Source organism: Sphingomonas sp. PP-CC-3A-396 (assembly GCF_004343105.1).
GTDB lineage: Bacteria > Pseudomonadota > Alphaproteobacteria > Sphingomonadales > Sphingomonadaceae > Sphingomonas.
Genome location: NZ_SLYF01000004.1, coordinates 399,744 through 454,708, shown reverse-complemented (window position 1 = coordinate 454,708; position 54,965 = coordinate 399,744). Strand labels below are relative to the sequence as shown.

Sequence of the window (54,965 nt, the reverse complement as noted above, 5' to 3'; positions counted from 1 at the left end):
ACGAGTTGTCGACGCAGCCCGCTACGCTCGCGTTCGATCCGATAGGCAAGGTTGATCCCGTGAAGCAGCGACCGTCCCGCACGACGCGCACTGAACAGCGCGATCCCGAGCGACACGATCAGCGTGACGATCCCGTCGCGACCGCTGGCAAGCCCGCGGTTCAGGTTCGCCGCCACCAAATGCTGCGCGCTGACCGGCAGGATGGCGACGATCTTGTCCATGTTGTCGGCGACGGCGGTCGGTGGAACCACCATGCCGTAAACACCCGCAATGACGCCGGCGAGCGGGATCATCGCCAAAAAGGCGGCAAAGGCGATTGAGCTCGCGGCTATCCCGAAATCGTCACGTAACGCGCTACGAACCGTTCGGGCCGATAACACAGCCCACAGTCCGATCCGACCAAGCGATTGGGTAGACATCTTGAAGCGCAGCATACGAACGCCGGCACGAAGGGCTTGGCCACCCTTCCAGTCCGTGGCCATCATAGGTCGGTATTTCCCGTCCAGGGATGAGCCGTGAAGCCGCGGCAGGAAAGATCCGATCACGGTCAGCTCCACGTTGCTCCGGCATACCGTTCGAGATGGGGACGGGGTTCCGCGCAATCGTCCGCATCGTCGATCACCTACTGCAGTCCATCTGTGAGGATGGGCAAAGTCGTTCGCGGGGTGCGAAGAGCGCCCTTCAGCCAGCGGTCGCGCGTTGGAAAGCAGCGTTCGCAGAATCATCCCGCGGTTGATGGGCCGAAGGGGTGGTCGATGCGTCGCCTAGTCGCGTATCCCGTGACTGGCATGTGGTAGGCGCGCCTGGAAGCGGAGATCAGACAACGAGTCTGCCTCTTTCAGTCACGGCCCCGGGGAGGGGACCGAAACGGATAAACGGACTGCGCTCTGAAGGCGATCGGCCGGTTTGTCCATTGCAGTAAAGACAGGTTGCCGACGAATAGCTACAGACATGAATGAATGGGCGAAGTTGGGGAGGCGAAGCTACCAGCGGAATGTCTGCATCTGGGTCTTCTCGCAACCGACCCCATCGCGCGCCCAGGAGATTGTGGCCCCTTATGCGCGCGTCAGGACGGCGTGTTCTGCCGAAGGTGGGCGAACATGTGCGACGCGTAGTCTGCCTTTCCCAGGTCAATGCCCTGCGCTCGAATGATCGAGTATGCGGTCACCACGTGGAAATAGAACTGCGGCAGCGCCCAGTCGCGCGCATATTGCTCCGCCGTTAGGTCGAGGATCATTCCGTTTGGCAGCGCATGGGCGATCGATGCGGTAGGTTCGGTAATGATGCCCGTAACTGCGGCGGACTCGACCACCGCGATCGTTTCCACAATGCGGGCCTGCGCATCCGCGAGCGTACCCGGCCGCTCGCCAGCGTTTCGACCCTCGTCGAGCAGAGTCTCCAGCGCGGGCGGAAACTCCTGTTCGAGTAATCGGAACACGCCTTCCTGCGCCTGTCGGCACGCAAACCGGGCCTGTGTCGCCAAGGGGAACATGTCGGGTGTGAGTCGCGCCGCCAGCAGGGCGTCGACGCTCCCGTCCGCCCGCTGTGTTTCGGCCTTGGAGAGCCACTGCGACAACGCTCCCAGCATCTGGATGTAGGTCGGGACGACAAAATCTGGGAGCGTCATGGGGCTCCGCTTTTCTTGCCGGTCGGCAGGTCGATCCCGCGCTCGGTCTACACAGGCCAGTCGCGGGGAGCCAAGCGTTCGTCAGCCAATGCCGTCGAGCGCTGCCATCTCCCGGTCGGGAAGCGCCAGCGCCGCCGCGGCGAGGTTCTCGCGAAGGTGTGCCACCGACGACGTGCCGGGGATCAGCAGTATGTTGGGCGACCGCCGTAGCAGCCACGCCAGCGCTACCTGCATCGGCGTCGCGTCCATTCTTGCGGCCACTTTGGATAAAGTCTGCGATTGGAGCGGGTTGAAGCCGCCCAAGGGGAAGAATGGCACATAGGCGATACCGTCCGCCGCCAGCGCATCGATCATTGCATCGTCGTCGCGGGTGTGCGCGGTTGTACTGGTTCTGCACGCAGACGATGTCGACGAGGTCGCGCGCCTGCTCGACCTGTGTGGGCGTCGCGTTGCTCAGCCCGATATGACGGATCAGTCCCTGTGCCTGAAGCGCGGCAAGGGCTGTCACCTGTGGCTCGACCGAACCTTCCGCCGGCCCATGGTCGCTGCCTCCGCCCATCAGGCGCATATTGACTACGTCCAGCGCGTCCAGGGCGAGGTTGCGCAGATTGTCGTGCACTGCCGCCGTGAGTGCGGCTGCGTCCTGCGCCGGGTTCCATGAGCCATCATTGCCACGAACCGCGCCCACTTTCGTCACGATGGTCAGCCCGTCACGATAAGGATGGAGCGCTTCGCGGATGATCTGGTTGGTGACGTGCGGCCCATAGAAGTCGCTGGTATCGATATGGTCGACACCGCTTTCGATCGCTTCGCGCAGGACGGCGAGTGCTGCGTCGCGGTCGCGTGGAGGTCCGAACACGCCGGGTCCGGCAAGTTGCATGGCACCATAGCCGAGCCGCCTCACGTTGCGGTCACCGAGCCGGAAGCTGCCTGCCTGTTTGATCGTCTGCATGTCGTTCTCCTCTTCCCCCTCCAGATAGGCGTTGCCGAAGCGCGCGATAATCTTGCATTATCCGCACGGGTTGTACGGAAAACCGAACGATGGACGCTGATCTTGGAGACCTGACTGCCTTCCTCGCGGTCGCAAAAGCGCGCGGCTTTCGCGACGCGGCGCGGACGAGCGGCACCAGCGCCTCGACGCTGAGCGAAGCCGTGCGCCGCCTGGAGACGCGGCTCGGCGTCCGCCTGCTCCACCGCACCACGCGCAGCGTCACGCCAACCGAGGCCGGTGCGGGGCTCATCGACCGACTGGCCCCGGCACTCGGCGAGGTCGATGCGGCCCTAGACGCGGTCGGACGCTTCCGGGACGGTGCGGCGGGGGCGCTGCGACTGAACGTGCCGGTCAGCGCCGCGCGGCTCGTGCTGCCCGCGTTCCTGCCAGGTTTTCTCGCCGCAAATCCCGGCATCCGGCTTGAAATCGTTGCTGAAGACAGTTTCGTCGACGTGCTAGCCGCGGGGTGCGACGCGGGCATCCGCTATGACGAGCGGCTCGAACAGGACATGATCGCGGTGCCCATCGGGCCGCGCGTCCAGCGGATGGCGACTGCCGCCGCGCCATCCTATCTCGATCGACATGGCCGCCCGGATCACCCGCGAAGCCTGCTGGAACATGCGTGCGTGCTCGGACGGTTCGCGAGCGGTGCCCTGACGAGTCCCTGGGAGTTCGAGCGCGCCGGCGAGATCGTCCGCGTCGAACCGCGCGGGCCGTTGATCGTGCAGGTCGGCGGAGCGACCGATCTCGCCGTCGACGCCGCAGTCGCAGGCGTCGGGATCATTTCGCTGTTCGAGGATTGGCTACGCCCGTATCTCGAAAGCGGCGCGTTGGAGCCGGTGCTGGAGGACTGGTGGCAGCCGTTTTCCGGACCCTTCCTCTATTATTCGGACCGTCGTCTGGTGCCGCCCCCGCTGCGCGCGTTTATCGACTTCATCAAAGCAAGTGCAACCTAGGTCACTTCAAGTTTTGAAAATTCTGCGTGAGCAGAAATCGCAATCGTCGAATCGGCAAAATATTAGGCCGCTATTACGGCTGCCCATTTTATATGAGCGTCTAAATCGTTCCCGAACCCGGCGCCCAAAAGGACATCGCGCCAGTCGATTTGGGCGAGAAGAACCGCGTTCTCGAACGCAGTGATGCTCCCATCCGATAGTTTCAAAGTCGCGAGCCAAATGCGCTCCATTGCTTCGCCATCGAAATCTTGAGAATGAACCTGCGCCGGTCCGCAATCGATCATCAGCGTCGTTTCCACCCTCTCCCACAAGTTCGGCGGAAAGACGGCACGGAGAACGTCACGAGTCGTAAGAGTTATATGCAGCGCATTGTTCGGCACATTTCCACCCTTCAGGCTCGATAAATCCTCTGCAGCAAGCACGTCTATTCCCGCTCGACCATCCTTCTCGAGAAATCTGGCGGGCCGTCGGGCATAGTAGAACGCGTGCGGCATGAGCCCCGCGTCGATGAACGAAGGGCCGAAGTTGGGGAGCGGAAATTACCCCGCGAACGTCCACAACTGGCGGAAGTTGGGAAGCTGGTAGGGCAAACTATATCATATCCGATCTGTTCGACGATCGCTGCGATCTGCAGTGCTTCCACCGGATCCCTGCGTCCACCGGAGGCGAAGGTGATGGTATGGCCGATCGGCGCGAAGGCGGGATAGCCCATGATGATGCGCACGGCATAGGTCCAGGCTTGCATGGTATCGATCGAATGCTGGATGGTCATGTCGGTAAACTCCGTTTGTGGGCGGATCGCCCGTCTTCCTTGTCCGCCCCGCCACAGGGCGCACTTCATCTGCTCGTTGGTGGTGGGGGCGCGGTGCCGGCCTCGGTGCCTGCAGCGCCGCAGGTGCCTTGCGCGCTAGACGCCTTGCTGGTCTGGCGAGGCCGAGGGCGAAGGCGAAGGGCTACGCTTCACCTTGATCCTGCGGCTCGGACGATGCCGAATGCCACGCCTGGAACGCGCGCCCCGCTGCCGCGGCGGATGCTCGAAGATGCCGAAGAGCGCAGCGCTGTCAGGATGTGCCTGCGTGTAGGTACCAGCCCGGTACGGCGTGACCGCCGCTGCGCGCATCGCGTTCGGTAGATTTGCCAGCCAATCGGCGTGGAGCCGCGCCTGCATGGCAGGACCACACCAGCTCGGGACGGTATGACCATGGCGGGCGTCATGGCGCCAGATGCGGGTGGTCATGACGAGATGCGCGTGCGGCGGAATACACCAGCCACCACTGCCGTCAGGCTTGGCGTGGATCGCCCATGCGACGGCGGGACCATGCGCGGCGATGGTGATGCGTGCATAGTCACGCACCATGGTGATCCAGTCGTCATCATCGACGGTTTTCGGCAGCGACACAACGATATGCCAGGCACGAACCGCGTCAGGGGCGATGCCGGCAGTCGCCGTATCGGTCTCACGCCAGATGCGACCTTCCTCCTCGACCCAGCGCGGATGATTGGCGGGCAGTTCGAGCCCGTGTGCGATCAGATCGTCGCGGTGGCGGAAGTCGAGGGAACCCAGCGCATCGTGCCCGGCCTGGCGGGTGATATACAGGTAATTTGCGGTGACCTTCGCGTGGGTGGCGCGGCGGTCGGTTTTGAAGAGACGGAAGCCCGCCGCAGAGATCGGACGGATGCTGACCGCACGGCGGGCGTGCAGCGTGGTGATGGCGTTCATGGATGATGTTCCTTAGGAATTTGTTCAGGAGAGATCAGGCGTTGACGTTGCTGGAGGTGCGATCCGCCAGCGCCCGCAGCGCGGCACGTGCCGGGTGGTCGTGCCCCGCCCAGGCGGCATGCTGCTCGGCCCAGCGCTTCCACGTCGCTTGCGCGACCCGGATCAGCCCGGCCTCGGTTTTATCGGGATCGGGGAGGAAGAATGCGGGCAGCTGGAGCATGCAGTCCTCGCCTGAGCGTCACAGACACGGCATGTCGAGCGCTGGCAGTCCCGCAACATGGCGCATCGCGGCGTGCGGCACGACGCGCACCCGCTCCGCATCATCGCGCACGAGCGAGGTTACATGGGGATGGCGCACCGCGTCCGATGCGCCGCGTAAGGTGTGGCGAAGATGGTCACGCTCACGGGTGAGCACCCCACCGGTGGCTGGCAACCGCTCTTCGAGCCAGGTGACCAGCGTGTCCGGCAGTGTATCATCGCGCAGCGCATGCGCCTGTGCATGGAAGGCGTAGCCGTCGGCATGCGGCACGACGCTGAACAGCCCGACCCCGATCGGCGGGCTACCTAGCGGCTGGAAGGTAAGGCCCGGGCAGACCGAGATGGTGCGAAGGGTGATGACGGTCGCGGCACGCGTGAACGGCAGAGCCGCGAAGCTGTCGTTGGTGATGATGGACATGTGCACGGCAGGGAGTGTGTTGTGGCGGGGTCAGCGCAAAGCAGGTCCTGAGCGTCGACCCAAAATCGTCCCGTCTCGAGATTCACGAAGTGGATCGGCTGATCGATCGTGACCTCGTTGCGGTAACGTCGATCCGGGACGCCGATCGTCATGCCGGCGTACAATTCGTCCGGGCGGACAGCGGATACCAGCTGGTCGACAAGCACACCGAGATCTTCGGGCGGTGATGCACCCTCGAAGCTCAGACGGTCCAGGAGCCAGACATAGTCCCGATTATCGATGATGTGGGCCCATTCGTCTTCGTGACCTCGAGGTTGGCGTGACCATCGCGGAACACGGCTCGCAGGGTATCCAGTCGGTCAAGCCCATAGCGGTCGAGGTGGCGCAGCGTCACCTCGTCGACACCGACGCTTGCGCCGCGGCGACGAAGTGCGTTGAGCGCATCCTGATACTCCAGCTGGTCATCATGCAGCGCCATGATCTCGCGTGCGATGTCCTCGGGATTGTCGATGATCAGTTCGTGAACCGTCGGCCGGAGGTCGTGGTCGAGACCTCCAACATGCACCTCTGCGATAACGTGATCGGCTGCCTCTCGCCAGTCTGTCTGACCCAGGTGGAATGCGCGCGTGCGCTTGAAGGTCACGCCGACAAGCGACAACTCAAGTCCGAGAGTAAGGCTCGCGTCGATTGCCGCCATTGCTGCCCGGCGCATGCTGCCGGCGTATCGACGCAGGTTCCACCGGGCTGAAGCGACATTGACGAGCGCGGCGGGAAGCTCGTCGGCGAAGCGGGCGCCAAGTTCAGACAGGTCTACACTCCCGCGGTCACACGCCATGATGCGCAGCGACAGCTGCTACCGATCGGTACCCGGGCGATGAGGCGGGGCAGCGACCTTTCGCCATCTTCATAATCTAGCCAATCACGCGAAAGGGCGATGGCGCTGCGGCCCATCTCACACAGTCGCGCATTGACGGTGTTGCAGACGGCATCCAGCAGGTTTGCAACAGCAACAATTTCAGTCATTCTCAATCCTTCCGTAGGATGCTGCAAAGTCATTTTTCTCTCTATTGAGGCATCCAAACATCCTTAAAACTCTCAAAGCACAGGGTTAATTGTGAAATAGACTGCAATGAGTTTTTCCGGCGCTTCAGATCATAAGAGGGTGTCTGAACATAGGCCTCGGATGCGCCGTTCTACGGTCGTCGGCTTAAGACGCTGACGGCGATCGATGCTTATGCGTGGAAGTATATCAGTATTGATGTCGACTATCGCGGTCGACACATAATCGAGGGCGCCTCATGTATTTTCAACGACTTCCGTCGCGTCGCCACCGGATACAGTAAGCTCGCCACCAATCCCCTTATGACGTGGTACTCGCCACCGCCTTGGCATTCTGGCTATGAACGAGGCTGAGCCCTAATTATCAGTGTTGGCACCTTGACTGTTGATGACCGCTGAGTCAGTCAGACGAAACCGAGTTCTGCAGCGACCAAATACTGTCCCCGCAACCATCTTATACAATAGCCCCGCTCACAAAGCGGGGCTTTGTTGTGTCTGGGCTACACACACCGCTCGCGAACTCCAGTATGCGGTAGTGATCGCTGTGCGGCTGGCGTTCCCAACGCTCGCCGCCCCCTCAGCGACGGCGCTCTCTCAGGTGGGCAAACTCGGTTCGTGGCTTTTCGGAGGATTTATACCGACAGTCGGGGCCACGCGACGTCTCGGATTGGACGGGCGGCCGGAGACGATCACGTCGGCGTAGAAATCCCTTACGATGGTTCGAGGATCGATGTGATGGCCTCGCCGCAAATCATCCTGGATTAACCGAACCGTATCATTCTGGTCGTTATTCAAACCGTTATGGCAATGTCCGTGACTTTTCAGCGACCCTCGCTCTGGCGATTCGGGTTCGCATGCGTGGCGATTGTCAGCCTTGTTTGCTGGACGCTTCGTGCCGGTCTCGCTCCGGTGGGTGTGATTCTCGGTGGTGCCGCGATCCTTGTCCTGGATCGCCTCCTTGTGCATCGGCTCTGGTCTGCGCGGCTGGCGCAACGGCTCGGTGACCTGGCGGAAACGAGTGATGGAGGCTCGCTAGACGCGCGCGTGACCCGAAGTCTCGCAACGATCGCCGATAAGCTGCACGCAGTCGGGCATCGCACCGAGCACCGGCATGGCGTGACCGGATTGCCGACGCGCGAGCCCTTGATCTGCCGGATGAACGCGGACGGGCACGGCGTACTGGGTGTCGTCGGGCTCATGGATTTCGATCGACTATGTGCATTCGATCCGGCGCTCGGCGAACGCGTCTTGCTCGCGGTCGTCGATCGCCTGACCCGCATGTTGCCCGCCGACCGACTGGTTGCGCATGTCGATCGCGCTAGCTTGGCAATCTGGTTCGGGGCGGAAGTGGCCGAGGAGGCCGCACGGACCGAACTCGACGTACTCGGTTACGCGTTGAGCGGCGTAGTGATCGATGGTGATCGCGAGATTCTACCTGAGGTTCGTATCCGGCAGGCGACGATGGCAGCGAACAGCCAATCGCAGGCTCTGTTGTCGCGAACGCTGGCGTCGCTGGCGTTGCAACCGGGTACGACCGCCGCGGTCGTCGAACCCGCCGTCGATCCGGTCTCGGTAGCGCGGGAGCGCTATGCGCTCGAACAGGATCTGCGTCAGGCGGTGACGCGTGGCGAGTTCGAAATGCGCTATCAGCCGCTGATCGACGCGGGCGAGGGCCGGGTCGCAGGCGCAGAATCGTTGATACGCTGGTTTCATCCGACACGCGGCCAGATACCACCATCGCGCTTCGTCCCGGTGATGGAGGCGATGGGGCTGGCCCATGAAATTGGGATGTGGACGCTCAACGCCGCCGCACGCGAAGCGCGGGCATGGCAGGCACAGGCGCTAAGCTCGCTGCGCGTTGCGGTAAACGTGTCGGGTCACCAGCTCGATCGTGACGACATGGCGGCGCTCGTTGCGCGGACGTTGGCGCGACATTCGCTGAGCGCGGAGGCGCTTGAAATCGAACTGACCGAAAGCGTCGCGATGAGTGACGGGACCCGTGCGGCGCGGCTGTTCGATGCGCTGCGAAAGACCGGCGTACGGATTGCCATCGACGATTTCGGCACAGGCTATTCGAGCTTCAGCACGCTGCGGACGCTTGCGTTCGACAAGATCAAGATCGATCGCGAATTCGTGACGAACGTCGACACGCGTCGCGATAGCCAGGCGATCTGCCAGAGCATCGTCGCGCTGGGCCGAGGGCTCGGTATCCGCGTCCTTGCCGAAGGGGTCGAGCGGCGCGCCGAGTATGAATGGCTGTTGCGTCACGGGTGCAGCCATTTCCAGGGCTATTATTTCTCGCCACCGCTAACCGGCGCGGATTTCGTCGCGTTTGCGCGCGACACCACCGGTCTCGCCAAGTTGCTGGCCATCCAACCGCGTATCCAAAGTCGGATCACCGAAAGGCTTACCGCATGACTCCCTCCTTCCGCACCACGACACGCGTTGGAGCGCTGATACTGACTCTGGCGATAGCGGCCTGTTCGCATGGACCCAAGGCCGGGCCGCAGCTCGCGCCGATCGCAGCACCCACACCGGCGAACGAGATCGAAACGATCCTGTCTCTGCTCGATCTGGGCGAGGTGGGCTCTGCGAAGAAGCGCATTGCCGCAATACTGAAGAACGATCCGATGAACCCGTCGGCCCAAGTGCTGCGCGCCTCGATCGATGAGGACCCTAAGGCGCTGCTTGGGCCGACGAGCTTTGCCTATGTCACGCAGGCAGGCGACACGATGTCGGGGCTGGCACAGCGTTTCCTGGGCAACCGCCTGAAGTCGTATCAGCTGGCGCGCTACAATGGGATTGCCAAGCCCGCCGACCTTACCGCCGGACAGACGTTGCGCATTCCGGGCGTGCTGCCACGCGCCCAAATGCCCAAGCGGGTCGAACCACGGTCCGCGACGCCTGCTGCATCGAAAGCCAGGTCCGCCGCACCGAAGCCTGTATCGGTCGCCAAACCGTCCCCCGTGGTGGTTAATCCGGGCGCGGCACGGCAGGCACGCGTGGCGGGGCTCGCGGCGCTCAACGCAGGCAATGTCGCCCGTGCGGTAGGTCTGCTGCACCGCGCCGCCGCGCTCGATCCGCGGAACCCGGTGATCTCGCGCGACCTCGCGCGCGCCGAGCGGATCGCTGCTACCGTCAAGGCGCGCAAATGATGACCGAGATGCTGGGACGCTACCGGATTGACGGACGGCTGGGCGAGGGCGCGATGGCGGATGTCTATCGTGCCTTTGATCCGGGGATCGGCCGGACCGTTGCGATCAAGGTGCTGAAACCCGACTATGGCCGCGATCCTGAACTCGGCGAACGCTTTCTGCGCGAAGCGCGCGCGGCAGGCGCCCTGAGCCATCCGAACATCGCCACGATCTACGATGTCGGCGAAGCGCAGGGCGTCGCCTATATCGCCATGGAGTTGATCGAGGGACAACCGCTCGACACGCTTCTCCAAGAGCAGGGTCGTCTGCCCTATGAGCGGGTGCTGGCACTGGGGCAGCAACTCGCCTCGGCACTCGATTATGCACATAAGGCAGGGGTCGTTCACCGCGACGTCAAGCCATCGAACATCCTATTGTCGGCGGACGGCCGCACCGCAAAGCTGCTCGATTTCGGTGTCGCGCGGATCGGCGAGATCGACGTGTCGGGAGCGGAGGGCCGGCTCGCGCGGACGCAGGTCGGGCAGATGATCGGTACGCCGCGGTATATGAGTCCCGAGCAGGCGCTTGGCATCCCGGTCGATCGACGCTCCGACCTCTTCTCGCTCGGTGTGGTGCTGTACGAGATGGTGACGGGCAAAGTCGCGTTCCCGGGCATGGGGCTGGCGACGCTTGCCATTCAAATCTCACAGGAACGCGTCGAGCCGATCGCACGCTCGGTTGCCGATTGCCCACCTGGCCTGCGGTTCGTCATCGACAAGTTGCTCGCGAAGAAACCCGATCAGCGTTTTGCCGATGGCGACGCGGTGTATCAGGCACTGACCCGCGAGATTGCGGCAACCGGCGAAGCGTCGACGGGGCGGCGTGGCCTGCCGTTGAAGATCAAGCTGCCGCTGGCGCTCGTCACCGTTACGGCGATCGCACTGGTCGCGAGCGTGTCGTCGATTCTCGCGCGCGAACAGCGAACGCTTGAAAATATGGCGATTGTTTCGGGCGGCTCGATTGCCGCCTTCGTTACCAGCAACACCGCGGTGTTGGCGGCCGACAATGCAGGCCTGGCGCCCGAGCAGCAGGACTGGACCGCGCTGCAGGCGTTCGTCGCATCGGCGTCGCGCGATCAGGAGATCCGCGACCTGGTGGTCGCGGATACTGGCGGGATCGTGCGCGCCGCCGAGAACGTCAAGCTGATCGGTACACGCTATCGCGCGCCCGTGGGCGAGGCCGCGATCAGCGGGGATGCGGGCGTCACGGCCGCATCGGATCGTGGGACGGGTGCCGGGCTGCGTTTCGTCCGTCCGATCCGCTATGCCGGAGCCCGGTTCGGCACGGTCGATCTGGTGCTACGCCGCGCCGCGCTCGACGCGGCGATCGACAATGCAAGAATGCTGCTGATGGTGCTGTCGCTTGTCATCATGGGCGTTGTGCTGGTGATCGGCTATCTCAGCGGCGCGATGGTCGCACGGCCATTGGCACGATTGCGGAAAGCGCTCGACGAAGCGGCAAAGTCCGATTTCGGCCTGCGCATCTCGCATCGCCGCCGGGACGAATTCGGCGCGGCGTTCGATGCCTTCAACCGTGCCGCCGCCGCGGTCGAACCGCATCTGGCTGGTACGGGCGCGCAGGCCGACAGCGCCATGCGTGCCACGCGTGTGGCGCCGTCTCCCCGTCTGGCTGCCTGAGGATCGTCTCTATGTACATGTTGCAGCTTTTCGACACCGACGACGTGATCCAGCCCCTCGACGTGCGGCTGATCAGGGAGGGCCTGCTGACGATAGGGCGGGATGCCGATGCCGACTGGCCGATTGCCGACCCTGATTGTGCCTTGTCGCGCGCGCACTGCGAATTGAGCGTCGACCGCGATGGCCTGACGCTGCGCGCGCTGGGGGCGAACGGGGTGTTCGACGCCGATACGGGCGAGCGTTTTCCGCAGGCGATCGACGTGCTGCTGCCGGTGCCGAGCGCGCTCCGGCTTGGGCGGTTCAAGATGGTCGCGACGCATGCACCGCACGGCGACTTCGAGGTCGATGGCGCGCTGACCATGGTGCTGACGCCGCCGCTCGGCTCTTCCGTCGATGTGCCGAGCGACTGGGTCGATGCCAGCACGCCGCATGTTGCCGGCGAGGGATCGCTGCTCGAGGCGTTCTGCGAGGGCGCCGGGCTCGATTGTTCGCTGTTGTCTGCCGAGGAGCCGACCGAGATCATGCGACGGGCGGGGGCGGTGTATCGACAGATGGTGCTGGGCATTGGTGATCTGATGGCCGAGCGCGACCATGCGCGCGGGCGCTATCAGCTGACCCGTACGACTATCAGCGGCGCGGACAATAATCCGTTCAAATGGGCACCGACGCAGCGACTGGCGATCGACCTGCTGCTCGCGGAGTCGACGGGGTTCTTGTCGGGACCCGCAGCGCTCAAGGCCTCGTTTCGCGATGTGAAGCGGCATCTCGTCGCAACCTTCGCGGGCTTGCAGGGAAGCCTTCGCGCCGCGATCGGAAGCTTTGCGCCCGCGGTGCTCGATGCAGCGGTGGCAGACCGCGTTACGATGCTGAAGAGCCGTGCGGGCTTGCAGATGGCGGAGGTGGCCGAGCGTCACGCCGATTTGACGCGACAGATCGCAGAGTCCGCACCGGGGTCGCTCGATCGTGCCTTCGCGGTGGCCTACGACGCCACCGACTCTGCGATGGCGCGTGACAGCGTATGAACCTCGGCGGTCTGCTGCGTCGCAAGGTGCGTATGGTTCCGGTCAGGACCTGTCCCGCAGGTTATCGATCGGAGGGGCGGACGCACGTTGGGCGCGTGCGGGCGGTTAACGAGGATCGGCTCCTCGACCGTGCCGACCGGGGCCTCTGGGCGGTGGCCGACGGTATGGGCGGACATAGCGGAGGAGCAGCGGCAGCGACCACCGTCGTGCAGGTGCTCGATGCGCTGGCGGACGATCCTCGACCGATCGACGATGCCCGTTTGCGTGACGCGCTCGCATGCGCCAACCGCGCGATTCATCAAGACGGCAGCGCCGACGCGACCAGCGGTGCGACGGTGGTGGTCGCGCTGACCATGGGACCGACCGCGGTGATCTGCTGGGCTGGCGACAGTCGCGCCTATCGCATTCGCGGCGGACGCGCCGAGCAACTGACGCGGGACCATAGCGTCGTGCAGGAAATGATCGATGCGGGCGTACTGAGCGCGGCCGCGGCGGAGCGGCATCCGCAGGCGAATGTCGTGACGCGCGCGCTCGGTGTTGCGCCGACGGTCATCGTCGACAGCGTGCGGGTCGCGCTGGAGCCGGGCGATCGCTTGTTGCTGTGCTCCGACGGCGTGTCCCGGTCGGTCGATCCCCGTGATTTCGTCACCATGCCGGACTCGATAAGCGACAGTGCCGACCGGTTCCTCGCAAACGCCCTGCAACGCGATGGAAGTGACAATGCAACCTTGGTCGTGGTCGCTGTTTCGTGACCTGAAATACCGGACTAGGTGCGCTCCGCTGCAGCATCCATAGCGATCCTCGATTGCGGGAGGTTCGCTCGCAACCTGATCGCTACGGGGCGTGCGGCGTCGGAGGTAGCTCTGCATCGGACGAAAGGTCGCGAACCGCGCTAGAAACCCCCCCCCGTTCTCGCAGGAAAGGGGAGCCCGTTGCGTCCGTCCTGACTTAGCCAAAGACGCCGTTAAGACCTGGTATCGCGCAATCGCCAAGAGGGGTGAAGCTCAGATCCGCGGCGCACGCGACGACTGCGCCGCGAGGCTATCAGCGGATTTCCGCGAGGGCGCTGAATACCTTAGCGCTGTCGCCGGGCTGTAAAATATGGTGGACGCACTTGGGCTCGAACCAAGGACCCGCTGATTAAGAGTCAGCTGCTCTACCAACTGAGCTATGCGTCCATTCCGGGGCGGTTTTGAGTGGCGCCCTGGTGTGGCGCCCCGCTGCTGGAGGCGCGCTGTTAGCAGACTCATCGGGACCCGCAACCCCCTTTTCGTCGATCCGAGTCCGTTTTCGTCAAATACGCGGTCTTTTTGCGGATTAGGCCGCTTTTCGACCTACCAGCCGACCGTCTTGCGGTTCTGGCGGTCGATCGACATCAGGATGCCGAGGCACAGCAGCACGGTCATCTGCGCCGAACTGCCGAAACTCACCAGCGGGAGCGGGATGCCGACCACGGGCGCGAGGCCCATCACCATCATCAGGTTGATCGCGACGTAGAAGAAGATCGTCGTCGACAGCCCGGCGGCGGTCAGCCGGCCGAAGCGGGTCTGCGCGCGCTGGCCGACCTCGATGCCCCAGCGGATCACCAGCAGGAAGGCCAGGATCAGCAGGCAGCCGCCGACCAGCCCCCATTCCTCCGCCATCGTCGCGAAGACGAAGTCGGTATGGCCCTCGGGGAGGTAGTCGAGGTGGCTCTGCGTGCCCTGGAGAAAGCCCTTGCCCCAGATCCCGCCCGAACCGATCGCGATCTTCGACTGGCTGATGTGATAGCCGGTGCCGAGCGGATCGCTCTCGGGATCGAGAAAGATCAGGATGCGGTTGCGCTGGTAATCGTGGAGCAGGAAGTTGATCGAGAGCGGGATCGCCACCGCCGCCGCGATCGCGCCGCCGACGAACAGCCGCAGCGGGATGCCGGCGAGGAACATCACCGTCGCGCCGCCCGCGCAGATCATCAGCGCGGTGCCGAGATCGGGCTGGAGCATCACCAGCGCCGCAGGCACGCCGATCAGCATCGCCGCGGGCCAGATCGCGCCGAACCGTCGCGTCTCGTTGGGGGGGAGCATGTCGTAGAATTTGGCGCAGGCGAGCACGATCCCGGGTTTCATGAACTCGGACGGCTGCAGGCGGATGAAGCCGAGGTCGAGCCAGCGTTGCGAGCCGCCCGACACTTTCCCCAGCACCTCGACCGCGATCAGCGAAACGACGAGGATCGCGTAGGTCGGCAGCGATCCCGCCTTCCAGACGCTCTCGGGGACGTAGGAGAGCCCGATCGCGCCGGCCAGCAGGACGAAGAAGCGGATGCCCTGCGACAGCGCCCAGGGGTGCAGCGAGCCGCCCGCCGCGGAATAGAGCACGACCTGGCCGAAACAGCCGATCGCGACGACCAGCAGGATGACCATCCACGGCAGCTTGGCGAGCGGTTCGGGGACGATGCGGTTCACGGCTGACGGTCCCTTGAATCATCTTCGGCGACGGTATTGCCGGGCGTGGTGAGGGCTTCCTGCGTCGCGTTGGCCATGTCGGTGGCGTTCTCGACCGCAGGCGCGTCGCTGGGGACAATCGCGTCGGTCTTGGTCGCGATCGCCGCAGGCGGCGCGGATTGCGCCTTTCGGTACGTCTCCGCGGTCGCCGCCATGCGCGTGCGGATGTCGCCGCCCCAGGTCGGTTCGACCTCGGCGAGCGATTTCAGCGCCCGCTCGCGGTCGAGCATATAGGTCATGATATCGCGGCCGATCATCGGCGTGTCGAGATTGCGCACCGTGTGGCCGTTGTGCTCGAGCACCACCGCCAGCGCGTAACGCGGATTATCGGCGGGGGCGAAACCGATGAACAACGCGTGGTCGCGCATCTTGAACGGCAGCTGCCCGTTCTTGAGCACGCCCGAGCGCCGCTCCGCCATCGTGATGCGGCGGACCTGCGCGGTGCCGGTCTTGCCCGCGATCGCGACGCCGGGGATCAGCAGCTTGGCCGCGCCGCCGGTGCCGCCCTGGTTGATCACCCCGAACATCGCATCGCGAACGCGCGCGAGATGTTCGGAATCGATCGCGAGGGCAGGGGAGTCGCGGTGCACCTGGCTGGCGAGAATGCTCGGCTGCAACGCACGCCCCGACGCCAGCCGCGCCGCCATCACCGCGAGCTGCAACGGGTTGGCCAGCACATAGCCCTGGCCGATCGACGCGTTGAGCGAATCCGCGACGGTCCAGTCGTGCTTGTATTTCTTCAGCTTCCACGCCGGATCGGGCACCGTGCCGTAGCGCTGCGTCGAGAAGGGCAGGTCGAACTTCTGGCCGAGCCCGAGCGTCCGCGCGATCGGCGCGATCGCGTTGTAGCCGACCCGCCGCGCCATCTCGTAGAAATAGATGTCGCAGCTCTGCATGATCGCGTTCTTGAGATCGAGCGGACCGTGGCCGCTTTTCTTGTGGCAATGGAACACGCTGGTCCCCAGCCGCATCGCCCCCGAGCAATTGACGCGCGTCGACGGATCGACACCCGCGTTCATCAGCGCGAGCCCGTTCATCGGCTTGACGGTCGAGCCCGGCGGATACAGCCCCTGCGTGACCTTGTTCATCAGCGGCACGTGATCGTCGTCGCTGAGCATCTGCCATTCGAGATGGCTGATCCCGTCCGAAAAGCTGTTCGGATCATAGGCCGGCATCGACACCATCGCGAGCATCTCGCCGGTACGGGTGTCGAGCACGACGACCGAGCCGGAGTTCGTGCCGAGGCGGCGCGCGGCATATTCCTGGAGGCCCGCGTCGATCGTCAGCCGCGCGGTCTTGCCGGGCACGTCGGGCTTGGTGGCGAGCTCGGCGACCAGCTTGCCGCGCGCGGTGACCTCGACGCGCTTGGCACCGGCGACGCCGCGGAGTTCGGCCTCCAGCATCTTCTCGAGCCCGTCCTTGCCGAGCTTGAAGCCGGGGGTGACGAGCAACGGGTCGTGCGTCTTCTTGTATTGTTCAGCGTTGGGCACGCCGACATACCCGGTCAGATGCGCGACCGCGGCGCCCGCCGGATAGCTGCGCGCGAACCCACGGGTGGGCGCGACGCCGGGCAGTTCGGGCAGGCGGACGCTGACCGCGGCGAACCGCTCCCAGTCGAGATTCTCCGCGACCTGGACGGGCTGGAACCCGGCGGCGTGCTCCAAGTCGATCGCGATCCGCTCGACCTCCTCGGGCGGTAGCTGGAGGATGCGGCCGAGCAGCGGCAGCACGCGCTCCTTGTCGCGCAGGCGATCGGGGATGATGTCGACGCGGAAATCGGTGCGGTTGTTGGCGATCGGCACGCCGTGGCGGTCGACGATCCAGCCGCGACGCGGCGGCAACAGCGTCATGTTGACGCGGTTGCTCTCGGACATCGCCGTGTAGCGCTCGTTCTGCGCGACCGACAGCCACGCCATGCGCCCGGCGAGCAGCAGCCCGACGCCGCCTTGCGCCGCGCCCAGCATCCAGGCGCGCCGCGAGAAGCTGTACGCCTGCGACATCTCGGTGACGATCCGCGGGGTGTTCCTCATTCGGCGCCGCGCTTGTTCTGGATCGCCGCGACGATCCGCGCAGCGAGCGGGAAGGTAAGGATCGTGACGGCGATCTGCGCGATCAGGATCGTGTCGACGTGCGCGCCGACCGGCACCGCGATGAAGCGGCCGACGATGATGCACAGCGCGATCAGCCCGCTCGCGATCAGCCAGTCCTGCCAGTGGTCGCGGAACGCGAGGCGCTGTTCGATCATGTCGATCGCGACGAACGCGAGCGACCAGAGCAGTACCGAACTGCCGAGTGGCTGGCCGCTGACGAGATCGTCGAAGAAGCCGAGCGGGGCGGCGGCCCAGGGCCGGAACGCGAACCGCGCGAGCAGCCGCCACGCGAGCAGCACGACCAGCCCGAACGGCGGGAGCAACGGGATCGTCGCGATCACCGGGATGATCGTGACCAGCGATCCCGCCATCACCGTCAGCCACGGGATGATCCGGGCGCGGCTCGCGGGTAGCTTGGAGGCGAAGGGCTTGTAATCGACGCTGTCGACGACGCGAGGCGGCATCATTGCTGCGCCACCGGACGGGGCGGCGGCACCGGCATGAACATCCGCTCAACCAGCGCGAAGTCGAGTGTGTCAGGGTCGGCGAACGTCCGCGCCATCACCGAATCCGAGCCCGCCTTGGTCACGCGCGCGACCGGCACGCCCGGCGCATAGATGCCGCCGGTGCCGGTCGTCACGAACAGGTCACCCGCGTTGAAGCGCACGTTGGTCGCGTTGACCGAGCGAATGTCGATCATCCCGTCGCCGCGCCCTGCCGCGATCGCAGGCATGCCATCGCGGGTGCGGCGGACGGGGACGATGCTGTCGCCGTCGCTCAGCAACAGCACGCGCGCCGTATTCGGCCCGGTCTCGACGACGCGCCCGATCAGGCCATCGGGGCCGCGCACCGGCATGCCGGGCAGCACGCCGCTCCACCGGCCGGCGTTGAGCAGCGCATAGCGCCGCCCGCTCGACGCGCTCGAACTTACCAGCCGAGCGGTCACCACCGGATCGGGCGAACGGTCGCGGATCGCCAGCAACGAGCGCAACCGGCGATTGTCATAGGCGATCGTCCGCGCGCGCATCAGCAGCGCCCGCGTTCGCTCGCGATCGGCGCGCAGCGCGACGTTCTCCTGCTTCACGAAGAAGTAATTGCCGATCGCATCGGGAATGCCCGAGACCGACGAGCCGACCGTGGCGAGCCCGGTCGAAACCGGCGTCGTCACCCCCGCGACGCCCATCCGCAGCGCCGAAAACGCCGGCGGATTGAAGATCGACGCGACGAGCAGCACCAGGCCCACCACCGCACCAGCGACGGCGAGCACATAGCCCATGAACACACCATATTGCCGACGCCGGGAAAACCCCGTGCGCCGGTCGCGGGCTGGCGCCATGCGCCTGTCCCCCTGTCTCGGGCGCCGGCGAACCGCGAGGGCCAGATCCCCCGCGACTCGGACGACGCGATTTCGTGTCCGCGTGTCTTAAAGCAAAAACAAACTCTTAGCCGCTCATCAGCACGCCGCGGAACAACGGATCCTCGAGCGCGCGACCGGTGCCGAGCGCGACGCAGGTCAGCGGGTCCTCGGCGACCGTCACCGGCAGTCCGGTCTCGTCGCGCAGCACCTCGTCCAGACCTTGCAGCAGTGCGCCGCCACCGGTGAGCACGATGCCCTGGTCGACGATATCCGCGGCCAGCTCCGGCGCGGTGTTCTCAAGCGCGACGCGGACGCCCTCGACGATCGTCGCGACCGGTTCGCTGAGCGCTTCGGCGATCTGGCCCTGGTTGATCTGGATCTCCTTGGGCACGCCGTTGACGAGATCGCGGCCCTTGATCTGGATGATCATGCCGATGCCGTCGACCGGCGGCTTGGCGATGCCGACCTCCTTCTTGATCCGCTCCGCCGTCGCTTCGCCGATCAGCAGGTTATGGTTGCGGCGCACATAGGAGACGATCGCCTCGTCCATCTTGTCGCCGCCGACGCGCACCGAGGTCGTGTAGGCGAGACCGCGCAACGACAGCACAGCGACTTCGGTCGTGCCGCCGCCGATATCGACGACCATCGAACCAATCGGCTCGGTGACCGGCATGTCCGCACCGATCGCGGCTGCCATCGGCTCCTCGATCAGCCAGACCTGCGACGCGCCCGCGTTCGATGCGGCATCGCGGATCGCGCGGCGCTCGACCTTCGTAGAGCCGGATGGCACGCAGATCACGATCTCGGGCCAGCGCGCGAACTTGCGTGGGCCGTGGACCTTCTGGATGAAATACTTGATCATCTGCTCGGCGACGTCGATGTCCGCGATCACGCCGTCGCGCAAAGGCCGGATCGCCTCGATGTTGCCCGGCGTCTTGCCCATCATCATCTTGGCGTCGTCACCGACCGCCTTGACGCGCTTGATCCCGTTGATCGTCTCGACCGCGACCACCGACGGCTCGTTCAGGACGATGCCGCGGCCACGGACGTAGACGACGGTGTTCGCGGTGCCGAGGTCGATCGCCATGTCGTGCGACATGAACTTGAAGAAACGCGAGTAGAAGGCCATTCAATCAGGGTCCCGTATCCAGTCCGCCGGACGGGCGAACCGCCAGCAAAAACATGCGCACACACATCATCTCGCGGAGCCCGCCGGTGGTTTCGAGCACCGGGTGCCTATACTATTTAAGTGGCGTTTGCGGGTCGCGGGATGCCGTCGCTTGGTCTAGACGCAAACCCATGTCAATACGGCGTCTCCCCGAGCATCTGGTCAATCGCATCGCCGCCGGTGAAGTGGTGGAAAGACCCGCCAGCGCGTTGAAGGAGTTAGTCGAAAACGCGATCGACGCGGGCGCTGGCCGCATCGCGATTCTCCTTGTCGAAGGCGGCACTTCGCGGATCGAAGTCGCCGACGACGGCTGCGGGATGACCCCCGCCGACATGGCATTGGCGCTCGAACGCCATGCGACCTCGAAGCTGCCCGACGAGTTTATCGAATCGGTCGTGACGCTCGGTTTTCGCGGCGAGGCGTTGCCCTCAATTGCGAGCGTCGCAAGGCTGACGATCGAAAGCCGGATTCGCGGCGCGGAAGGCTGGGCGCGGACCGTCGACAATGGCCGCGTCGACCGCGAAGGCCCCGCCGCGCTCCCGCCCGGTACGCGCGTGGTGGTCGAGGATCTGTTCGCGCGCGTCCCCGCGCGCCGCAAGTTCCTCCGCAGCCCCCGCGCCGAATACGCCGCCTGCCTGGACGTCGTCCGCCGGCTCGCAATGGCGCGGCCCGATATCGGCTTCACGCTGGAACATGACGGCCGCCGAGCGCTGTCGGCGATGCAGGTCGAGGATCGGCCGGGCAGGGTGGCGACGCTCACCGACCGCGCGCTCGCCGACAATTCGGTCGCGATCGACCTCGAACGCGAAGGCCTTGTGCTTGGCGGCGTCGCGAGCCTGCCGACCTACAATCGCGGCATCGCCGACCACCAGTATCTCTTCGTCAACGGCCGTCCCGTGAAGGACCGCCTGCTGATGGGCGCGATCCGTGGCGCCTATGCCGAGATGCTCCCGCGCGACCGCCACGCCGTGGTGGCGCTGTTCCTCGACATCCCCACCGACCAGGTCGACGTCAACGTCCACCCCGCCAAAACCGAAGTCCGCTTCCGCGACCCGGCGATGGTCAGAGGCCTCATAGTCTCGGGCTTGCGCCGCGCCCTCGACGCCGCCGGCCACCGAAGCCAACGCGCCAGCGAGTCCGCCCTCTCGATGTGGCAACCGGAAAACATCTCCTCTCCCCCCGGAGAAGAGGAAGGGGCTCGTCCGCAAAGCGGATGGGAAGGTGAGGGCACGCCCCACAGGCTCCCGCTGGAAAGCCGAAGCTACAGCACCGTCAACGAAGCCCGCCCCACCTTCTTCGCCGCGCCCCCGCAGGCGCGCGCAGAACCCGCCTGGACGCCCCCACCGCAGACCGCGGCCTTCCCGATGGGCGTAGCCAGAGGCCAAGTCGCAAAAACCTACATAGTTGCCGAAGCCAAAGACGGCTTGGTCCTCGTTGACCAGCACGCCGCCCACGAACGACTCGTCCTCGAGCGCATGCGTGCAGCCCTGATCGGCGGCACCATCGCGAGCCAAGCCCTCCTGATCCCCGAAGTCGTAGAACTCGACGAATCCGCCTGCGACCGCCTTGAGTCCCGCGCCGAAGAACTCTCCGAATTCGGCCTAGACCTCGAACGCTTCGGCCCCCACGCGATGCTCGTCCGCGCCACCCCAGCCTTGCTCGGCCAAAGCGATCCCAAAGGCCTCGTCACCGACCTGGCTGACGAACTCGCCGCCTTCGACGAAGCCCTATCCCTAAAAGAGCGCCTCGACGCAGTAGCCGGCACGATGGCCTGCCACGGCTCCGTCCGCGCGGGTCGCATATTGTCGGTAACTGAAATGAACGCGCTGCTCCGAGAAATGGAAGTCACCCCGCACTCGGGCCAATGCAACCACGGCCGCCCCACTTGGGTGAAACTGGCGCACGGCGATATCGAGAAGCTCTTCGGGCGGAAGTGACCGGGCTTTACGCGGCCTTGCGGGGGCGTCCGCCCTTCGCGCCATTCGCCCGCGCCGCCGCAGCCTTGGCGGGCGACGTCGTCTGTCCCGCATGACGCGCCAACTCACGCGTCATCCAGTCGCGCGTACCGAAAAGGCCTGATACCAGCGCCGGTACGTAGAGGTCGGCATCGAGCGCAGGCCAATGGAGATTGAACCCGAGGCCATCGACTTCGACGTGGGCAAGCTGATCGTCGGTCGCACCGCTCAGATCCTGGACGAGCCGAGCCGGAAAGGCATAGGCGCAACCATTGGTCAGATCGATCGTCACGCGTCCGGTCGTGCGATCATAACGGGCTTCTGCCGCCCGCACCGCGGTCGTCATCAAGTCCTGCCCGCGCGCTTCCGCCGCGTCGAACTGGGCTTCAAGTTGGGCGTCAGTCTTTTGAACCATGTATCTTCTCCCACTCCGCGAGAAAGTGCGCTTGATGCTCCATCGCCTCCGCCATCAGGCGGCGGATGTCGGCACGTTTGATGCCGATGCTCTGGATCATCTCCGGTCTGCCATCTGCGCTCAGCAGATTGATCTTGGCCTGTCCTGCGCCGGTGATGTGAACATGCGCGGGTTCGTGATCCAGGGTGTAGATCACGAACCGAAAGCCAAGGGCGCGGTGAACTACGACCATCACGTCAAATAACCCATCCGATGGGTTTTTACAATGGTGCGGCTATTAGGTGCTTGGACAGTCGCACTTGGAGAGTGATGTGCAAAGGAGTTGCCATAAGGTCAGGCGTGGCATTGGCATTGTCGCGGCATTCCGGGCACAAGGTCGCAAATGGACTCCCTATCCCTATTCGGCCTAGCCGCGGTCTCCTTCACCCTGCTATGCTACGCCAAGGAAGCAGGCTCGCATTGGTGGACGCTCGGCTTCGCGTTCGGGTGCGTGCTCGGCTCGATCTATGGCTTCCTCCAGGGCGCGTGGCCGTTCGGGGTGGTCGAGCTGATCTGGACGGTCGTCTCGTTCCGCCGCTGGCTCAAGATGCGCCAGGCCGTGCCGGCCCACGCGGAACCGCTCGCTTGACAGCGCGTTTGCGCGCCCCTAGTTGAATTCTCCCCGACACGACGGTTCCGGCGGCGCTTGTTTGCGTTCGTCGCTATCTTGCGTTTCGGTTCATCGCTAAGAGATGGGGTCTGTGCAGCCATGCCGGACCTCGTGGAGCAGGAGAACCAAGTTCATGGCACGTATCGCGGGTGTTAATATCCCGACCAACAAGCGCGTGGTGATCGCGCTGACCTATATTCACGGCATCGGTTCGACCAAGGCCAAGGAAATCGTCGCGAAGCTCGGCATCGCCGATACCGCACGCGTCCAGGACCTGACCGACCAGGAAGTCCTGCATATCCGCGAGACGATCGACGCCGATCACACCGTCGAGGGCGATCTGCGCCGCCAGACCTCGATGAACATCAAGCGCCTGATGGATCTCGCCTGCTATCGCGGCCTGCGTCATCGCAAGGGCCTCCCGGTCCGCGGCCAGCGCACGCATACCAATGCGCGCACCCGCAAGGGCAAGGCCAAGCCGATCGCCGGCAAGAAGAAGTAATCCACTTTTTCAATGGATTACTCCGCCGGCGCTGGTCCCAACGGGCCGCCCGGCGTCACGCAGATACAGGTCAGGAAATACACCATGGCACGCGAACCTCAGCGCATTAAGCGGCGCGAGCGCAAGAACATCACCTCTGGCGTCGCTCACGTGAATGCCAGCTTCAACAACACCATGATCACGATCACCGATGCCCAGGGCAACGCGATCTCGTGGTCGTCGGCCGGCGCAATGGGCTTCAAGGGCTCGCGCAAGTCGACTCCGTACGCGGCCCAGGTCGCAGCGGAAGACGCCGGCAAGAAGGCCGCCGAGCACGGCGTCCGCACGATCGAAGTCGAGGTCAAGGGCCCCGGCTCGGGTCGCGAATCGGCACTGCGCGCGCTTCAGGCAGTCGGTTTCCAGATCACGTCAATCCGCGACGTGACCTCGATCCCGCACAACGGCGTGCGCCCTTCTAAGCGTCGTCGCGTCTGATTCTCCGCCTCCCGTGCGCGGTTGATCGCGCCGCACGGGTGTATTTTATTGGTCGGCGGACACACCCGTTCGCCGGCCCCCAAATTAGGGGAAGCATGTGTCTGTCAACGCAAAGAACTGGCAGGAACTCAAGAAGCCCAGCGGCCTGGAGAAAAAGGCCGGTGGCGACACCAAGCGCAAGGCGACCTTCATCGCCGAGCCGCTCGAGCGTGGCTTCGGCCTGACGCTCGGCAACGCGCTGCGTCGCGTGTTGCTCTCGTCGCTGCAGGGCGCGGCCGTCACCTCGATCAAGATCGAGAACGTGCTGCATGAGTTCTCGTCTCTGGCCGGCGTCCGCGAGGACGTGACCGACATCGTCCTCAACGTGAAGCAGATCGCGATCCGCATGCAGGGCGAGGGGCCCAAGCGCCTCCAGCTCTCGGCAACGGGTCCGGGTGAAGTCAAGGCCGGCGACATCGCCGTCTCGGGCGACATCGAGATCATGAACAAGGATCTCGTGATCTGCCACCTCGATGAGGGTGCGACGCTCAACATGGAGCTGACCGCCGACATCGGTAAGGGTTACGTGCCTGCGACCGCAAACCGCCCGGCCGATGCGCCGATCGGTCTGATCCCGGTCGATGCGCTGTATTCGCCGGTACGTCAGGTTTCGTACAAGGTCGACCCGACCCGCGTCGGTCAGGACCTGGATTACGACAAGCTGACGCTGACGATCGAAACCGACGGCACGATCACCCCGGAAGACGCAGTCGGCTATGCCGGTCGCATCCTCCAGGACCAGCTCGCGCTGTTCGTCCACTTCGATGATTCGTCGGTGACGCGTTCGTCGGCCCCGATCGGCCAGGCAGCCCCCGCTGCCGGTGGTGCGGAGCCCGCAGGCGATACCCAGCAGATCAACCGTTACCTTCTCAAGAAGGTCGACGAGTTGGAACTGTCGGTGCGGTCTGCGAACTGCCTCAAGAACGACAACATCATCTACATCGGCGATCTGGTCGGCAAGACCGAAGCCGAGATGCTGCGTACGCCTAACTTCGGCCGCAAGTCCTTGAACGAGATCAAGGAAGTGCTGTCGTCGATGGGTCTTCGCCTGGGCATGGAAATCCCCGGCTGGCCACCTGAGAACATCGAAGAGATGGCCAAGAAGCTCGAGCAAGAGATTATGGGGTAAGCGCTTCCGGACCCCATGCCGTCACCCCAGCGAAAGCTGGGGTATCGCGGTTCGGGTCCGGTCCGCTCCTCATGGAGATCCCAGCGTTCGCTGGGATGACGGTAATTTGGGTGGGCTCATCGTCCCCACCAGCTCCCGGGTACCTCATACGGCCCCTGAACGAACGAAAAGGTATTAAACATGCGCCATCGCGTAGGCGGCCGTAAGCTTCAGCGGACCTCGGCCCACCGTCTTGCTCTGTTCCGCAACATGAGCGCCGCGCTCATCAAGCACGAGCAGATCACCACCACCGTCGCCAAGGCGAAGGAACTGCGTCCTTACGTTGAGAAGCTGATCACGCTCGCGAAGAAGGGTGGCCTGTCCAACCGTCGTCTCGCGCACGGCAAGCTGCTCGACGATGCGCAGCTGATCAAGTTGTTCGACACGCTCGCGACCCGTTACGCGGATCGCAACGGCGGCTACACCCGCGTCATCAAGGCCGGTATCCGCATGTCGGACGCCTCGCCGATGGCCGTCATCGAGTTCGTCGACCGCGACGTCTCGGCGAAGGGCCAGGATTCGGGTCCGGTGATGTCCGACGAGGATTACAACGAAGCGGCATAATCCCCGCCTTTTGTCAGTCGAATTGCAGGCCGCGTTTCCCATACGGGAGGCGCGGCCTCTTTCGTTACGGGCCCCATCCGGCTATGCGCCCGACATGGAGCACCCAGACAGCATTCTCATCGTCGATTTCGGCAGCCAGGTAACCCAGCTGATCGCCCGCCGCGTGCGCGAGGCTGGCGTCTACAGCGAGATCGCCCCCTTCCAGTCCGCCGAGGCCGCGTTCGACCGGATGCAGCCCAAGGGCATCATCCTCTCCGGCGGCCCCGCCTCGGTCACCGCCGAGAACTCCCCGCGCGTGCCGCAGCGCTTCTTCGAGGCGGGCATCCCGATCCTCGGCATCTGCTACGGCCAGCAGGTCATGTCCGCACAGCTCGGCGGCAACGTGATCGTTTCGGGCGACGGCGGCGAGTTCGGCAGCGCGTTCATCGAGGTCAAGTCCAACTGCGCACTGTTCGACGGCCTTTGGGCCGAGGGCGAGCGCCACCAAGTCTGGATGAGCCACGGCGACAAGGTCGACGCGATCCCGCCCGGCTTCACCCCCGTCGCCACCTCGACCGGCGCGCCCTATGCGATCGTCGCCGACGAGGCGCGTAAGTTCTACGGCGTGCAGTTCCACCCCGAGGTCGTCCACACCCCCGATGGCGGCAAGCTGATCGCCAACTTCGCGCGCCACGTCTGCGGGCTCAGCGGCGACTGGACGATGGCCGAATTCCGCGAGACCAAGATCGCCGAGATCCGCGCGCAGGTCGGCAAGGGTCGCGTCATTTGCGGCCTGTCCGGCGGCGTCGACTCCGCAGTCGCTGCGGTGCTGATCCATGAAGCGATCGGCGAGCAGCTCACCTGCGTCTATGTCGATCACGGCCTGATGCGCGCGGGCGAGAGCGAGCAGGTCGTCAGCCTGTTCCGCGGCCACTACAACATTCCGCTGATCCACGTGAACGTCGAGGAGCTGTTCCTCAGCGGTCTCGCCGGGATCACCGATCCCGAGCTGAAGCGGAAGTTCATCGGCAAGACCTTCATCGACGTGTTCGATATCGAGGCGAAGAAGCTCGGCGGCGCGGAGTTCCTCGCGCAGGGCACGCTGTACCCGGATGTGATCGAGAGCGTCAGCTTCACCGGCGGACCGTCGGTGACGATCAAGAGCCACCACAATGTCGGTGGCCTCCCCGAGCGCATGAACATGAAGCTCGTCGAGCCGTTGCGAGAGCTGTTCAAGGACGAGGTCCGCGTACTTGGCCGCGAGCTCGGGCTCCCCGAGATCTTCGTCGGCCGTCACCCGTTCCCCGGACCCGGCCTCGCGATCCGCATCCCCGGCGAAGTCACCAAGGAACGCTGCGACATTCTCCGCAAGGCCGACGCGATCTACCTGGAGGAGATCCGCGCGGCGGGGCTCTACGACACGATCTGGCAGGCGTTCGCGGTGTTGCTCCCGGTCCGCAGCGTCGGCGTGATGGGCGACGGCCGCACCTACGACAATGTGCTGGCGTTGCGCGCGGTCACGTCGACCGACGGCATGACCGCACAGGCGTTCCAGTTCCCCGGCGACTTCCTGCCCCGCGTCGCGACCCGGATCATCAACGAGGTCAAGGGCATTAACCGGGTGACGTACGACTACACCTCGAAGCCGCCCGGCACGATCGAGTGGGAATGAACTAGACGCACGACGCAATCCTCCCCCGCCAGGGGGAGGTGGCTGGCTCTTGCCAGACGGAGGGGGAGGATAAGATGCAGAGGTTACCGCTGACCGCCCCCTCCGTCAGGCTATGCCTGCCACCTCCCCCTGGCGGGGGAGGATCGCTAAGCTCTCGCGCACGGTCGGTGATCGGCGCACTGGCGATCGCCACCAGCGCGCCGCTGCTACTCGGTGCGGCGGACCCGCCCGCCTGGACGCGCCCCCAAGCCCCGTTCCCGATCGCCGGCCCGATCACCTATGTCGGCAGCGAAGGTATCGCCGCCTACCTCATCAAGACCAACGCCGGCGCGATCCTGATCGACGGCACGCTTGCCGAAAATGCCGGCATGATCGAACGCAACATCGCCAGCGCCGGAGTCCACCCCCGCGACGTAAAGTTGATCCTCGTCACGCATGCGCACTTCGATCACGCCGCGGGTGTCGCCGCACTCAAGCGCGCAACCGGCGCTCGCGTGGCAGCTGGTGCCCGCGACGTCCCCGCGCTCGAAACCGGCGTGCCACCGGGCGAGACCAGCTACGGCGTCATCCGCTTCCCGCCCGTCCACGTCGATCGCAGCGTCGTCGATCGTGAAAAGGTCACGCTCGGCAATGTCACGCTGACCGCACGCGCCACGCCGGGACACACGCCCGGCTGCACGACCTGGACGATGCAGATTCCCGCCAAGCCGCGCCCGCTCGATGTCGTGTTCCCGTGCAGCGTCAGCGTCGCCGGCAATCGCCTGATCGGCAACCGTGCCTATCCCGGCATCGTCGCCGACTACCGCCGCAGCATCGCCATGCTCGGCACGCTGCCCGCCGACATCGTCCTCCCCTCGCACCCCGAACTCGCCGACGTGATCGCACGGGGCAAACGCCACCGAGCCGGTGACACCACCGCGTTCGTCGACCCCACGCTACTCCCGAAGATCGTCGCGAAGGCCAAGGTCGCGTTCGACGCCGATCTCGCGAAACAGGCACGCTAGACGGCATGCTGGTCCTGTGCGGCATCGCGGTGATCGTCGCTGGCTTCCTGCTCCGGTTCAACCCGCTGCTCGTCGTCGCGGTCTCGGCACTCGTGACCGGCCTCGCCGCCGGCATCGCCCCGCTCGCGATCCTCGCCGCGTTCGGCAAGGCGTTCAACGAGAACCGCTACGTCACCGTGATCTATCTCGTCCTGCCAGTGATCGGCATGCTCGAACGCCATGGCCTGCAGGAGCGCGCGCGGCTCGCCATCGCCAAGCTCAGGGGCGCGACAGTCGGACGCCTGCTGATCGGCTACCTCCTGTTTCGCCAGCTTACCGCAGCACTCGGCCTGACCTCGATCGCCGGCCCAGCACAGAGCGTCCGTCCGCTCGTTGCGCCGCTGGCCGAAGCCGCTGCCGAAGCGCAGGGCGTCGCACCCGGTGGCGACCGCATCCCGGCGATGGCCGCGGCAACCGATAATATCGGGCTGTTCTTCGGCGAGGACATCTTCATCGCGATCGGCTCGATCCTGCTGATGAAGGGCGTGCTGGAGGGTTACGGCATCGTCATCCAGCCGCTCCATTTGTCGATGTGGGCGATCCCGACCGCCATCGCCGCGTTCGTGATCCACGGGTTCCGACTCTGGCTGCTCGATCGCCGGCTGGCGCGCGGCCGATGATCGGCATGATCGGCACCGGCTTCATCTACGGCATCGCAAGCCTGATGTTCGCGGCGTTCGCGATCCTGAGCGCGACCGATCGCGCCAACCCGAAACGCTTCGGCAACGCGGCGTTCTATGCCGTGCTCGCGATCAGTTTCGCGTTCGGCAACCGCGTCGGCGACGTCGGCAACGGCGTTCTCGTCCTGACGCTGGTCGCGATCGCCGGGTCAGGCGCGATGGGGCGGGGCGGGCGGGCCACGACCACGCTCGACGAACGCCGCACCGGAGCCGCACGGCTCGGCAATCGGATATTCCTGCCCGCGCTGATCATCCCCGCCGCGGCGCTCGGCGGGACCGTCCTGTTCCGCGCCGTCCCGACCTTGGTCGACCCCAAGCAGGCAACGCTCGTCGCGCTAACCTGCGGCGTGCTGATCGCGCTGATCGCCATGCAGCTCTGGTTCCGCCCTCGCATCGCGACTCCGCTGGCAGAAGGCGTCAGGCTGATGGACGCGATCGGCTGGGCCGCGGTCCTCCCGCAGATGCTAGCGAGCCTCGGCGCGGTCTTCGCGCTGGCCGGCGTCGGCGACGTCGTCGGCGGTCTCGCCGGTCACGCGATCCCCGAGGGCAGCCTGATCGGCGCGGTGCTCGCCTACACGCTCGGCATGGCGCTGTTCACGATGATCATGGGCAACGCGTTCGCCGCGTTCCCGGTAATGGCCGCGGCGATCGGCATCCCGCTGCTCGTGCGACACTATGGCGGCGATCCGGCCGTAGTCGCCGCGATCGGCATGCTTAGCGGGTTCTGCGGCACGCTGATGACGCCGATGGCGGCCAACTTCAATCTCGTCCCCGCCGCGTTGCTCGAGCTGAAGGACAAGAACGCCGTCATCCGCGCGCAGATACCGACCGCCTTGCCCCTGCTCGCGGTCAATATCGGCCTGCTCTACTGGCTCGGCTTCCGCTGAGCCTCTAGCCGAGCTTCCAGTCCCAGCCGAGCGGATCGCCGTCCATGACCTCGACGCCCGCCGCCGCCAGTTCGTCGCGGATCGCATCGGACCGCGGGAAATCCTTCGCCACGCGCGCCGCGCGCCGCTCCTCGAGCCGAGTATCGATCGTCGCCTCGTCCAGCTTCGCGTCGACCGGGCGGATACGCAGATCCTCGCGGCGGATCGTCGCCAGGTCGAGCCCCAGCACCGCGTCGAAATCGATCAGCGCGTCCAGCCGATCCGCCGGCGCGACTCGCTTGTCGCCAAGCATCTCGTCCAGGATCGGCAGTGCGCGCGGCGTCGAGAGATCGTCCGACACCGCGGCATCGAGTCGATCACGATAGGCTAGGGCGCTCCCCGAGGGTCCACCCGGCGGTCGCTGGCGCAAGGCATCGACGGTAATCGCCAGCCGCTTCAGCCGCGTCTGCGCTGCGGCGAGGTTCTCCCACGAGAACTCAAGTTCGCTGCGATACTGCGCCTGAAGGCACATCAGGCGGTAGGCGAGCGGGTGGAAACCGCGATCGATCAGCGTCTGCAGCGTGGTGAACTCACCCCCCGATTTGGACATCTTGCCCGACCGCTCGACCAGGAAGTTGTTGTGCATCCACAGCGTCGCGCCGGTATCGCCGCAGTCGCAATGCGCCTGGTTCTGCGCGATCTCGTTCGGGTGGTGGATCTCGCGGTGATCGATCCCGCCGGTGTGGATGTCGAACGTCGCGCCGAGATATTTCTTGCTCATCACCGAGCATTCGAGATGCCAGCCTGGCGCCCCGCGACCCCAGGGCGAATCCCATTCCATCTGGCGGTTCTCGCCAGCGGCCGATGTTCGCCAGATCGCGAAGTCCTGCGGGTTGCGCTTGCCCGCGACCGGATCGATCCGGCTCTCGCCCGCATCGTCCTGCGACCGCGCGAGGCGGCCATAATCGGGCACCGTCGTCGTATCGAAGTACAGGCCGTCGGGCAGGACATAGCAATGGCGCTCGGCAATCGACTCCGCGAAGGCGATCATCTCGGCGATATGATCGGTCGCGAGCGGGAATTTGCTCGGCTCGCGGATGTTCAGGTTGACGAGGTTCTGCTTGAACGCATCGGTATAATGCTTCGCGATCGCCCAGATATCCTGGCCGCTCGCGCGCGCCGCCGCCTCCATCTTGTCGTCGCCGGCGTCGGCATCCGACGTCAGATGCCCGACATCGGTGATGTTGATGATGTGCGTGAGCGGATAGCCCTTCCACGTTAGCACGCGGCTCAGCGTGTCGGTGAAGACGTAAGCGCGCAAATTGCCGATATGTGCGTAGTTGTAGACCGTCGGCCCGCATGAATAGATGCCGACATTGGTCGGATCGATCGGCCGGAACGTCTCGATCGCGCGAGAGAGACTGTTATAGAGCGTAAGGGGAATTCGGGTCATGCGCCGCTCCTAGCGCCACGGTACGGGTCTCGCAAACGACGCGATTCAACGGGGGGCGGGTGCACAGGCTTGAAACCTCGGGCAGGCGCTGGTAGGGGCCACGGTTCATGCGGCGCGGACCTGTTCGCGACGGCTAAATCTATTCGACCGGAGCTAAACGGGCTTATGCAGATCATCGTACGCGACAACAACGTCGACCAGGCCCTTCGCGCGCTTAAGAAGAAGCTGCAGCGCGAAGGCGTGTATCGCGAGATGAAGTTGCGCCGTCACTACGAGAAGCCGTCCGAGAAGCGCGCGCGCGAGCGTGCAGCAGCGATCCGTCGCTCGCGCAAGCTCGACCGCAAGCGCGCCGAGCGTGACGGCGCACGGTAAGCGTTGACCGGTCCCGCGGATCGATCGCTATCGTGCGATCGGGTGCGGGATCACGATGTTCGGGGTTGTGATCGTCGCAACCCCGTGATGATTCAGTCGCAAGACTTTACAACGGCACGCGCGGCGCTCCGGCGTGACCAGATGACCGGGGCCAGATCCGATGTCGACCGTCACTGCCGTGCCGCTGCAGCCGACCAAGCGCAGCTATCTCGTCTATCTTTGGGTTGGGATCGCGCTCGCGTTGATCGCGGCTGTCGCGCTTGCGCGGCAGGGTGATGATCCGTTGGCGCGCAACGCTCGTGCCCGCGGTGTCGTGGTGACGGCATCGGGTCTTCAGTACAAGGTGCTGGCGCCGGGTAAGACTGGCGCTGCGAAGCCGACCGATGCGGACGTTGCGCTCGTCAATTACGAGGGCAAGCTGCTCAACGGCACGACCTTCGACAAGTCGCAGCAGCCGACGCCGATGCCCGTCACCGGCGTGGTTCCTGGCTTTTCGGAAGCGCTCAAGCTGATGCCGAAGGGCGCGAAGTATCGCTTCTGGATGAAGCCCTCGCTTGGCTATGGCGACAAGGCGACCGGGCCGATCCCGGCGAACTCGACGCTCGTATTCGACGTCGAACTGCTCGACTTCCTCCCGCAGAGCGTCGTCCAGCAGATGCAGGCGCAGGCCCAGATGCAGCAGCGCGGTATGCCGGGCGGCGCCCCGGGTGCTCCCGGTGCGGTCCCCGTCCAGCCCTGATTTCGGCTAGGCTGGCATGGAGTCGCTGCGCCGTTCGGTCGGCGCGCGACCCGTCGGCCTTGAAATCGCCTGATGTAGAGCTTGTCGGGTTTCATCCTCGGTGAGGGCTTGATGAAGATCAGTACGGGTCCCGATCTGTTCTTCTAGGTTCGACCACGGTACGAGGTCGAACGAAGAGGGGACTTGGATGATCTCGGGTAAATTTCTGTTGGGTCGTGGCCGGCACGAACTGAGCGACGAAGAAAAGCGGGTGCTGGAGGACAGCATCGGGTCGGTGCGGCAGGTCGCCGCCCGGAAGCAGATCGTACGCGCAGGCGCGATCATCGAGACCAGCACGTTGCTGCTCGAAGGGTTCGTATGTCGTTATATGGACGACCGTGAGGGGCAGCGACAGTTGGTCGCGGTGCATGTCCCAGGCGATTTCGTCGACCTGCATGCCTTTCCGATGAAGCGGCTCGATCACGACATCGCAACGCTGGGGCCGGTCAAGATCGCCTGCTACGATCATAACACGCTGCAGACGATCACCGAACGCTACCCGCACCTCACCCAAAAGCTCTGGTTCAGTACGTTGCTCGACGCCGCGATGCACCGCGAGTGGATTTTTCGACTGGGTCGCCTGGGTGCCGAGGGTCGGGTCGCGCATTTGTTCTGCGAACTCAACGAACGGCTCGAGATGGTCGGTCTTGCGGCCGATGGCCGGTTCATGCTGCCGATGACCCAGCCGGACATCGCCGAGGCCAGCGGGCTGACGGGGGTACACGTCAACCGCGTGTTGAGAGCATTGCGCGAAAAAAATATGCTGACATTTAAGGCAAATGAGGTCCGTATTCTGGATCGGAAGGCGCTCGCAGCCGTTGCGGAGTTCGAACCACAATATCTGTACGGTTCCAAAGGCGACTGACTGTAACCAAGCAGCCTGTCGAGGGGACCGCTGCCGGGAGCGCGATCATGTTGGAGCCTGAAACCATCCCCGGCGTCGCCGCGGCGGAAAATGGCGTGGTCACGCTAGATGGACCCGATGGACTGGCGATCGCCATGACCCCCGAGGCGGCTGCGGAGACGGGGCGGCGGCTGATCGCAGCGGCCGAAATCGCGGCGACCCAGGCGACCGACGAACTGCCGCTGGACTGAGCACCAAGCATGCCAGGCAAGCCCGGCGGGGGCTAATTGCCCCGCGCGGCTTCCTCTGGGTGACTTTATCACTATGCTACCCGGTACATCGACCGGGAGATCCATGTGCAGTTTCTATACCTCGCCGCCAGTGCCGTTGCGCTGATGGCGTCTACCGCCGTCGTCGCGCAGATTGGTGCGGCCACGACGACACCCGCCGCAAATCCTCTGCTCGCCGATTGGACCGGCCCGACCGGCGGGGTGCCGCCCTGGGACAAGGTCCGCCCCGAGCTGTTCCCGCAGGCGTTCGAGACGACGCTCGCCGAGCGCACCGCGGACTACCGCAAGATTGCCGACAATCCGGCCAAGCCGACCTTCGCCAACACGATCGTGCCGATGCAGCTGGCTGGCAAGCGCTACGGGCAGGTGATGACGCTGTTCGGTGTGATGACCGGCAACATGAACACGCCCGCCTATCAGAAGCTCGACCGCGAATGGTCGCCGAAATTCTCCGCGGCATCGGACGCGATCACGTTCGACAAGCCGCTGTTCGCGCGCATCCAGGCGATCTACGCCGCGCGCAATTCGAGCGGGTTGAATGCGCAGCAGATCCGCCTCGTGACTCGGATCTACGACAGCTATGTGCGCCAGGGCGCCAAGCTGAACGATGCGCAGAAGGCGCAGCTCTCGCAGTATAACCAGCAGCTCGCGACCGCGTTCTCGACGTTCGGCGAGAGGCTGCTCGCTGACGAGAGCAAGGCGATCTCGGTCACCGACGAAGCGCAACTGGCGGGGCTTCCCGACAGCGTGAAGGCGGTCGCCAAGGCTGCCGCTGCCGAGCGGAAGCTGCCGGGCTTTGCGATCGTCAACACGCGATCGGCGGTCGATCCCGTACTCACTTACGCCACCGATCGCGCGCTGCGCGAGAAGGTGTGGCGCGCGTTCGTCAATCGTGGCGACAATAATGATGCGAACGATACGAACGCGACGATCGCGCAGATCGTCAAGCTGCGCGCCGACCGCGCGCACCTGCTCGGGTTCAAGACGCATGCCGACTGGCGCATGCAGGACACGATGGCGAAGACGCCTGCCGCGGCGATGGACCTGATGATGCGCGTCTGGCCCGCCGCGAAGGGGCGCGTCGCCGAGGAAGTCGCGGACATGCAGAAGGTCGCCGGCACCTCGCTGACGATCGAGCCGTGGGATTACCGCTTCTACCAGGAGAAGGTGCGCAAAGCCCGGTACGACCTCGATCAGGCGCAGCTGAAGCCGTATTTCGAGCTCGGCAACATCATCCAGGGTTCGCTGTACGCGGCCAACCGGCTGTACGGGCTGAACTTCAAGGAGATCACCGGCACCGTGCCTGTGTTCGAGCCGAACATGCGGGTGTGGAGCGTCACCGACAAGACCGGCAAGGACGTCGGGCTGTTCTACCGCGACGATTTCGCGCGGACCGGCAAGCGTTCGGGCGCGTGGGCGAACACGTATCGTGGTCAGCGCGGCCTCGCCCCGGCGCAGCTCGTGCTGTCGTCGAACAACAATAATTTCGCCAAGGGCGCACCCGGCGAGCCGATCCTGATCAGCCTCGACGATGCGCAGACGCTGTTCCATGAGTTTGGCCATGCGATCCACGCGATGCTCCAGAACGTCTATTATCCGGGGCTCGCGGGCACGCCGCGCGACTTCGTGGAATATCCGAGCCAGGTGAACGAGCATTGGCTGCTGACCCGCGACGTGCTCGACAAATATGCGCGGCATTACCAGACCAAGGCGGCGATGCCGCAGGACCTGCTCGACAAGATCGAGAAATCACGGACCTTCAACCAGGGCTTTGCGACCACGGAGTATCTGTCGTCGGCGATCGTCGACATGAAGATCCACACCGTCCCCGACGGCGTGATCGATCCCGACAAGTTCGAGGCCGCGACGCTCGCCGAGATCGGCATGCCGAAGCAGCTGGTGATGCGTCACCGCGTGCCGCAGTTCCAGCATCTGTTCGCGTCGGACAGCTATTCGGCGGGCTATTACAGCTATCTCTGGTCCGAGACGATGGACGCCGACACCTTCGCGGCGTTCGAGGAGGCGGGTAGTCCGTGGGACAAGGCGACGGCGGACAAGTTCGCCAAGATCCTGTTGTCGACCGGCAACGAGACCGATCGCGCCGAGGCGTATCGTGCGTTCCGCGGGCGTGATCCCGATGTGAACGCGCTGCTTAAGAAGCGTGGGTTTGCAACGCAGCCCGCAACGGGAGGAACCCAGTGATGGCGAGCACGACGATTGCGCCCGAGAAGAACCACCGCCTCAAATCGATCCTCGGCGGGTCGGCGGGTAACCTCGTCGAATGGTTCGACTGGTACGTCTACTCAGCGTTCGGCCTCTATTTCGCGCCGGTATTTTTCCCCAAGGGCAATGCGACCGCGCAGCTGATGAGTGTTGCCGCGGTGTTCGCGGTCGGCTTCCTGATGCGGCCGATCGGGGCTTGGGTGATGGGCATCTACGCCGATCGCCACGGGCGCAAATCGGGGCTGACGCTGTCGGTGACGCTGATGTGCGCGGGTTCGTTCCTGATCGCGATCACGCCCGGATTTGCGACGATCGGCTGGATCGCGCCGGCGTTGCTGATCCTCGCGCGCCTGATGCAGGGCCTCAGCGTCGGCGGAGAATATGGTGCCAGTGCCGTGTACCTGTCGGAAATGGCGGGCAAGTCGCGGCGCGGCTTCTTCTCCAGCTTCCAGTACGTCACGCTGATCGCGGGGCAGTTGCTTGCGCTCGGCGTGTTGCTGCTGTTGCAGTCGACGCTGGACACGGCACAGCTCGACGCGTGGGGCTGGCGGATTCCGTTCGCGATCGGCGGCGTGCTCGCTCTCGTCGTGTTCCGCATTCGTCGCGGGCTGCTGGAGACCGAGAGCTATCAGAACGCCAAGGCGGACGGCACGCCGAAATCGAGCGGGTGGCTGCTGTTCAGCAAATATCCGCGCGAGGCGTTCACCGTGCTGCTGCTCACCGCCGGCGGCACGCTCGCCTTCTATGCGTACACCACGTACATGCAGAAGTTCCTGGTCAATACGAGCGGGTTCAGCCGCGAGTCCGCGACGCTGATCATGACCGCGGCGCTGGCACTGTATGCGGCGTTCCAGCCGGCGGCGGGCGCGTTGTCGGACCGGATCGGGCGTAAACCGCTGATGGTCGGGTTCGGCATCGCCGGCGTGTTGTGCACGGTGCCGATCTTCACCGTGCTCGAAACCGCGACCAACCCGTATCTGGCGTTCGGGCTGGTCGTGGCCTCGCTGTTCATCGTGACGGGCTACACCGCGATCAACGCGGTGGTGAAGGCGGAACTCTTCCCCGCACACGTCCGCGCGCTGGGCGTGGCGTTGCCGTACGCGCTGGCGAACACGATGTTCGGCGGCACGGCCGAGTACGTCGCGCTGTGGCTCAAGAACGAGGGCATGGAGCGCGGCTTCTACTGGTACGTGACCGCAATGATCGGCGTGTCGCTGATCGTCTACCTCCGCATGAAGGACACGCGCACGCACAGCCAGATCGTCGAGGATTGAACTTACTGCTCCCTCTCCCCTGCGGGGAGAGGGCTGGGGTGAGGGGCTGTTCCGGGCGGACCACTGCTTGGCTGCCCTTCACCCCGACCCTCTCCCCGGAGGGGAGAGGGAGCAGAAGGAGTTAGCGCGGCAGCTCGATGATCGCGTCGAGGCCGCCAGCCTGATCGGACGGAGCGCGGTTCACCAGCCGGATTTCTCCCCCAGCCTCGCGTACGATCGCGCGTGCCAAGGCCAGCCCAAGCCCGATCCCCCCCGTCTCGCGGTTGCGCGAGCTCTCCAGCCGCGTGAAGGCATCGAACACGTCGCCCATCCGGTCCTCAGGGATCCCCGGCCCCTGATCGGCGACGACGATCGCCACGGTCTTCGCCCCAGCCTCGACCCGCACCTCCGCCGAAACGCCATACTTGACCGCGTTCTCGATCAGGTTGCGCACCGCGCGGCGCATCAGCGACGGCCGCAATCGCATTCGCAACCGATCCGCCTCGACGAAGCTCACCTCGCTGCCGATGTCGCGGAAATCCTCGACCACCGCATCGACCAGCGCGGCCAGATCGACATCCGTCGGCGGCTCGCTCGGCCGTCCCAGCCGCGCCAGCGACAGGATGTCGTCGAGCGTCCGGTTCATTTCCGCCACCGTGTCGATCATCTTCGCGCGATCAATGTCGTCCTCGACCGACTCGATCCGCACGCGCAGCGCGGCGAGTGGCGTGCGCAGATCATGCCCGATCGCGCCGAGCATGCGGTCCTTCTCGTCGAGCATCCCCGTCACGCGCAGCCTGAGCGCATTGAACGCGGTGATCAGCGCGGCGACGTCGTCGGGTCCTTCGGCGGGCATCGGCGCGCCGGGTTCGCCGGGCCGGAACCGCTCCGCCGCAACGCGCAGGTCGCGCAACGGTCGCGACAGCCGGCGGACGATCCACAGCACCGGCAACAGGACGATGATGTAGAGGATCGCGGTCTGGCTCAGCAACGCGAACAGCAGGCGCGCGCCGGGTTGCGGCCACGGCGCGGTGATCGTCAGCCAGCCGCGGCCGGGTTGTTCGACCGCGATCAACAGCGTGGCGCCATCGCGCTCGCCACGGCGGATCCCCGCACGGCGGCGATTGTCGCGGTCGCTGTCGTCGTCGAGCGTCGAGGGCTGCAGCCCGGTATCGATCCGCCCTACCGTCACGCCCTGATCGGCGAGCTGGCGGCGAAGTTCGGCTGCGACCTCGGGATGGCTCTCGTTTCCGGCGTTTCCGGTCCGTCGGATCGGATCGGCGGGAAGACGGCGGACGCGGCCGCGGTCCGCGGTCAGGGGACGCCCGCCATGCGCCTCGCGGTCGAGCGCATCGGCGATCCGGGTCGCGACCGGGCGGGTCGCCTGCGAAAGGCGAAATTCGATCCGATCGCGCAGGACCAGACCGAAGTTGATCGCCTGCGCGACGAACAGCGCGAGCGCGATCAGCAACGCCATCTGCCCGGCGAGATTACGCGGCCAAGGTCGGGTCATGAGCGTATGATCACGGGCGGGCGATCACAGGCGGGCGATCACAGGCGGGTCACTTCGGCGGCCAGCGTATAGCCGCCGCCCCAGACCGTCTTGATCAACTCGGGCGTCTTGGCATCGGTCTCGATTTTACGCCGCAGCCGGCTGACCTGATTGTCGACCGCGCGATCGAACGCTGCGGCCTCGCGTCCCTGTGTCAGGTCGAGCAGCTGGTCGCGGGTGAGCACCTGGCGCGGTCGCGTTACCAGCGCCAGCAGCAGGTTATACTCGCCGGTCGAGAGCGGCACCGACACGCCCTCGCGGTCGACCAGCGCGCGTTCGCCCGATTTCAGCACCCAGCCGGCAAAGGCATAGGCGTTCGCCTCGGGCGCATGCTGGCGCGCACCGCCCGCGGTCGCACGGCGCAGGATGACCTTCACCCGCGTCGCCAGTTCGCGCGGCGAGAACGGCTTCACGACGTAATCGTCGGCGCCCATTTCGAGCCCGATGATCCGGTCGGTCTCCTCAGTGCGCGCGGTCAGCAGGATCACCGGCACGTCGCTGGTCGCGGCGATATGGCGGCACAGCGACAGCCCGTCTTCGCCCGGCATCATGATGTCGAGGATGACGAGATCGATCGCGTAGGCCGTCAGCCGCGTCCGCGCGCTTTCCGCATCGCCCGCCTGCGTGACGCGAAACCCCTGTTTGGTGAGGTACGCGGCCAGTGGCTCGCGGATCGAGCGCTCGTCGTCGACGAGCAACAGATGCGGCATATCTCCCATCGGGGCAGTGTCTAGCATGGCGACTGTCCAGGGGAAGCACCGGGACGCGGTGCCTCCCCCCTTTCCAAATTATTGGGCGGGGGCGGGCACTGTCGCTGGTGCGGGCGGGGTGACGCCCTGACGGCGTTCGCGACGATCGACGTGGCGCATCTCGGCGGCATTGGCGCGCTCGGTCGCGTCGATCATGCCGTCGTGATTGGCGTCCATCCGGTCGAACCGCTTGAGCGCGCGCGCCTCGAACTCTTCGCGGGTCACGCTGCCGTCGCCGTTCGGATCCATCCGGCGACCCATGCCGTCATGCTTCGCACCACCCGGCGGCGGCACCGGCACGTCGCGACCGCTGGCGATCATTCGGTCGTGCATCGCGGTCCGATAGGCGCGCATCTCGCCGGCGGTCACTCGGCCGTCATGATCGGTATCCATCTGCGCGAACCGCGCATCGGCCTGTGCGATTGCTTCGGCGCGCGTGGCGACACCGTCGCGGTTGGCATCCTGACGCATCGGCGGACGCGGCGCAGGGGTAGGGGTAGGGGCGGTTTGTGCACTGGCAGCGGACGTGATCGCACTGGCGGCGAGCATCAGGGTGAGGACGGTCTTGCGCATGTCGGTCTCCGGCGGAGTGGGACGAATTCCCATCGAATAACGCCGCTCTAAACCCTGGTTGTCGCAGGCTTTTACCGCCGCGACGCCAATGTGTCGCAAGATATCTCGAACACGCGAAGTTCAGGCGAAGATCGCGACGCTCTGCATCTGTTCCGCAACCGGCGTGCCGTCGGCGTTCCAGATCGCCATCTGCTGGCTCGAATTGCCCTCCCGCGTGTAGTCGGTGGTCGCGCGGAGCAGCCACCAGCCGTCGCGCGTCACCGGCTGCGGCCCGAGAATGTTGAGCAACCACGTCATCGAACTGAGCGGGGCGGGGCCGCCGAGCAGCTTCAGCGCGGCAGGCGGCAGGCAGTCCGCGATCGCGATCAGTTCGACCATCGGATCGAGCCCTTCGCGCTCGATCAGCCGCGCCCAACGGAGCCATTCCGCCGGCCCGACGCTGTCGTCGCGGCGATCGAGCAGGTCGAAGTTGCGCGAGAACGCCACCGCGCTGTGGCCGCGGAACGTCTGCGCGTCCGGCTCTGGCATCGGGAAGTCCGGCGCTCGACCGCTCTGGTGATCGACACGCGATTCGACCGCCGCCATGAACACGAACGTCGCACGGAGCCCGAGCCCGGCCGCGCTCTCGACGTCGGCCTGGACGAACGCCGCGTTGCGTCCGCGCCGCAGCCGGCTCGCCCGGATCACGATCTCGCCCGATAATGGCCCGATGAACGACACCTGCGCAGACCGCAGCGGCGGCAGGGCGACGTCGGACTGCTGCGCGACATGGAGTGCCAATGCCGCCGAGAAGCCACCATACGCCGTGCGCCCCTGCGCCCAGTTCTCCGGCACCGTGCCGCGCCAGCCGTCCTCGGTCAGCTCCAAGGCGTCGATCGCCTGTTTGAGAGTGGTCATGGGTTTAGCTCTCTCATCTGCGGGTGATTGCGCGTGTCGAACTCCGATTTGGCCTCCGTCGTCATCCTGACGAAAGTCAGGACTCAGAGCCAAGGATCGGGGCGCTTGTGGTCCTGGGTCCTGACTTTCGTCAGGATGACGGGACTGTTGAGGCGAGCCGGTCGCGGAGTTCGCGCTTCAGGACCTTGCCGATCGCACTGCGGGGTAGTTCGTCCGCGACGTGCAGGGCCGACAAGCGCTGTGTCTTGCCGAGCTGCGCGTTCGCCCACGCCAGGATCGAAGGCGCATCTTCGGTCGCTCCATCGCGCGGCACATAGAACCCCACCGGCGTCTCGCCCCACGCCTCGGAAGGCACGCCGATCACCGCGCAGTCCGCCACCGCGGGATGCTGCGCGAGCACCGCCTCCAGATCAGACGGATAGATGTTGAACCCGCCCGATATGATCAGGTCCTTCTTCCGGTCCATCAGCGTGAGGAAACCGTCCTCGTCGAACCGTCCGACGTCGCCGTGGCGGATGTAGCGGTGGCCGTCCGCGTCATACCATTCGGCATCGCGCGTCGCCTCCGAGCGGCCGTGATAGCCGTTCATCATCGCGGGGCTACGGCCAACGACCTCGCCCATCTCGCCCGGCGCGACTTCGTTGCCGTCGTCGTCGATCAGGCGGATCTCGTGGCCCGGCATCGGCTGGCCGACGGTGTGGAGCTTGGTCGGGTTGGCGGTGGCGTTCAGCGCGCAACTCGCGCCACCCTCGGTCATACCGTAAAATTCGACCAGCAATCCCGGCCAGCGCGCGACGACGTCGGCCTTCAGCGCGGCGGAAAAGGGCGCGCTGGTGCTGGTCTTGAAGCGGAAGGCCGACAGGTCGAAGTCGTCGAAATCGGGCAGCGCCATGATCCGCTGATACTGCACCGGCACGAGCATCGTGTGCGTGGCCCGATACCGTTCGGCGAGTTCGAGATAGGCGCGCGCCTCGAACTTCCCCATCAGCACGACCGTGCCGCCCCAGCCTAGCGTCGGCAGGAAGCTTACGAGGGTCGTGTTCGAATAGAGCGGGGTGGCGATCATCGTCACCGCGGTGTCGAACCCGGCGGCGGTGTTCCGCGCGATATGTGCCCAGCGCATTGCGTGGCTCTGGACGATGCCCTTCGGCGTGCCGGTCGTGCCGGACGAGTAGATGATATTGAACGGGTCATCGGGCACTATTTCGACCGGGGTTGGTTTCGCGTCGAGAGGAGCGAGCCAGTCCTCGAAAGCTAGAAAAGCCTGTTCCCCCGCGAAGGCGGGGGCCCAGTCTGGGCCCCCGCCTTCGCGGGGGAACAAGACCACGCGGGCCATCAACAGTTGCCCTTCCAACGTCCGCGCATTCTCCGCATCGAGGAACACGATCGGCGCACCACTATCCGCAATCATGGCCGCGATCGCCGCCGGCGTGGCGGACGGCGCGATCGGCGTCGCGACACATCCCGCACGTACCGCACCAAGGAATACCGCGGCGTAGTTGGTCGTCGGCGCCGCGACGATCGCCACTGCGGTCCCCGGCACCACCCCATCATGCTGCAACGCCGCCGCGACCTGGTCCATCATCCTATCGAGTGTCCGATAGTCGATACTGCCCTGCGCATCGGCGACGGCCGTACGATCCCCGCGTTCGAGCGCATGCGCGCGAATCAAATCGGGCAGCGTGGCGAAGCCCGTGGCGAGCATGTCTGCGGCAGTCGTCATTCGCGCATCGCTAGGCGAACGCGCCCGGCAATGCCATACGGTATATTCGAAAACCGATATCGAGGAGACGCCGATGCTGTTCTACGATAGCGCGCTGCCCGCGCCCAACCCGCGCCGCGTCCGGATCTTCCTCGCCGAAAAGCATATCCGCGTACCAATGGTGCAGATCTCGATCCCCAAGGCCGAGCACACGGCGGAGGCGTTCCTGTCGGTCAACGCGCTGGGCCAGACCCCCGCGCTGGCGTTCGACGATGGCCGCGTGCTGACCGAAAGCGTCGCGATCTGCCGCTATTTCGAGATGCTCCACCCCGATCCGCCGCTGTTTGGCCACGGCGCGCACAACGTCGCTGAGATCGACATGTGGACGCGGCGGATCGAGTTGCGGCTGATGACGCCGCTGTCGATGGTCTGGCTGCACACGCACCCCTGGACCGCGCGGATCGTCCAGCCGCAATATACCGAGTTCGGCGAAAGCCAGCGCCCACGCGTGCTGGCCGCGATGGCAGAGTTCGATCATGTGCTCGCGGGTCGCGACTGGCTCGACGGGGAGCGTTACACGATCGCCGACATCGTCCTGCTGACGACGATCGACTTCGCCAAGTTCGTCGGCATCGTAGTGCCCGACGATCTGGTGCACCTGAAGGCCTGGCACGCCCGCGCCACCGCCCGACCAAGCTCCCAAGCGTGAACGGCAGCGGCACATCCAGCTGTCCGATTTTACCAAGACTGCCAGGATCTGCAAAAGTCGCTTTGCAAAGCCGCGAATCTATGCGAGGGGGCCGCATACCCGGTATTCAGATTGCCCGGACGCTCCGCTCCATCGGTGATGCGAGACGAGCCCGGCCACGACGTTGGAGAGGGGATAAGGCGGAAGAGCGACCCGAACGAGGACGCATCTTCCGCCGTCCTTCCCGCGAACCACCGGCCACACCCCGAAACGCGCAACGCTATGCTCCGGCGCGATAATTCCGCCTTGCGACGGCATGCCCTCGGCTCGTCGCAGATGTGCCCGGCGTGCAGCTTTAGCTTGTCTGGTACGCCTCGATTGCCCTAGCGTAAGGTGTGTTTCGACTTCGAGGTATTGCCGATGGCCGCAGCGTATCAGTCCCATCCCGAGATCGCCGATGCCTTGGCAATGAAGCGACGGGGCCTGACGCTCGCGCTGCTCACCTTCACCTATTTCTTCAGTTATATGGACCGCCAGATCCTCGCCATCCTGCTCGAGCGGATCAAGGCGGACCTGCTGCTGACCGATACGCAACTCGGGCTGCTGTCCGGACTTGTCTTCGCGATCTTCTACGCGACGCTCGGCCTCCCGGTCGCACGACTCGCGGATCGCACCAGCCGCCGCAACATCATCGCCGCCAGCCTGACGATCTGGAGCGCAATGACCGCGCTGTGCGGGCTCGCGCAGAATTTCACGCAGCTGATGCTGTTCCGGATAGGCGTCGGCATCGGCGAGGCGGGGTCGAGCCCGCCCAGTCATTCGATCATCGCCGATCTCTATCCACCCGAGAAGCGTGCCAGTGCGATGGCGGTGTATTCGCTCGGCGTGGTGCTCGGCGCTGGCTTCGGCACGCTGATCGGTGGGGTCGTCGCGCACTCTTACGGGTGGCGGATCGCGATGATGACTGTGGGCCTGCCGGGTATCGTCTTGGCCGTCCTCGTCCGTTTGTTCATGGTCGAGCCTCGCCGCGGCTTGTCCGACGCGGCACGCGCCGTAGCGGCGCCGATGCCGAGCGTCGCGCAAGGCTTCGCCTCGATGTGGGCGAGCGCACCGGCGCGACACTTGGTGGTCGGTGTCACGCTGACATCGATGATCGGCTACGCGCTGACCGGCTGGGGCCCGAGCTATATCCAGCGGTCGCTCGGCATCTCGATGCTCGACATCTCGCGCTATATCGCGCTGCCGGGGGCGCTGTTCGGCGCGATCTCGGCGCTGGCGGGCGGCAAGATCGCGGATGTCCTCGCCAAGCGTCACGGCCTCCACGTCCAGGCCTGGGTGGTGCTGGTGATGAAGGGGCTTTCCCTCCCGTTCGCGCTCGCCTTCTATTTGATCGACGCGCCGGCGATCGCGATCGGCAGCTATTTCGTGTCACTGATCTTCGCCAATTCCTATCTCGGGCCTAGCTTCGCGCTGATCCAGCATCTCGCGCCGTTGCAGATCCGCGCGATGTGGGCGGCGATCACGTTGCTGGTGATCAACCTGGTCGGGCTGGGACTCGGGCCGACGCTGGTGGGCTGGCTGAGCGACCTTTTGAAGTCGGGCTTTGGCGAGGATTCGCTGCGCTATGCGCTGGTGATCATCGTGCTGATGACGCCGTGGGCGCTTTTCCACTATTGGCGTGCCGGGGTTCTGCTGAAGCGCGCGGAGGATGCTGCTAGGTAACCGCTTCGTCGTCAGCTTGGCTGGGCGGCGGCGGGGCGGGCCAACGCATCCGCCAACAACCATGTCATCGCGCTTGTCCGGTCATCAAATACCGCCATGTCGTCGCGCACCGCGACGATCCGCTTCACCTGCAGCCGCGCGAGCTTGCCGTCGGTGAACAAGGCGACTTTCCGCGATTTCAGCGGGATGGTCAAAGCCACGCGCTGGAGCATCGTCACCACCTCCTGGGGCTGGATCGCGGACCGCGAGAAATTGCCCAGCAGCATGTGACGCTTGCCGGTCGCCAGCACGCGCCGCGCCTCGCCATCCAGATCGCGGAGGAAGCCCTCGACATGCGGGATCGTCCAGAATCCGGACGCCTCGACCTCGATGATGCCGGTGTCGAGATCGGTCGTGATCGTGTGCATGACGCCCTCCGTGGAGGTGTCGGGATCGGCCGCTCGGCGTTAACGACGCGTAACCAAACCGTTACGAGTACGATTGTCGCCCCGCCTGTGACGCCGTGCGGATCAGCCCCTAGCCATCCGATCGTCGAACAGCCCGAACATCAACGTCGAGGCGTACATCGCGATCGCCCGCTCGCGCGGCATCGTCGACGCCCATTTGCGCATGTCGAACGCCGCGTTCTGGAGCGCCATCAGCGCCTGCGCCGCGATCAGCGCATCGACCGCGCGGATCGAGCCTTCGCCGATACCGTCCATCATCATGCCGGCATAGCGCCGCGCGATACCGTTCGAGCGATCGACCATCGCATTGCGTACGCCGACCGGCAAACCGCTCAGCGCGGTGGTGCGGAGCAGCGGGCCCCGCTCGGCGAACTGCACGTCGAGCAACGTCGCGACGGTGCTCGACAATTTGTGCCAATAGCTCCCGCCCTCGGCCTCGCCGCGGCTCTGCGCATCGGCGATCGTGTCGAAGCTGCGGCGGTAGCACGCGATGACGAGATCGTCCTTCGCGTCGAGATGGTGATAGAAGCTGCCCTTGGTCACGTTCAGCTCGGACGCGATCTTCTGGACGGACGCACCGCGATAGCCAAGTTCGTTGATCAGGCGCGTCGCCGCCAGCAGGAACGCCTCGCGCCCCGGCTCCGCCTCGTCATGACTGAGATCGAGCAGGGTAGGGGCCCAGCGCGTGTCCTTCCCCGCGATGCCGTGCGCAAACACATCCATCAAGCGTTCCTCGACACGCCCATATTGATCGGGCTCGTACCGCGTCAGCCAGATCGGCAACCAGAACGTGTTCTCGAGAAGCACATGCGCGCGCGCACCGTTGAGGTCGGTCTGCGCACGTGACGAGGTCGGCCCCCACAACAGGCGCGTCCGACGGAACACCTCGCGCCAGCCCGCCATCAGCCGGCCGCGCATCGGCTCCTCGGTCGCGCGCAGATCGGAGAGCACCGCGAACGCCTTCTCCTCGCCGCGCTGGATGCGGGCGAGCCGGTCCATGTTGAGCGCGAGATAGCGCCGCACGCGATCCTCGGGCGTCGCCTCCTCCATCGCGACGTCGAGCATCGCGATCAACGATTCGAGCGTGTTCTCGAACGCCGCCGCCGCGAGGTCTTCCTTGCGCTTAAAATAATAGGTAACGCTGGTCGTGTTGAGCCCGACGCGCCGCGCCACGTCCGCGAACGTCATGCCCTTGGCACTCTGTTCGTTGATCGCTTCTGCCGCTGCGGCGAGGATCGCGTCACGCTTCGCACGGAAGCGCTTGGTCCCCTGTTCGCTCTCGTCGCTGGCCTCTGCCGGAACCTTCATCGAAACACCCTAACAGCTTCGATTTGAAGATACAGTGCTTTTTAGGCGCTTTCAGGGCGGACTTGAAAACATGCTTTCCGGGGCCCCGCGCACGCTTTACCGAATACGCGGTATGGTCTAACCCGCCTCCAAAGCGATGACGAACGGAGAGCCCGCATGGATTTTACGCTGAGCGAACGAGAGACGTATTTCCGGGATCGGGTCCGGGATTTCATCGATCAGAATATCCGCCCGCGACAGGCCGATTACGACCAGCAGGCGCATGAAGGCGAGCGCTGGAAGGTGATTCCGGTGATCGAGGAGATGAAGGAGAAGGCCAAGGCCGCGGGCTTGTGGAATTTCTTCATGCCGCCGCATTCGGGCCAGACTCACGTCGACGACTCGTTCGAGTTCGAAGGCACGCAGCTGACCAATCTCGAATATGCGTTATGCGCGGAGGAGATGGGCAAGGTCAGCTGGGCGAGCGAGTGCTTCAACTGCTCGGCGCCCGATACCGGCAACATGGAAGTGTTTCACCGCTATGGCACGCGCGAGCAGAAGGACCGGTGGCTCGGGCCGTTGATGCGCGGCGAGATCCGCTCGGCGTTCCTGATGACCGAGCCTGCGGTGGCATCGTCGGACGCGACCAACATCGAGACGTCGATGGTGCGCGACGGCGATCACTACGTCATCAACGGCACGAAGTGGTGGTCGAGCGGCGTCGGCGATCCGCGCTGCAAGATCGCGATCGTGATGGGCAAGACGAGCTTCGAGGGCTCGCGGCATCAGCAGCAGAGCCAGATCCTCGTGCCGATGGATACGCCCGGCGTGACGATCAAGCGGATGCTTTCCGTCTACGGGTACGACCATGCGCCGCACGGCCATGGCGAGGTCGTGCTGGAGAACGTCCGCGTGCCGGTCGAGAATGTGCTGCTCGGTGAAGGGCGCGGGTTCGAGATCGCGCAGGGGCGGCTTGGGCCGGGTCGCATCCATCACTGCATGCGGACGATCGGCGTGGCCGAAACCGCGATCGAAGCGATGGCGAAGCGACTGCTCGAGCGGGTCGCGTTCGGCAAGCGGATCGCCGACTTCTCGGTGTGGGAAGAGCGGATCGCGACGGCGCGAATCGACATCGAGATGACTCGGCTGCTGTGCCTCAAGGCGGCGGACATGATGGACAAGGCGGGCAACAAGTCGGCGCAGATCGAAATCTCGATGATCAAGGTCGCCGCGCCGAACATGGCGTTGCGGATTCTCGACGATGCGATCCAGGCGCATGGCGGTGGCGGCGTCTCGGGCGACTTCCGGTTGGCGCATGACTGGGCGGCGATGCGGACTCTGCGGTTCGCGGACGGTCCGGACGAGGTCCACAACCGCTCGATCGCGCGCAACGAGTTCGGGAAATACGGGGATTTTCGCAAGGGTGGCGTTTCGAGCGGGGATGTCGGTGTGAGCCGGTAGGTTTTCTCCGTCCGTTCGTCCGCTATTCCCCGTCATCCCAGCGAAAGCTGGGATCTCCCCATTCGGGTCGCGGCGCCTGCCAACCGGGATACCCCAGCTTTCGCTGGGGTGACGGATTTGGTGGAGGGGCGGACTTCGGAATGACGGGCTGGGTGGAGTGCCCCGACCACAAGAAATGCGAAAGGCAGACATGAAAGCCGCAGTCCTTTTCGAAGCCAACACCCCGCTCAGCATCGAGGACGTGACCGTCTCGAAGCCGACGGCGCATGAGGTACTGATCCGCACCGTCGCGGTCGGCGTGTGCCGGTCCGACCTACATTTTGTCGACGGCGCCTATCCGCACGCGATGCCGACGATTCCGGGGCATGAGGCTTGCGGTGTGGTCGAGGCGATCGGCGACGAGGTGCGCGGCGTGAAGGTCGGCGACCATGTCGTCACCTGTCTCTCGGCGTTCTGCGGCCAATGCGAGTTCTGCGTCACCGGCCGGATGTCGCTGTGCATCGACGCCAGCGTGCGCCGTCCCAAGGGCGCCGCACCGCGCCTCATGCTCGGCGACCGGCCGATCGCGCAGATGCTCAACCTCAGCGCCTATGCCGAGATGATGCTGGTCCACGAACACGCCTGCGTGGCGATCGACCGCGACATGCCGATGGACCGCGCGGCGCTGCTGGGCTGCGCGATCACGACGGGGGCTGGGGCGGTGTTCAACACCACCGACGTGACGCCGGGCGAGACGGTGTGCGTGGTCGGCTGCGGTGGCATAGGCCTTGCCGCCGTGAACGCGGCGAAGATCGCCGGCGCGGGGAAGATCATCGCGCTCGATCCCGTTCCCGAGAAGCGGGCGATGGCGGAGAAGCTCGGCGCGACACACAGCATTGACGCGCTGTCCGACACCGCCGCGGACGAGGTCGTCGCGATCACCAAGGGCGGCGTGCACCATGCGATCGAGGCGGTCGGCCGTGCGCAATCGGCGGCCACCGCGGTGAAGGTCCTGCGTCGCGGCGGCACCGCGACGATCCTCGGTATGATGCCGCTCGGCGAGAAGGTCGGGCTGTCGGCGATGGACCTGCTATCAGGCAAGCGGTTGCAGGGCGGGTTCATGGGCTCGAACCGCTTCCCGGTCGACATCCCGCGGCTGGTCGATTTCTACATGCGCGGGTTGCTCGATCTTGACACGATCATCGCCGACCGCATGCCACTCGAGCGCATTAACGACGCGTTTGACGAACTGCGGCGCGGCGACACGACCCGCAGCGTGATCACCTTCTCGTGAGCGATGCATCGACCAGCATGGTCGGCACGATCGAAGTCGGCGAGCGCGACAAGCTCGACCTCGACGCGCTTGGGGCGTGGATGATTGCCAACGTCCCCGGTTACGCTGGCCCGCTTACCTACGCGAAGTTCGCCGGCGGCCAGTCGAACCCGACCTACCGCCTCGACACGCCGGAGCGCGCCTACGTCCTGCGTCGGAAACCGTTCGGCCCGATCCTGCCGAGCGCACACGCCGTCGATCGCGAATACCGTGTCATCGCCGGGCTGCATCCGACCGGCTTCCCGGTCCCGCGGCCCTATGGCCTCTGCGAAGACGCGGCCGTGATCGGCTCGGCCTTCTACGTCATGGAGATGGTCGAGGGCCGGACGATCTGGGACGGCGCGATGCCCGGCGCGACCCCGCCCGAGCGCACCGCGCACTACGAGGCGATGGTCGACACGCTCGCCGCGCTCCACAACACCGATTATGCGGCGGCGGGGCTCGGCGACTACGGCAAGCCCGGCAATTATTTCGAGCGCCAGGTCGGCCGCTGGACCAAGCAATACCGTGCCGCCGAGACCGAGCAGATGGAATCGGTCGAACGCCTCATCGAATGGTTGCCAAGAACGCTGCCCGAGCAGACGCGGACCTCGATCGTCCATGGCGACTACCGCATCGACAACATGATCTTCGCGCCGTCGGAGCCGAAGGTCATCGCGGTGCTCGACTGGGAGTTGTCGACGCTCGGCGATCCGTTGGCCGATTTCTCATATCTGTTGATGAGCTGGGTGACTGAACCCGAAGGGCGGTCCGGCGTGCTCGGCATGACCGGGCCAGAGACGGGCATTCCGACGATCGAGCAGGTCGTCGAGCGTTATTGCGCCGCCACCGGCCGCGACGGGGTGCCCGATCTCAACTGGTATTTCGCCTACAACCTCTTCCGCCTGACCGGGATCGTCCAGGGGATCAAGAAGCGTATCGTCGACGGCACCGCGTCGAGCGCGCAGGCGGAGAAGACGGTCGCGAAGATCCACGGGCTGGCGGATGCGGCGTGGGGCTTCGCAGTGAAGGCGGGGGCTTAGTTCATGCCCCCGAATTCTCCCGTCATCCCAGCGAAAGCTGGGATCTCACGGTTTGGATCGTAGCGCCAGCCAACGGGGATACCCCAGCTTTCGCTGGGATACGGGCTTGGTTCGAGATAAGTCGCTACGGGAGAAGAAGATGTCGCAGTTCGACCTAACGGGACAAGTCGCGATCGTCACCGGATCCTCACGAGGAATCGGCCTCGCCTCCGCCCGCGAACTCGCCGAGCACGGCGCCAAAATCGTGATATCCAGCCGCAAGCAGGACGCCTGCGACACCGTCGCGGCGGAGCTCAACGCCAAGCACGGCGACGGCACCGCAATCGCCATCGCCGCCAACATCTCCGACAAGGCCGGCCTTCAGCACCTCGTCGACCAAACGCGAGCCAAGTTCGGCCGCATCGACATCCTCGTCTGCAACGCCGCCTCGAACCCCTATTACGGCCCCCAGGCCGGCATCGCCGACGACCAGTTCCGGAAAATCCTCGACAACAATATCGTCTCCAACCACTGGCTGATCCAGATGGTCGCGCCCGAGATGCTGGAGCGCCGCAGCGGCAGCATAATCATCATCTCGTCGATCGGCGGCCTGCGCGGCTCGCCCGTCATCGGCGCGTATTGCATCAGCAAGGCTGCCGACATGCAGCTCGCACGCAACCTCGCGGTCGAGTTCGGCCCGTCCAACGTCCGCGTGAACTGCATCGCGCCCGGCCTGATCAAGACCGACTTCGCGCGGGCGCTGTGGGAGGATCCCGGCCGTATCGAGGCGGCGAACACGCGCGTCCCGCTTCGTCGGATCGGCGAGCCCGAAGAGATCGCCGGCGCAGTCGTCTTCCTCGCGTCCTCGGCAAGTAACTTCATGACAGGCCAGACGATGGTCATCGACGGCGGCGTCACCATCTAACCGAAGGACCATGCGATGCGCTTTACGCACAAATCCATCATCGTCACCGGCGCAGGTTCCGGCATCGGCCGCGCCGCCGCGCTCCTGTTCGCGAGCGAAGGGGGCAGGGTCGTCGTCGCCGACAAGACCGAGGGCGCAGACGAAACTGCCCACCTGATCGCGCAAGCCGGCGGCACCGCCAAGGCGATCCGCATCGACGCGGGCTTCGAGGACGACGTGATCCGCACCATAGCGCTGGCATGCGACAGCTTCGGCGGGCTCGACGTCATGTTCGCTAACGCCGGCATTTCGGGCGGCATGGCAAACCTGTTCGACACAGACGTCGCGCTCATCACCGAAGTGCTGCGCGTCAACCTGATCGGCCCGTTCCTCGCGATCAAGCATGCCGCGCCGCGTATCGCCGAGCGAGGGAAGGGCGCGATCGTCCTCACCGCGAGCGTCGCCGGCATCCGCTCGGGCGCCGGCTCGCCCGCGTATTCCGCGTCGAAGGCCGGCGTCATCAACCTCGCCGCCGTCTCGGCCCAGCAGCTCACCGGCTCGAACGTCCGGGTCAACGCGATCTGCCCCGGCCTGACGGAGACCGGCATGACCAAGCCCGTCTTCGATTACGCGCGCGAGGCGAACAAGATGGACCGCGTCGGCCGCCTCAACCCGCTCCACCGCGGCGCGCAGCCCGAGGAATTGGCAAAGGTTGCACTGTTCCTGGCCTCCGAAGACGCGAGCTACGTCAACGGGCAAGCGATCGCTGTCGACGGCGGTCTCTCGTCCAGCCACCCGGTGACGCGCCAGGAATATGGCAAGACTGCCGCTTGACCCGAAGCGAGGGCAGGCAGTCGCCGCTGTCGACGCCCGACGGTCGTTACATCGTCGTCCGCGGTCGGTTGTGGCGCAAGGCGAACCCCGATCTGTCCGATGCAGATCGGGATCGTCTGGTGCACGACCTGATGGATGCGCGACGTGCTGTGGCACAAGCCCGACGGCGCAGCGATGTGGAAGGCGAGCATGCCGCACATGCCGCGGTCGACACGGCTAAGCGAGGCCTCGGGGAAAGAGGCCCGGTATGGTGGACGGATGGCGCCCCTGATTTGAACCGGCATATGGCAAGGACGACGTCCTATGCGGAATGGTTTTCTATAGCAGACACATCGTGACGTTGTGCGTTTAGCACCCGGCAACTCTCTAAAGTTACGCGATATTTACTATTAAGTGTCGTGAGATGTTCTGCCGAACCGCCCCCGTAATCGCCTTAACCCACGGCAATGCAAGGAACGGGTAGCGTCGGAAAGCGTCCTTGCTCCTATGGAAATCCAGCAGTCATCATTATTTCCCTGGCGCCACAAGGATCAGGACACGCACGTCGCGCTGCTCCGCGATCACATAGCGGAAGCGACCTTCCCGTGTGTCGGTGCAAAAGCGGCAGTCGCAAAAGGCACGTTGGAAGTGCTGTCGTGCAACCGCATCGACAGCGCATGGGACGACGTTCGCATCCATGACAGCCTGTTGACCTTTGCAGCCGCATACCGCGCAGATCCGGCGCTGTTCCGGAGCTTTGCCGTTGTGTTCGACGAGCCGGTGACGTTCGACGAGCCGACCTTCGAGCGGCACCTCTGGAACCGTATCCAGTCGCTATCCGACAAGGATGTCTGGCGCGGACAGGAATATGACGAGCGCGTGAGTGCCGATCCGGACAGCCCGCATTTCTCGCTCAGCTTCGGCGGCGAGGCGTTCTTCGTGGTCGGCCTGCATCCCAATGCCAGCCGCCCCGCGCGACAGTTCGCGCGCCCGACGATGGTCTTCAATCTCCATGACCAGTTCACGATCCTGCGCGCGCAGGGCCGTTACGAAACGATGCGCGAAAAGATCATGGTGCGTGACGAGGCTATCGCCGGGTCGCGCAATCCCATGCTGACACGTCATGGTGAAATGAGCGAGGCCCGGCAGTATAGCGGGCGCTCGGTCGACGAGGTCTGGCGCTGCCCGTTTTCCTATCAGGGAGCATCGTCGTGACGGGCAACCCCGAAGCGCTGGCCGTGATCGAGATTCCGGAGCGCAGCGGCACCGCCTTTCGTCTCGCGCGGGGCGAAACGCTGACCGTGATCGACCCCCGTGGCGAGCAGGTTGCCGATCTGCTCGCATTCAACGCCGGCGATCTCGACGAGGTCATCTCCTCGGGGCGGACGCTCGACTATGCCGAGACGATCTACCTGACGACAGGTCACATTCTCTATTCGAACCGGTCGCAGCCGATGCTGGAGATCGTCGCGGATGACGTCGGCCGGCACGACTTTTTGCTGACGCCGTGCTCGTACGACACGTTTCATCATTTCTACCCGACGCTGACTCCGCATCGGGGGTGTTTCGGCAATCTCGCGGCGGCGCTTGAGCCTTATGGCGTGGTCGCCGATCGGATTCCGACGGCGTTCAACTGTTTCATGAACGTGCCGATCGACGCAGATACGGGCAAGCTCAGTGTCCTGCCGCCGATCAGCAAGGCGGGCGACCAGATCGTGTTTCGCGCGGCGATGGATCTCGTCATCGGCCTGACGGCGTGTTCAGCACCGGATTCGAACGGCGGCACCTTCAAACCGATCCACTATGCGATCGGAGCCAATCCTCGACTGCGATAGGATGGCGCAAACTCAGGGTGCGCATGGTGCGCGCTACGCTTGCGTAACGACTTTGTGGGGACCATTTGGGGCGTGCGGGCGTTTGACGTCCGACCCTATTCACGAAGGAGAATCCTGATGGCTTTCGAACTCCCGCCGCTGCCTTATGCCTATGACGCGCTTGAGCCGGTGATCGACCAGGAGACGATGAAGTTTCATCATGACAAGCATCATGCTGCGTACACCGCGAAGCTGAACGAAGGCGTCGAGAAGGACACCGCGCTGCAGGGCAAGTCGATCGAGGACATCCTCGGCATGATCTCGTCGCAGCCGCCGCTAGTCCGCAACAATGGTGGTGGCTTCTGGAACCACGACTTCTTCTGGAAGACGATGGCGGCAAAGAACGGCCAGGCCCCGTCGGGGAAGATCGCCGAGGCGATCGATCGCGACTTCGGTAGCCTCGACAAGCTGAAGGAAGAGTTCAACACCAAGGGTGCGGGGCAGTTCGGTTCGGGCTGGGCGTGGCTGATCGCCGATGACAGCGGCAAGCTGAAGGTCACGAGCACGCCGAACCAGGACAACCCGCTGATGGACGACGCCAAGGAGCCCGGTACCCCGCTGCTTGGCAACGACGTCTGGGAGCACGCTTATTACCTGACGTACAAGAACGATCGCCCGGGCTATCTGAAGGCCTGGTGGGACATCGTGAACTGGGACGTCGTCGGCGAGCGCTACGCGAAGGTCGCGGGCTGAACCCAACTCGAACAACCCCTGTCCCAATAACCACCGTCACCCCAGCGAAAGCTGGGGTATCCCGGTTGGCGGTCGTCTCGACTAGAGCGGGGAGA

The 54,965-nt window shown here is 65.0% G+C and carries 57 protein-coding genes, 1 tRNA gene and 1 pseudogene (1 of these 59 only partly in view); 33 read left to right on the top strand and 26 right to left on the bottom strand.

Going from position 1 to position 54,965, the window contains the following annotated elements; genetic code table 11:
- The 3 genes and pseudogenes from C8J40_RS10560 to C8J40_RS10550 all read right to left on the bottom strand — a co-directional run.
- On the bottom strand, window positions 1-419 hold the 5' portion of the coding sequence (locus tag C8J40_RS10560) for a YihY/virulence factor BrkB family protein (protein WP_277984266.1). 451 nt of this gene lie to the left of the window's left edge; the window shows 419 of its 870 coding nt (coding positions 1-419); the start codon lies at window positions 417-419; its stop codon lies off the left edge, out of view.
- Between the two features lie 647 nt (window positions 420-1,066).
- Window positions 1,067-1,627 carry a DUF1993 domain-containing protein gene (locus C8J40_RS10555; protein ID WP_132896953.1) on the bottom strand — a complete coding sequence of 187 codons (561 nt, stop codon included), beginning with the start codon at window positions 1,625-1,627 and terminating at the stop codon, window positions 1,067-1,069.
- 81 nt (window positions 1,628-1,708) lie between these two features.
- Window positions 1,709-2,579 (bottom strand): annotated as a pseudogene (locus tag C8J40_RS10550) (aldo/keto reductase family oxidoreductase).
- Between the two features lie 89 nt (window positions 2,580-2,668).
- Between C8J40_RS10550 and C8J40_RS10545 the strand changes: the two are divergent.
- A complete protein-coding gene (locus C8J40_RS10545) occupies window positions 2,669-3,574 on the top strand; it encodes a LysR family transcriptional regulator (RefSeq protein WP_132896952.1) in 906 nt (301 codons plus the stop codon).
- A 62-nt stretch (window positions 3,575-3,636) separates the two neighbouring features.
- Here the strand turns inward: C8J40_RS10545 and C8J40_RS10540 are convergent, their stop codons facing one another.
- The 5 genes from C8J40_RS10540 to C8J40_RS10520 form a co-directional block, all read right to left on the bottom strand.
- Window positions 3,637-3,996 (bottom strand): hypothetical protein, encoded by a 360-nt coding sequence (locus C8J40_RS10540; protein ID WP_132896951.1) that lies wholly within the window; start codon window positions 3,994-3,996, stop codon window positions 3,637-3,639.
- Window positions 3,997-3,998: 2 nt separating this feature from the next.
- Window positions 3,999-4,346 carry a hypothetical protein gene (locus C8J40_RS10535; protein WP_132896950.1) on the bottom strand — a complete coding sequence of 116 codons (348 nt, stop codon included), beginning with the start codon at window positions 4,344-4,346 and terminating at the stop codon, window positions 3,999-4,001.
- Window positions 4,347-4,481: 135 nt separating this feature from the next.
- The gene (locus tag C8J40_RS10530; RefSeq protein ID WP_132896949.1) at window positions 4,482-5,294 is read right to left on the bottom strand and encodes a MobA/MobL family protein; all 813 of its coding nucleotides are present in this window, start codon (window positions 5,292-5,294) and stop codon (window positions 4,482-4,484) included.
- Window positions 5,295-5,328: 34 nt separating this feature from the next.
- Window positions 5,329-5,514, bottom strand: coding sequence for a hypothetical protein (locus C8J40_RS10525; protein WP_132896948.1), 186 nt, complete (start codon window positions 5,512-5,514; stop codon window positions 5,329-5,331).
- An 18-nt stretch (window positions 5,515-5,532) separates the two neighbouring features.
- Window positions 5,533-5,970 carry a hypothetical protein gene (locus C8J40_RS10520; RefSeq protein ID WP_132896947.1) on the bottom strand — a complete coding sequence of 146 codons (438 nt, stop codon included), beginning with the start codon at window positions 5,968-5,970 and terminating at the stop codon, window positions 5,533-5,535.
- A gap of 89 nt (window positions 5,971-6,059) precedes the next feature.
- Here C8J40_RS10520 and C8J40_RS20270 point away from each other — a divergent pair, with 89 nt between their 5' ends.
- Entirely contained in the window at window positions 6,060-6,197 is a 138-nt protein-coding gene (locus C8J40_RS20270; protein ID WP_165911405.1) for a hypothetical protein, read from the top strand.
- A 14-nt stretch (window positions 6,198-6,211) separates the two neighbouring features.
- Here C8J40_RS20270 and C8J40_RS10515 read toward each other — a convergent pair whose 3' ends face one another.
- Entirely contained in the window at window positions 6,212-6,805 is a 594-nt protein-coding gene (locus C8J40_RS10515; RefSeq protein WP_132896946.1) for a hypothetical protein, read from the bottom strand.
- A complete protein-coding gene (locus C8J40_RS10510; protein WP_132896945.1) occupies window positions 6,781-6,993 on the bottom strand; it encodes a hypothetical protein in 213 nt (70 codons plus the stop codon). Before C8J40_RS10510 ends, C8J40_RS10515 begins: the two co-directional genes overlap by 25 nt.
- A 945-nt stretch (window positions 6,994-7,938) precedes the next feature.
- Between C8J40_RS10510 and C8J40_RS10505 the strand changes: the two genes are divergently transcribed.
- The 5 genes from C8J40_RS10505 to C8J40_RS10485 are packed head-to-tail and all read left to right on the top strand — an operon-like array spanning window position 7,939 to window position 13,634.
- A complete protein-coding gene (locus C8J40_RS10505; RefSeq protein ID WP_207901188.1) occupies window positions 7,939-9,447 on the top strand; it encodes an EAL domain-containing protein in 1,509 nt (502 codons plus the stop codon).
- Window positions 9,444-10,184, top strand: coding sequence for a LysM peptidoglycan-binding domain-containing protein (locus tag C8J40_RS10500; RefSeq protein ID WP_132740640.1), 741 nt, complete (start codon window positions 9,444-9,446; stop codon window positions 10,182-10,184). The genes C8J40_RS10505 and C8J40_RS10500 overlap by 4 nt, the downstream gene beginning before the upstream one ends.
- The gene (locus tag C8J40_RS10495; RefSeq protein ID WP_243693323.1) at window positions 10,181-11,860 is read left to right on the top strand and encodes a serine/threonine-protein kinase; all 1,680 of its coding nucleotides are present in this window, start codon (window positions 10,181-10,183) and stop codon (window positions 11,858-11,860) included. The genes C8J40_RS10500 and C8J40_RS10495 overlap by 4 nt, the downstream gene beginning before the upstream one ends.
- A 17-nt stretch (window positions 11,861-11,877) precedes the next feature.
- Entirely contained in the window at window positions 11,878-12,882 is a 1,005-nt protein-coding gene (locus C8J40_RS10490; RefSeq protein WP_243693322.1) for a type VI secretion system-associated FHA domain protein, read from the top strand.
- Window positions 12,879-13,634, top strand: a complete 756-nt coding sequence (locus C8J40_RS10485) for a protein phosphatase 2C domain-containing protein (protein ID WP_347812462.1) — start codon at window positions 12,879-12,881, stop codon at window positions 13,632-13,634. Before C8J40_RS10490 ends, C8J40_RS10485 begins: the two co-directional genes overlap by 4 nt.
- 350 nt (window positions 13,635-13,984) lie before the next feature.
- Here C8J40_RS10485 and C8J40_RS10480 read toward each other — a convergent pair.
- The 6 genes from C8J40_RS10480 to C8J40_RS10455 all read right to left on the bottom strand — a co-directional run bounded on the left by C8J40_RS10480 (window position 13,985) and on the right by C8J40_RS10455 (window position 19,938).
- A tRNA-Lys gene (locus C8J40_RS10480) sits at window positions 13,985-14,060 on the bottom strand.
- A gap of 156 nt (window positions 14,061-14,216) precedes the next feature.
- A complete protein-coding gene (gene rodA / locus C8J40_RS10475) occupies window positions 14,217-15,281 on the bottom strand; it encodes a rod shape-determining protein RodA (RefSeq protein ID WP_132897016.1) in 1,065 nt (354 codons plus the stop codon).
- Window positions 15,282-15,319: 38 nt separating this feature from the next.
- Window positions 15,320-17,392 (bottom strand): penicillin-binding protein 2, encoded by a 2,073-nt coding sequence (gene mrdA, locus C8J40_RS10470; protein WP_132896942.1) that lies wholly within the window; start codon window positions 17,390-17,392, stop codon window positions 15,320-15,322.
- The gene (gene mreD / locus C8J40_RS10465) at window positions 17,389-17,919 is read right to left on the bottom strand and encodes a rod shape-determining protein MreD (RefSeq protein WP_347812461.1); all 531 of its coding nucleotides are present in this window, start codon (window positions 17,917-17,919) and stop codon (window positions 17,389-17,391) included. The genes mrdA and mreD overlap by 4 nt, the downstream gene beginning before the upstream one ends.
- Window positions 17,916-18,788 (bottom strand): rod shape-determining protein MreC, encoded by an 873-nt coding sequence (gene mreC / locus C8J40_RS10460; protein ID WP_132896941.1) that lies wholly within the window; start codon window positions 18,786-18,788, stop codon window positions 17,916-17,918. Before mreC ends, mreD begins: the two co-directional genes overlap by 4 nt.
- 106 nt (window positions 18,789-18,894) lie before the next feature.
- Window positions 18,895-19,938 carry a rod shape-determining protein gene (locus C8J40_RS10455; protein ID WP_055878614.1) on the bottom strand — a complete coding sequence of 348 codons (1,044 nt, stop codon included), beginning with the start codon at window positions 19,936-19,938 and terminating at the stop codon, window positions 18,895-18,897.
- Between the two features lie 170 nt (window positions 19,939-20,108).
- Between C8J40_RS10455 and mutL the strand changes: the two genes are divergently transcribed.
- A complete protein-coding gene (gene mutL / locus C8J40_RS10450) occupies window positions 20,109-21,914 on the top strand; it encodes a DNA mismatch repair endonuclease MutL (protein WP_132896940.1) in 1,806 nt (601 codons plus the stop codon).
- Between the two features lie 7 nt (window positions 21,915-21,921).
- Here the strand turns inward: mutL and C8J40_RS10445 are convergent, their stop codons facing one another.
- Together C8J40_RS10445 and C8J40_RS10440 are read right to left on the bottom strand one after the other, a co-directional pair.
- Complete coding sequence (locus C8J40_RS10445) at window positions 21,922-22,347, bottom strand: DUF2442 domain-containing protein (protein ID WP_165911403.1); 426 nt, start codon at window positions 22,345-22,347, stop codon at window positions 21,922-21,924.
- Window positions 22,331-22,543: a DUF4160 domain-containing protein gene (locus C8J40_RS10440; protein ID WP_243693320.1), complete on the bottom strand. Its 213-nt coding sequence runs from the start codon at window positions 22,541-22,543 to the stop codon at window positions 22,331-22,333. Before C8J40_RS10440 ends, C8J40_RS10445 begins: the two co-directional genes overlap by 17 nt.
- Before the next feature lie 186 nt (window positions 22,544-22,729).
- Here C8J40_RS10440 and C8J40_RS10435 point away from each other — a divergent pair, with 186 nt between their 5' ends.
- From C8J40_RS10435 to C8J40_RS10395, 9 genes are all read left to right on the top strand, one after another.
- On the top strand, window positions 22,730-22,975 hold the full coding sequence (locus tag C8J40_RS10435) for a hypothetical protein (protein ID WP_132896939.1): 246 nt from the start codon (window positions 22,730-22,732) through the stop codon (window positions 22,973-22,975).
- 154 nt (window positions 22,976-23,129) lie between these two features.
- A complete protein-coding gene (gene rpsM, locus C8J40_RS10430; RefSeq protein ID WP_056015521.1) occupies window positions 23,130-23,498 on the top strand; it encodes a 30S ribosomal protein S13 in 369 nt (122 codons plus the stop codon).
- A gap of 84 nt (window positions 23,499-23,582) precedes the next feature.
- A complete protein-coding gene (gene rpsK, locus C8J40_RS10425; RefSeq protein ID WP_031395237.1) occupies window positions 23,583-23,972 on the top strand; it encodes a 30S ribosomal protein S11 in 390 nt (129 codons plus the stop codon).
- A gap of 97 nt (window positions 23,973-24,069) precedes the next feature.
- Complete coding sequence (locus C8J40_RS10420; protein ID WP_031395236.1) at window positions 24,070-25,140, top strand: DNA-directed RNA polymerase subunit alpha; 1,071 nt, start codon at window positions 24,070-24,072, stop codon at window positions 25,138-25,140.
- A gap of 180 nt (window positions 25,141-25,320) precedes the next feature.
- Entirely contained in the window at window positions 25,321-25,743 is a 423-nt protein-coding gene (gene rplQ, locus C8J40_RS10415) for a 50S ribosomal protein L17 (RefSeq protein WP_056047937.1), read from the top strand.
- Between the two features lie 94 nt (window positions 25,744-25,837).
- Window positions 25,838-27,394 carry a glutamine-hydrolyzing GMP synthase gene (guaA, locus tag C8J40_RS10410; RefSeq protein ID WP_132896938.1) on the top strand — a complete coding sequence of 519 codons (1,557 nt, stop codon included), beginning with the start codon at window positions 25,838-25,840 and terminating at the stop codon, window positions 27,392-27,394.
- A gap of 167 nt (window positions 27,395-27,561) precedes the next feature.
- A complete protein-coding gene (gene bla, locus C8J40_RS10405; RefSeq protein ID WP_243693319.1) occupies window positions 27,562-28,398 on the top strand; it encodes a subclass B3 metallo-beta-lactamase in 837 nt (278 codons plus the stop codon).
- Between the two features lie 5 nt (window positions 28,399-28,403).
- Complete coding sequence (locus C8J40_RS10400) at window positions 28,404-29,057, top strand: DUF969 domain-containing protein (RefSeq protein WP_132896936.1); 654 nt, start codon at window positions 28,404-28,406, stop codon at window positions 29,055-29,057.
- Between the two features lie 5 nt (window positions 29,058-29,062).
- Window positions 29,063-30,004, top strand: coding sequence for a DUF979 domain-containing protein (locus tag C8J40_RS10395; RefSeq protein ID WP_132897012.1), 942 nt, complete (start codon window positions 29,063-29,065; stop codon window positions 30,002-30,004).
- A 4-nt stretch (window positions 30,005-30,008) separates the two neighbouring features.
- Here the strand turns inward: C8J40_RS10395 and cysS are convergent, their stop codons facing one another.
- Entirely contained in the window at window positions 30,009-31,436 is a 1,428-nt protein-coding gene (gene cysS / locus C8J40_RS10390) for a cysteine--tRNA ligase (RefSeq protein ID WP_132896935.1), read from the bottom strand.
- Window positions 31,437-31,601: 165 nt separating this feature from the next.
- On the opposite strand from cysS, the gene rpsU reads away from it, so the two are divergent.
- The 6 genes from rpsU (at window position 31,602) to C8J40_RS10360 (ending at window position 37,217) form a co-directional block, all read left to right on the top strand.
- Entirely contained in the window at window positions 31,602-31,808 is a 207-nt protein-coding gene (gene rpsU / locus C8J40_RS10385; RefSeq protein WP_055878578.1) for a 30S ribosomal protein S21, read from the top strand.
- Between the two features lie 160 nt (window positions 31,809-31,968).
- Window positions 31,969-32,547: an FKBP-type peptidyl-prolyl cis-trans isomerase gene (locus C8J40_RS10380; RefSeq protein WP_132740541.1), complete on the top strand. Its 579-nt coding sequence runs from the start codon at window positions 31,969-31,971 to the stop codon at window positions 32,545-32,547.
- 187 nt (window positions 32,548-32,734) lie between these two features.
- A complete protein-coding gene (locus C8J40_RS10375; protein WP_132896934.1) occupies window positions 32,735-33,451 on the top strand; it encodes a Crp/Fnr family transcriptional regulator in 717 nt (238 codons plus the stop codon).
- A 47-nt stretch (window positions 33,452-33,498) separates the two neighbouring features.
- Entirely contained in the window at window positions 33,499-33,681 is a 183-nt protein-coding gene (locus tag C8J40_RS10370) for a hypothetical protein (protein ID WP_132740535.1), read from the top strand.
- A 105-nt stretch (window positions 33,682-33,786) separates the two neighbouring features.
- The gene (locus tag C8J40_RS10365) at window positions 33,787-35,922 is read left to right on the top strand and encodes a M3 family metallopeptidase (protein WP_132896933.1); all 2,136 of its coding nucleotides are present in this window, start codon (window positions 33,787-33,789) and stop codon (window positions 35,920-35,922) included.
- Window positions 35,922-37,217, top strand: a complete 1,296-nt coding sequence (locus tag C8J40_RS10360) for an MFS transporter (protein WP_132896932.1) — start codon at window positions 35,922-35,924, stop codon at window positions 37,215-37,217. The genes C8J40_RS10365 and C8J40_RS10360 overlap by 1 nt, the downstream gene beginning before the upstream one ends.
- A gap of 121 nt (window positions 37,218-37,338) precedes the next feature.
- On the opposite strand, the gene C8J40_RS10355 is transcribed toward C8J40_RS10360, so the two are convergent.
- The 5 genes from C8J40_RS10355 to C8J40_RS10335 all read right to left on the bottom strand — a co-directional run bounded on the left by C8J40_RS10355 (window position 37,339) and on the right by C8J40_RS10335 (window position 42,690).
- Window positions 37,339-38,709 (bottom strand): HAMP domain-containing sensor histidine kinase, encoded by a 1,371-nt coding sequence (locus C8J40_RS10355; RefSeq protein ID WP_243693318.1) that lies wholly within the window; start codon window positions 38,707-38,709, stop codon window positions 37,339-37,341.
- Window positions 38,710-38,747: 38 nt separating this feature from the next.
- Window positions 38,748-39,467: a response regulator gene (locus C8J40_RS10350; protein ID WP_056051122.1), complete on the bottom strand. Its 720-nt coding sequence runs from the start codon at window positions 39,465-39,467 to the stop codon at window positions 38,748-38,750.
- Window positions 39,468-39,536: 69 nt separating this feature from the next.
- Window positions 39,537-40,070: an EF-hand domain-containing protein gene (locus tag C8J40_RS10345; protein WP_165911402.1), complete on the bottom strand. Its 534-nt coding sequence runs from the start codon at window positions 40,068-40,070 to the stop codon at window positions 39,537-39,539.
- 120 nt (window positions 40,071-40,190) lie between these two features.
- Complete coding sequence (locus tag C8J40_RS10340) at window positions 40,191-40,967, bottom strand: thioesterase family protein (RefSeq protein ID WP_132896930.1); 777 nt, start codon at window positions 40,965-40,967, stop codon at window positions 40,191-40,193.
- A 130-nt stretch (window positions 40,968-41,097) separates the two neighbouring features.
- Window positions 41,098-42,690, bottom strand: coding sequence for a class I adenylate-forming enzyme family protein (locus C8J40_RS10335; protein WP_132896929.1), 1,593 nt, complete (start codon window positions 42,688-42,690; stop codon window positions 41,098-41,100).
- Between C8J40_RS10335 and C8J40_RS10330 the strand changes: the two genes are divergently transcribed.
- Both C8J40_RS10330 and C8J40_RS10325 read left to right on the top strand, forming a co-directional pair.
- Window positions 42,671-43,378, top strand: coding sequence for a glutathione S-transferase family protein (locus C8J40_RS10330; RefSeq protein ID WP_243693317.1), 708 nt, complete (start codon window positions 42,671-42,673; stop codon window positions 43,376-43,378). The two genes, C8J40_RS10335 and C8J40_RS10330, sit on opposite strands and share 20 nt — an antisense overlap.
- Window positions 43,379-43,777: 399 nt before the next feature.
- Window positions 43,778-45,079: an MFS transporter gene (locus C8J40_RS10325; RefSeq protein ID WP_132896928.1), complete on the top strand. Its 1,302-nt coding sequence runs from the start codon at window positions 43,778-43,780 to the stop codon at window positions 45,077-45,079.
- 11 nt (window positions 45,080-45,090) lie between these two features.
- Here the strand turns inward: C8J40_RS10325 and C8J40_RS10320 are convergent, their stop codons facing one another.
- Window positions 45,091-45,486: a hypothetical protein gene (locus C8J40_RS10320; protein WP_132896927.1), complete on the bottom strand. Its 396-nt coding sequence runs from the start codon at window positions 45,484-45,486 to the stop codon at window positions 45,091-45,093.
- A gap of 102 nt (window positions 45,487-45,588) precedes the next feature.
- Window positions 45,589-46,833 carry a TetR/AcrR family transcriptional regulator gene (locus C8J40_RS10315; RefSeq protein WP_132896926.1) on the bottom strand — a complete coding sequence of 415 codons (1,245 nt, stop codon included), beginning with the start codon at window positions 46,831-46,833 and terminating at the stop codon, window positions 45,589-45,591.
- Between the two features lie 156 nt (window positions 46,834-46,989).
- On the opposite strand from C8J40_RS10315, the gene C8J40_RS10310 reads away from it, so the two are divergent.
- From C8J40_RS10310 to C8J40_RS10270, 8 genes are all read left to right on the top strand, one after another.
- Entirely contained in the window at window positions 46,990-48,273 is a 1,284-nt protein-coding gene (locus C8J40_RS10310; protein WP_132896925.1) for an acyl-CoA dehydrogenase family protein, read from the top strand.
- A gap of 190 nt (window positions 48,274-48,463) precedes the next feature.
- Window positions 48,464-49,546: a Zn-dependent alcohol dehydrogenase gene (locus C8J40_RS10305; protein WP_056062250.1), complete on the top strand. Its 1,083-nt coding sequence runs from the start codon at window positions 48,464-48,466 to the stop codon at window positions 49,544-49,546.
- Window positions 49,547-49,563: 17 nt separating this feature from the next.
- Window positions 49,564-50,607 carry a phosphotransferase family protein gene (locus C8J40_RS10300; protein WP_132897009.1) on the top strand — a complete coding sequence of 348 codons (1,044 nt, stop codon included), beginning with the start codon at window positions 49,564-49,566 and terminating at the stop codon, window positions 50,605-50,607.
- Window positions 50,608-50,746: 139 nt separating this feature from the next.
- Window positions 50,747-51,511 (top strand): SDR family oxidoreductase, encoded by a 765-nt coding sequence (locus C8J40_RS10295; protein WP_132896924.1) that lies wholly within the window; start codon window positions 50,747-50,749, stop codon window positions 51,509-51,511.
- 15 nt (window positions 51,512-51,526) lie between these two features.
- On the top strand, window positions 51,527-52,324 hold the full coding sequence (locus C8J40_RS10290) for an SDR family oxidoreductase (RefSeq protein ID WP_132896923.1): 798 nt from the start codon (window positions 51,527-51,529) through the stop codon (window positions 52,322-52,324).
- Between the two features lie 486 nt (window positions 52,325-52,810).
- Window positions 52,811-53,518, top strand: coding sequence for a guanitoxin biosynthesis heme-dependent pre-guanitoxin N-hydroxylase GntA (gene gntA, locus C8J40_RS10280; RefSeq protein ID WP_132896922.1), 708 nt, complete (start codon window positions 52,811-52,813; stop codon window positions 53,516-53,518).
- A complete protein-coding gene (locus C8J40_RS10275; RefSeq protein WP_132896921.1) occupies window positions 53,515-54,138 on the top strand; it encodes an urea carboxylase-associated family protein in 624 nt (207 codons plus the stop codon). Before gntA ends, C8J40_RS10275 begins: the two co-directional genes overlap by 4 nt.
- Before the next feature lie 117 nt (window positions 54,139-54,255).
- The gene (locus C8J40_RS10270; RefSeq protein ID WP_132896920.1) at window positions 54,256-54,870 is read left to right on the top strand and encodes a superoxide dismutase; all 615 of its coding nucleotides are present in this window, start codon (window positions 54,256-54,258) and stop codon (window positions 54,868-54,870) included.
- Window positions 54,871-54,965: the final 95 nt, after the last annotated feature.

What these genes read in the sequence shown, in the direction of transcription:
- C8J40_RS10555 (WP_132896953.1), bottom strand. Translation starts at nt 1,627, where the DNA reads ATGACGCTCCCAGATTTTGTCGTCCCGACCTACATCCAGATGCTGGGA.
- C8J40_RS10545 (WP_132896952.1), top strand. Translation starts at nt 2,669, where the DNA reads ATGGACGCTGATCTTGGAGACCTGACTGCCTTCCTCGCGGTCGCAAAA.
- C8J40_RS10535 (WP_132896950.1), bottom strand. Translation starts at nt 4,346, where the DNA reads ATGACCATCCAGCATTCGATCGATACCATGCAAGCCTGGACCTATGCC.
- C8J40_RS10530 (WP_132896949.1), bottom strand. Translation starts at nt 5,294, where the DNA reads ATGAACGCCATCACCACGCTGCACGCCCGCCGTGCGGTCAGCATCCGT.
- C8J40_RS10525 (WP_132896948.1), bottom strand. Translation starts at nt 5,514, where the DNA reads ATGCTCCAGCTGCCCGCATTCTTCCTCCCCGATCCCGATAAAACCGAG.
- C8J40_RS10520 (WP_132896947.1), bottom strand. Translation starts at nt 5,970, where the DNA reads ATGTCCATCATCACCAACGACAGCTTCGCGGCTCTGCCGTTCACGCGT.
- C8J40_RS10515 (WP_132896946.1), bottom strand. Translation starts at nt 6,805, where the DNA reads ATGGCGTGTGACCGCGGGAGTGTAGACCTGTCTGAACTTGGCGCCCGC.
- C8J40_RS10510 (WP_132896945.1), bottom strand. Translation starts at nt 6,993, where the DNA reads ATGACTGAAATTGTTGCTGTTGCAAACCTGCTGGATGCCGTCTGCAAC.
- C8J40_RS10500 (WP_132740640.1), top strand. Translation starts at nt 9,444, where the DNA reads ATGACTCCCTCCTTCCGCACCACGACACGCGTTGGAGCGCTGATACTG.
- C8J40_RS10495 (WP_243693323.1), top strand. Translation starts at nt 10,181, where the DNA reads ATGATGACCGAGATGCTGGGACGCTACCGGATTGACGGACGGCTGGGC.
- C8J40_RS10490 (WP_243693322.1), top strand. Translation starts at nt 11,878, where the DNA reads ATGTTGCAGCTTTTCGACACCGACGACGTGATCCAGCCCCTCGACGTG.
- C8J40_RS10485 (WP_347812462.1), top strand. Translation starts at nt 12,879, where the DNA reads ATGAACCTCGGCGGTCTGCTGCGTCGCAAGGTGCGTATGGTTCCGGTC.
- rodA (WP_132897016.1), bottom strand. Translation starts at nt 15,281, where the DNA reads ATGGTCATCCTGCTGGTCGTCGCGATCGGCTGTTTCGGCCAGGTCGTG.
- mrdA (WP_132896942.1), bottom strand. Translation starts at nt 17,392, where the DNA reads ATGAGGAACACCCCGCGGATCGTCACCGAGATGTCGCAGGCGTACAGC.
- mreD (WP_347812461.1), bottom strand. Translation starts at nt 17,919, where the DNA reads ATGATGCCGCCTCGCGTCGTCGACAGCGTCGATTACAAGCCCTTCGCC.
- mreC (WP_132896941.1), bottom strand. Translation starts at nt 18,788, where the DNA reads ATGGCGCCAGCCCGCGACCGGCGCACGGGGTTTTCCCGGCGTCGGCAA.
- C8J40_RS10455 (WP_055878614.1), bottom strand. Translation starts at nt 19,938, where the DNA reads ATGGCCTTCTACTCGCGTTTCTTCAAGTTCATGTCGCACGACATGGCG.
- mutL (WP_132896940.1), top strand. Translation starts at nt 20,109, where the DNA reads ATGTCAATACGGCGTCTCCCCGAGCATCTGGTCAATCGCATCGCCGCC.
- C8J40_RS10445 (WP_165911403.1), bottom strand. Translation starts at nt 22,347, where the DNA reads ATGGTTCAAAAGACTGACGCCCAACTTGAAGCCCAGTTCGACGCGGCG.
- C8J40_RS10435 (WP_132896939.1), top strand. Translation starts at nt 22,730, where the DNA reads ATGGACTCCCTATCCCTATTCGGCCTAGCCGCGGTCTCCTTCACCCTG.
- rpsM (WP_056015521.1), top strand. Translation starts at nt 23,130, where the DNA reads ATGGCACGTATCGCGGGTGTTAATATCCCGACCAACAAGCGCGTGGTG.
- rpsK (WP_031395237.1), top strand. Translation starts at nt 23,583, where the DNA reads ATGGCACGCGAACCTCAGCGCATTAAGCGGCGCGAGCGCAAGAACATC.
- rplQ (WP_056047937.1), top strand. Translation starts at nt 25,321, where the DNA reads ATGCGCCATCGCGTAGGCGGCCGTAAGCTTCAGCGGACCTCGGCCCAC.
- guaA (WP_132896938.1), top strand. Translation starts at nt 25,838, where the DNA reads ATGGAGCACCCAGACAGCATTCTCATCGTCGATTTCGGCAGCCAGGTA.
- C8J40_RS10400 (WP_132896936.1), top strand. Translation starts at nt 28,404, where the DNA reads ATGCTGGTCCTGTGCGGCATCGCGGTGATCGTCGCTGGCTTCCTGCTC.
- C8J40_RS10395 (WP_132897012.1), top strand. Translation starts at nt 29,063, where the DNA reads ATGATCGGCACCGGCTTCATCTACGGCATCGCAAGCCTGATGTTCGCG.
- cysS (WP_132896935.1), bottom strand. Translation starts at nt 31,436, where the DNA reads ATGACCCGAATTCCCCTTACGCTCTATAACAGTCTCTCTCGCGCGATC.
- rpsU (WP_055878578.1), top strand. Translation starts at nt 31,602, where the DNA reads ATGCAGATCATCGTACGCGACAACAACGTCGACCAGGCCCTTCGCGCG.
- C8J40_RS10380 (WP_132740541.1), top strand. Translation starts at nt 31,969, where the DNA reads ATGTCGACCGTCACTGCCGTGCCGCTGCAGCCGACCAAGCGCAGCTAT.
- C8J40_RS10375 (WP_132896934.1), top strand. Translation starts at nt 32,735, where the DNA reads ATGATCTCGGGTAAATTTCTGTTGGGTCGTGGCCGGCACGAACTGAGC.
- C8J40_RS10370 (WP_132740535.1), top strand. Translation starts at nt 33,499, where the DNA reads ATGTTGGAGCCTGAAACCATCCCCGGCGTCGCCGCGGCGGAAAATGGC.
- C8J40_RS10360 (WP_132896932.1), top strand. Translation starts at nt 35,922, where the DNA reads ATGGCGAGCACGACGATTGCGCCCGAGAAGAACCACCGCCTCAAATCG.
- C8J40_RS10355 (WP_243693318.1), bottom strand. Translation starts at nt 38,709, where the DNA reads ATGACCCGACCTTGGCCGCGTAATCTCGCCGGGCAGATGGCGTTGCTG.
- C8J40_RS10350 (WP_056051122.1), bottom strand. Translation starts at nt 39,467, where the DNA reads ATGGGAGATATGCCGCATCTGTTGCTCGTCGACGACGAGCGCTCGATC.
- C8J40_RS10345 (WP_165911402.1), bottom strand. Translation starts at nt 40,070, where the DNA reads ATGCGCAAGACCGTCCTCACCCTGATGCTCGCCGCCAGTGCGATCACG.
- C8J40_RS10340 (WP_132896930.1), bottom strand. Translation starts at nt 40,967, where the DNA reads ATGACCACTCTCAAACAGGCGATCGACGCCTTGGAGCTGACCGAGGAC.
- C8J40_RS10330 (WP_243693317.1), top strand. Translation starts at nt 42,671, where the DNA reads ATGTCTGCGGCAGTCGTCATTCGCGCATCGCTAGGCGAACGCGCCCGG.
- C8J40_RS10335 (WP_132896929.1), bottom strand. Translation starts at nt 42,690, where the DNA reads ATGACGACTGCCGCAGACATGCTCGCCACGGGCTTCGCCACGCTGCCC.
- C8J40_RS10325 (WP_132896928.1), top strand. Translation starts at nt 43,778, where the DNA reads ATGGCCGCAGCGTATCAGTCCCATCCCGAGATCGCCGATGCCTTGGCA.
- C8J40_RS10320 (WP_132896927.1), bottom strand. Translation starts at nt 45,486, where the DNA reads ATGCACACGATCACGACCGATCTCGACACCGGCATCATCGAGGTCGAG.
- C8J40_RS10315 (WP_132896926.1), bottom strand. Translation starts at nt 46,833, where the DNA reads ATGAAGGTTCCGGCAGAGGCCAGCGACGAGAGCGAACAGGGGACCAAG.
- C8J40_RS10310 (WP_132896925.1), top strand. Translation starts at nt 46,990, where the DNA reads ATGGATTTTACGCTGAGCGAACGAGAGACGTATTTCCGGGATCGGGTC.
- C8J40_RS10305 (WP_056062250.1), top strand. Translation starts at nt 48,464, where the DNA reads ATGAAAGCCGCAGTCCTTTTCGAAGCCAACACCCCGCTCAGCATCGAG.
- C8J40_RS10300 (WP_132897009.1), top strand. Translation starts at nt 49,564, where the DNA reads ATGGTCGGCACGATCGAAGTCGGCGAGCGCGACAAGCTCGACCTCGAC.
- C8J40_RS10295 (WP_132896924.1), top strand. Translation starts at nt 50,747, where the DNA reads ATGTCGCAGTTCGACCTAACGGGACAAGTCGCGATCGTCACCGGATCC.
- C8J40_RS10290 (WP_132896923.1), top strand. Translation starts at nt 51,527, where the DNA reads ATGCGCTTTACGCACAAATCCATCATCGTCACCGGCGCAGGTTCCGGC.
- gntA (WP_132896922.1), top strand. Translation starts at nt 52,811, where the DNA reads ATGGAAATCCAGCAGTCATCATTATTTCCCTGGCGCCACAAGGATCAG.
- C8J40_RS10270 (WP_132896920.1), top strand. Translation starts at nt 54,256, where the DNA reads ATGGCTTTCGAACTCCCGCCGCTGCCTTATGCCTATGACGCGCTTGAG.